52 protein-coding genes (1 of these 52 only partly in view) are annotated in these 48506 nt (G+C 68.7%); 36 read left to right on the forward strand and 16 right to left on the reverse strand.

What is annotated here, in order from left to right:
• On the reverse strand, positions 1–650 hold the 5' portion of the coding sequence (locus M8I34_RS16685; RefSeq protein ID WP_250050225.1) for a Gfo/Idh/MocA family protein. 259 nt of this gene lie to the left of the window's left edge; 650 of the gene's 909 nt are visible here — the first part of the coding sequence; it begins with the start codon at positions 648–650; its stop codon lies off the left edge, out of view.
• A gap of 39 nt (positions 651–689) precedes the next feature.
• Here M8I34_RS16685 and M8I34_RS16690 point away from each other — a divergent pair, with 39 nt between their 5' ends.
• Entirely contained in the window at positions 690–1217 is a 528-nt protein-coding gene (locus M8I34_RS16690) for a TetR/AcrR family transcriptional regulator (RefSeq protein WP_250050226.1), read from the forward strand.
• A 40-nt stretch (positions 1218–1257) separates the two neighbouring features.
• Here the strand turns inward: M8I34_RS16690 and M8I34_RS16695 are convergent, their stop codons facing one another.
• From M8I34_RS16695 to M8I34_RS16740, 10 genes are all read right to left on the reverse strand, one after another.
• On the reverse strand, positions 1258–1794 hold the full coding sequence (locus tag M8I34_RS16695; RefSeq protein WP_250050275.1) for a hypothetical protein: 537 nt from the start codon (positions 1792–1794) through the stop codon (positions 1258–1260).
• A gap of 141 nt (positions 1795–1935) precedes the next feature.
• On the reverse strand, positions 1936–2604 hold the full coding sequence (locus tag M8I34_RS16700; RefSeq protein ID WP_244420030.1) for a uracil-DNA glycosylase: 669 nt from the start codon (positions 2602–2604) through the stop codon (positions 1936–1938).
• A gap of 449 nt (positions 2605–3053) precedes the next feature.
• On the reverse strand, positions 3054–3824 hold the full coding sequence (locus M8I34_RS16705) for an SDR family oxidoreductase (protein ID WP_244416344.1): 771 nt from the start codon (positions 3822–3824) through the stop codon (positions 3054–3056).
• A gap of 28 nt (positions 3825–3852) precedes the next feature.
• Positions 3853–4614, reverse strand: a complete 762-nt coding sequence (gene fabG / locus M8I34_RS16710; protein WP_244416343.1) for a 3-oxoacyl-ACP reductase FabG — start codon at positions 4612–4614, stop codon at positions 3853–3855.
• Positions 4615–4866: 252 nt separating this feature from the next.
• The gene (locus M8I34_RS16715; protein ID WP_250050227.1) at positions 4867–5262 is read right to left on the reverse strand and encodes a DUF3037 domain-containing protein; all 396 of its coding nucleotides are present in this window, start codon (positions 5260–5262) and stop codon (positions 4867–4869) included.
• Positions 5259–6083, reverse strand: coding sequence for a HipA family kinase (locus M8I34_RS16720; RefSeq protein ID WP_250050228.1), 825 nt, complete (start codon positions 6081–6083; stop codon positions 5259–5261). Before M8I34_RS16720 ends, M8I34_RS16715 begins: the two co-directional genes overlap by 4 nt.
• A 107-nt stretch (positions 6084–6190) precedes the next feature.
• Complete coding sequence (locus M8I34_RS16725) at positions 6191–7201, reverse strand: site-specific integrase (protein WP_250050229.1); 1011 nt, start codon at positions 7199–7201, stop codon at positions 6191–6193.
• Positions 7202–7485: 284 nt separating this feature from the next.
• Complete coding sequence (locus tag M8I34_RS41310; RefSeq protein ID WP_308372352.1) at positions 7486–7827, reverse strand: helix-turn-helix domain-containing protein; 342 nt, start codon at positions 7825–7827, stop codon at positions 7486–7488.
• 917 nt (positions 7828–8744) lie between these two features.
• Complete coding sequence (locus M8I34_RS16735; RefSeq protein ID WP_250050230.1) at positions 8745–9107, reverse strand: GNAT family N-acetyltransferase; 363 nt, start codon at positions 9105–9107, stop codon at positions 8745–8747.
• A complete protein-coding gene (locus tag M8I34_RS16740) occupies positions 9079–9393 on the reverse strand; it encodes a hypothetical protein (RefSeq protein WP_250050231.1) in 315 nt (104 codons plus the stop codon). Before M8I34_RS16740 ends, M8I34_RS16735 begins: the two co-directional genes overlap by 29 nt.
• Positions 9394–9725: 332 nt before the next feature.
• Here M8I34_RS16740 and M8I34_RS16745 point away from each other — a divergent pair, with 332 nt between their 5' ends.
• Entirely contained in the window at positions 9726–10757 is a 1032-nt protein-coding gene (locus M8I34_RS16745; protein ID WP_250050232.1) for an NAD-dependent epimerase/dehydratase family protein, read from the forward strand.
• A gap of 3 nt (positions 10758–10760) precedes the next feature.
• On the opposite strand, the gene M8I34_RS16750 is transcribed toward M8I34_RS16745, so the two are convergent.
• The gene (locus tag M8I34_RS16750; protein ID WP_250050233.1) at positions 10761–12095 is read right to left on the reverse strand and encodes a hypothetical protein; all 1335 of its coding nucleotides are present in this window, start codon (positions 12093–12095) and stop codon (positions 10761–10763) included.
• Positions 12096–12385: 290 nt separating this feature from the next.
• Here M8I34_RS16750 and M8I34_RS16755 point away from each other — a divergent pair, with 290 nt between their 5' ends.
• From M8I34_RS16755 to M8I34_RS16825, 15 genes are all read left to right on the forward strand, one after another.
• On the forward strand, positions 12386–12820 hold the full coding sequence (locus tag M8I34_RS16755; RefSeq protein ID WP_250050234.1) for an ATP-binding protein: 435 nt from the start codon (positions 12386–12388) through the stop codon (positions 12818–12820).
• A gap of 38 nt (positions 12821–12858) precedes the next feature.
• On the forward strand, positions 12859–13353 hold the full coding sequence (locus M8I34_RS16760; RefSeq protein ID WP_250050235.1) for a hypothetical protein: 495 nt from the start codon (positions 12859–12861) through the stop codon (positions 13351–13353).
• A gap of 442 nt (positions 13354–13795) precedes the next feature.
• Entirely contained in the window at positions 13796–13990 is a 195-nt protein-coding gene (locus M8I34_RS16765) for a hypothetical protein (RefSeq protein ID WP_250050236.1), read from the forward strand.
• Between the two features lie 67 nt (positions 13991–14057).
• The gene (locus tag M8I34_RS16770) at positions 14058–15530 is read left to right on the forward strand and encodes an ATP-binding protein (protein WP_250050237.1); all 1473 of its coding nucleotides are present in this window, start codon (positions 14058–14060) and stop codon (positions 15528–15530) included.
• Positions 15520–15918 carry a roadblock/LC7 domain-containing protein gene (locus M8I34_RS16775; protein ID WP_250050238.1) on the forward strand — a complete coding sequence of 133 codons (399 nt, stop codon included), beginning with the start codon at positions 15520–15522 and terminating at the stop codon, positions 15916–15918. The genes M8I34_RS16770 and M8I34_RS16775 overlap by 11 nt, the downstream gene beginning before the upstream one ends.
• Positions 15915–16256, forward strand: a complete 342-nt coding sequence (locus M8I34_RS16780) for a DUF742 domain-containing protein (protein WP_250050239.1) — start codon at positions 15915–15917, stop codon at positions 16254–16256. The genes M8I34_RS16775 and M8I34_RS16780 overlap by 4 nt, the downstream gene beginning before the upstream one ends.
• Entirely contained in the window at positions 16237–16848 is a 612-nt protein-coding gene (locus M8I34_RS16785) for an ATP/GTP-binding protein (protein WP_250050240.1), read from the forward strand. Before M8I34_RS16780 ends, M8I34_RS16785 begins: the two co-directional genes overlap by 20 nt.
• Positions 16845–18128, forward strand: a complete 1284-nt coding sequence (locus M8I34_RS16790) for a cytochrome P450 (protein ID WP_250050241.1) — start codon at positions 16845–16847, stop codon at positions 18126–18128. Before M8I34_RS16785 ends, M8I34_RS16790 begins: the two co-directional genes overlap by 4 nt.
• Positions 18119–19414 carry a cytochrome P450 gene (locus M8I34_RS16795; protein ID WP_250050242.1) on the forward strand — a complete coding sequence of 432 codons (1296 nt, stop codon included), beginning with the start codon at positions 18119–18121 and terminating at the stop codon, positions 19412–19414. The genes M8I34_RS16790 and M8I34_RS16795 overlap by 10 nt, the downstream gene beginning before the upstream one ends.
• Complete coding sequence (locus tag M8I34_RS16800; RefSeq protein ID WP_250050243.1) at positions 19411–20541, forward strand: GntR family transcriptional regulator; 1131 nt, start codon at positions 19411–19413, stop codon at positions 20539–20541. Before M8I34_RS16795 ends, M8I34_RS16800 begins: the two co-directional genes overlap by 4 nt.
• The gene (locus M8I34_RS16805) at positions 20538–20693 is read left to right on the forward strand and encodes a hypothetical protein (protein ID WP_250050244.1); all 156 of its coding nucleotides are present in this window, start codon (positions 20538–20540) and stop codon (positions 20691–20693) included. Before M8I34_RS16800 ends, M8I34_RS16805 begins: the two co-directional genes overlap by 4 nt.
• A 281-nt stretch (positions 20694–20974) precedes the next feature.
• Entirely contained in the window at positions 20975–21271 is a 297-nt protein-coding gene (locus M8I34_RS16810) for a hypothetical protein (protein ID WP_250050245.1), read from the forward strand.
• A 116-nt stretch (positions 21272–21387) separates the two neighbouring features.
• Positions 21388–22299 (forward strand): endonuclease/exonuclease/phosphatase family protein, encoded by a 912-nt coding sequence (locus M8I34_RS16815; RefSeq protein ID WP_250050246.1) that lies wholly within the window; start codon positions 21388–21390, stop codon positions 22297–22299.
• 219 nt (positions 22300–22518) lie between these two features.
• Positions 22519–22716: a DUF5999 family protein gene (locus M8I34_RS16820; protein ID WP_250050247.1), complete on the forward strand. Its 198-nt coding sequence runs from the start codon at positions 22519–22521 to the stop codon at positions 22714–22716.
• Positions 22716–23180 (forward strand): hypothetical protein, encoded by a 465-nt coding sequence (locus M8I34_RS16825; protein WP_250050248.1) that lies wholly within the window; start codon positions 22716–22718, stop codon positions 23178–23180. Before M8I34_RS16820 ends, M8I34_RS16825 begins: the two co-directional genes overlap by 1 nt.
• Positions 23181–23188: 8 nt before the next feature.
• Here the strand turns inward: M8I34_RS16825 and M8I34_RS16830 are convergent, their stop codons facing one another.
• Both M8I34_RS16830 and M8I34_RS16835 read right to left on the reverse strand, forming a co-directional pair.
• A complete protein-coding gene (locus M8I34_RS16830; protein WP_250050249.1) occupies positions 23189–24337 on the reverse strand; it encodes a helix-turn-helix domain-containing protein in 1149 nt (382 codons plus the stop codon).
• A gap of 30 nt (positions 24338–24367) precedes the next feature.
• A complete protein-coding gene (locus tag M8I34_RS16835; protein WP_250050250.1) occupies positions 24368–24787 on the reverse strand; it encodes an NUDIX domain-containing protein in 420 nt (139 codons plus the stop codon).
• Between the two features lie 168 nt (positions 24788–24955).
• On the opposite strand from M8I34_RS16835, the gene M8I34_RS41900 reads away from it, so the two are divergent.
• The 12 genes from M8I34_RS41900 to M8I34_RS16895 all read left to right on the forward strand — a co-directional run bounded on the left by M8I34_RS41900 (position 24956) and on the right by M8I34_RS16895 (position 39729).
• Entirely contained in the window at positions 24956–25747 is a 792-nt protein-coding gene (locus M8I34_RS41900; protein WP_374210920.1) for a TauD/TfdA family dioxygenase, read from the forward strand.
• On the forward strand, positions 25744–26169 hold the full coding sequence (locus M8I34_RS16845) for a DUF6415 family natural product biosynthesis protein (RefSeq protein ID WP_250050252.1): 426 nt from the start codon (positions 25744–25746) through the stop codon (positions 26167–26169). The genes M8I34_RS41900 and M8I34_RS16845 overlap by 4 nt, the downstream gene beginning before the upstream one ends.
• Before the next feature lie 389 nt (positions 26170–26558).
• Entirely contained in the window at positions 26559–26744 is a 186-nt protein-coding gene (locus tag M8I34_RS16850) for an FxLD family lanthipeptide (RefSeq protein WP_250050253.1), read from the forward strand.
• 159 nt (positions 26745–26903) lie between these two features.
• The gene (locus M8I34_RS16855) at positions 26904–28862 is read left to right on the forward strand and encodes a lantibiotic dehydratase family protein (RefSeq protein WP_250050276.1); all 1959 of its coding nucleotides are present in this window, start codon (positions 26904–26906) and stop codon (positions 28860–28862) included.
• A complete protein-coding gene (locus M8I34_RS16860; RefSeq protein WP_250050254.1) occupies positions 28859–29932 on the forward strand; it encodes a lanthionine synthetase C family protein in 1074 nt (357 codons plus the stop codon). Before M8I34_RS16855 ends, M8I34_RS16860 begins: the two co-directional genes overlap by 4 nt.
• 38 nt (positions 29933–29970) lie before the next feature.
• Positions 29971–32022: a methyltransferase, FxLD system gene (gene fxlM, locus M8I34_RS16865; RefSeq protein ID WP_250050255.1), complete on the forward strand. Its 2052-nt coding sequence runs from the start codon at positions 29971–29973 to the stop codon at positions 32020–32022.
• Positions 32023–32038: 16 nt separating this feature from the next.
• On the forward strand, positions 32039–33124 hold the full coding sequence (locus M8I34_RS16870; protein ID WP_250050256.1) for a hypothetical protein: 1086 nt from the start codon (positions 32039–32041) through the stop codon (positions 33122–33124).
• 620 nt (positions 33125–33744) lie between these two features.
• Entirely contained in the window at positions 33745–35742 is a 1998-nt protein-coding gene (locus tag M8I34_RS16875; RefSeq protein WP_250050257.1) for an ABC transporter ATP-binding protein, read from the forward strand.
• 87 nt (positions 35743–35829) lie between these two features.
• Positions 35830–37302, forward strand: coding sequence for an NUDIX domain-containing protein (locus M8I34_RS16880; RefSeq protein ID WP_250050258.1), 1473 nt, complete (start codon positions 35830–35832; stop codon positions 37300–37302).
• A 137-nt stretch (positions 37303–37439) separates the two neighbouring features.
• Positions 37440–38633, forward strand: a complete 1194-nt coding sequence (locus M8I34_RS16885; protein ID WP_250050259.1) for a protein-L-isoaspartate O-methyltransferase — start codon at positions 37440–37442, stop codon at positions 38631–38633.
• Complete coding sequence (locus M8I34_RS16890; RefSeq protein ID WP_250050260.1) at positions 38630–39073, forward strand: GFA family protein; 444 nt, start codon at positions 38630–38632, stop codon at positions 39071–39073. The genes M8I34_RS16885 and M8I34_RS16890 overlap by 4 nt, the downstream gene beginning before the upstream one ends.
• A gap of 14 nt (positions 39074–39087) precedes the next feature.
• Positions 39088–39729: a hypothetical protein gene (locus M8I34_RS16895; RefSeq protein WP_250050261.1), complete on the forward strand. Its 642-nt coding sequence runs from the start codon at positions 39088–39090 to the stop codon at positions 39727–39729.
• A gap of 249 nt (positions 39730–39978) precedes the next feature.
• Here the strand turns inward: M8I34_RS16895 and M8I34_RS16900 are convergent, their stop codons facing one another.
• Positions 39979–40629 carry an HAD-IA family hydrolase gene (locus M8I34_RS16900; RefSeq protein WP_250050262.1) on the reverse strand — a complete coding sequence of 217 codons (651 nt, stop codon included), beginning with the start codon at positions 40627–40629 and terminating at the stop codon, positions 39979–39981.
• 298 nt (positions 40630–40927) lie between these two features.
• On the opposite strand from M8I34_RS16900, the gene M8I34_RS16905 reads away from it, so the two are divergent.
• Together M8I34_RS16905 and M8I34_RS16910 are read left to right on the forward strand one after the other, a co-directional pair.
• Positions 40928–41599, forward strand: a complete 672-nt coding sequence (locus M8I34_RS16905) for a hypothetical protein (RefSeq protein ID WP_250050263.1) — start codon at positions 40928–40930, stop codon at positions 41597–41599.
• A 9-nt stretch (positions 41600–41608) separates the two neighbouring features.
• The gene (locus M8I34_RS16910; RefSeq protein WP_250050264.1) at positions 41609–42862 is read left to right on the forward strand and encodes an MAB_1171c family putative transporter; all 1254 of its coding nucleotides are present in this window, start codon (positions 41609–41611) and stop codon (positions 42860–42862) included.
• A gap of 98 nt (positions 42863–42960) precedes the next feature.
• Here the strand turns inward: M8I34_RS16910 and M8I34_RS16915 are convergent, their stop codons facing one another.
• Positions 42961–43848: a helix-turn-helix transcriptional regulator gene (locus tag M8I34_RS16915; protein ID WP_250050265.1), complete on the reverse strand. Its 888-nt coding sequence runs from the start codon at positions 43846–43848 to the stop codon at positions 42961–42963.
• Between the two features lie 631 nt (positions 43849–44479).
• Here M8I34_RS16915 and M8I34_RS16920 point away from each other — a divergent pair.
• The 5 genes from M8I34_RS16920 to M8I34_RS16940 all read left to right on the forward strand — a co-directional run bounded on the left by M8I34_RS16920 (position 44480) and on the right by M8I34_RS16940 (position 48440).
• A complete protein-coding gene (locus tag M8I34_RS16920; RefSeq protein ID WP_250050266.1) occupies positions 44480–45364 on the forward strand; it encodes a helix-turn-helix domain-containing protein in 885 nt (294 codons plus the stop codon).
• 2 nt (positions 45365–45366) lie between these two features.
• Positions 45367–46074, forward strand: a complete 708-nt coding sequence (locus tag M8I34_RS16925) for a hypothetical protein (RefSeq protein WP_250050267.1) — start codon at positions 45367–45369, stop codon at positions 46072–46074.
• Positions 46075–46255: 181 nt separating this feature from the next.
• On the forward strand, positions 46256–46897 hold the full coding sequence (locus M8I34_RS16930; RefSeq protein ID WP_250050268.1) for a WhiB family transcriptional regulator: 642 nt from the start codon (positions 46256–46258) through the stop codon (positions 46895–46897).
• A gap of 2 nt (positions 46898–46899) precedes the next feature.
• A complete protein-coding gene (locus M8I34_RS16935; RefSeq protein ID WP_374210921.1) occupies positions 46900–48252 on the forward strand; it encodes a hypothetical protein in 1353 nt (450 codons plus the stop codon).
• Entirely contained in the window at positions 48249–48440 is a 192-nt protein-coding gene (locus M8I34_RS16940; RefSeq protein ID WP_250050270.1) for a hypothetical protein, read from the forward strand. Before M8I34_RS16935 ends, M8I34_RS16940 begins: the two co-directional genes overlap by 4 nt.
• Positions 48441–48506: the final 66 nt, after the last annotated feature.

Consider the following 48506-nt stretch of genomic DNA (forward strand, 5'->3'; position numbering starts at 1 on the left):
TCCTCCACGGAGCCGCTGAGGCGGTTCATGACGCCGAGGGCCGTGAAGCCGTCGCCGGAGAGCTGCAACACCACGTGCTGCATCAGCCCGTCACGGATCCGGGCGCGCACATCGATGTGGTCGACCTCGCCGGGGGCGAGGAACCGCAGGGTGTCCACGACATGGATGAAGTCGTCCAGCACCAGTGTGCGCGGGTCCTCGGGCAGACCGATGCGGTTCTTCTGCATCACGATCAGATCGCGGGCGTGTTCACGGCATTGGGCGTAGGCGGGCGCGAAGCGGCGGTTGAAGCCGACGGTGAGACCCACGCCCCGCTCCTCGGCGAGCGCGACGATGCGCTGGGACGTCGCGAGTTCGTAGGAGATCGGCTTGTCGACATAGGTCGGGACGCCGGCCTCGATCAGCCGGGTCACGATCTCAGGGTGGGCGGCGGTCGCGGCGTGCACGAAGGCCGCGTCCAGACCGGTGGCGAGCAGCGAGTCCAGGTCCGTGTGGAGCCGGTCCCCGGTCAGCCGGTGGGCGGCGCCGACGCGTTCGAGGGTGGCCGGGGTGCGGGTGTGCAGGTGCAGTTCGAGCCCCGGCTGGGTGCCCAGTACGGGGAGGTACGCCTTCTGGGCGATGTCGCCGAGTCCGATGCAGCCGACCTTCACTCGTGCTCCTTGGGTTGCGCCGCGGCCCTGGTGCCTCACGTGCCGGAAGCATACGTGCCGGCCGGCGGCCGCCAGTCGGCTCTCGCCCGCACCCGGGCGGCCCTGCTGGAGGCGGCGGTACGGCGGCTGGCCGAGCGGGAGGCCGCGGTGCTGACCCCGGGTGAGATGCCCCAGGCCACGGTGGAAGGGAAGGGGCCCGGGTCCGGGCCGCGGTCGGACGACGCGGTGGCTGCGGTCGCCGGGGCGCTGTCCCTGGCGCTGCACCGCTATCTGACCCGGCACCGGCAGCTGCTCATCGCGCGTTACGAACTGGCCCTGGAGGCCACCCGCAGGCCCGAGCTGCGGGCGGTCTACGACCGGGCGGGCCGGGCCTTCCGGGAGCCGGTGGTGGCGATGCTGACGGCGGCCGGCTCCGCCGACCCCGAGCGGCACGCGCTCAGCATGGTCGCGTGGTGCGACGGGGTGCTGTTCTCCTGCACCGCGGGACAGTTCCATACGGCCGTCCCGACCCGTGACGCGCTGCGCACGTCCTGCACGGAGCTGCTCGACGGGATGCTGCGGCGATGACGCCGTCCCCGCCCGGCCTACCGGGTGTGGCCCGCCCGGCCTACGGGGTATGGCCCGCGAGGCCGTCGAGGCGCAGCTGAAGCCGGTCGATGGCGTCCCGGAGCCCCTGGCGGTATTCACCGTCGGCGAGGGCGTTGACCGAGACCCGGGCGCGCCGCAGCTGGGCGCGCGCATCGGCCGGCCGGTCCAGTGCGGCGTAGTCGGCCGCGATGTTGAGGTGCAGCGAGGGGAAGAACGCCCGGAGCGCGACGAGGGGGTGGCGGGGGCCGGGGCCGTCGGCGACTTTCGGCTCCCCCTGGGCGGCGGCATTCCCGGGCAGTTCGGTGACAAAGCCCTCGGCCGCCTCCAGGGCCCTGAGGTCCCAGTCGAGTTCATCCCTGGGATCGTCCTGGGTGTCGGCCATGTAGTGGGCGAGGGTGCAGCGGTGGAAGGCGTCTCCCTGGGGCCCGATCTCATGCCACAGCTCCGAGAGACGGTTACGGGCCTCTTCCCGGTCGCCGGCGCGATGCAACATGATCGCCTGGCCGATCCGGGTCAGCACCCCGTCCTCGGACGTCGCCTCCCGCCGCTTCTCCACCACCGCGCACTCCGTATTCGCTCACCACGGCCACTGCCGCTCCCTCGACGCTAACCGCCGGAAGGGACCTGCGCGCGGTGTGCGCGACGCACCGGGTGGTGGGGGCCGCCCGCCCCCGACCGGCCGGCCGGGCCCGGGGGCTCAGCCCAGGTCAGGGATGCGCCAGTCGATCGGGGCATGGCCCTGTGCGGCGACCGCCTCGTTGATCTGGGTGAAGGGGCGGGAGCCGAAGAACTTCTTCGCCGACAGCGGGGAGGGGTGCGCGCCCTGCACCACGGCATGCCGCTCCTCGTCGATCAGCGGCAGCTTCTTCTTGGCGTAATTCCCCCACAGCACGAAGACCGCCGGGTCGGGCCGGGCCGCCACGGCGCGGATCACCGCGTCGGTGACCTTCTCCCATCCCTTGCCCTTGTGCGAATTGGCCTCGGCCTCGCGGACCGTGAGAACGGCGTTCAGCAGCAGCACACCCTGCTGGGCCCAGGGCATCAGATAGCCGTTGTCCGGAATCGGATGGCCCAGCTCCTCCTTCATCTCCTTGTAGATGTTCCGCAGCGACGGCGGCGTCTTGACGCCCGGCTGCACGGAGAAGCACAGCCCGTGGCCCTGGCCCGCGCCGTGGTACGGGTCCTGGCCCAGGATGAGCACCTTCACCTGGTCGTAAGGCGTCGCGTCCAGCGCCGCGAAGACCTGCTCGCGGGGCGGATAGACCGGGCCATTGGCCCGCTCCTCCTCGACGAAGTCGGTGAGCTCCTTGAAATAGGGCTTCTCCAACTCCTCGCCGAGGACCCCGCGCCAGGACTCGGGCAGCATGTCGGTCACCACGTCAACAACCTCCGGTGTGCGTTGCGTTCTCACTCACAGAACCTACCGGCGACCACTGACAACGCGGTCCGCGGGCCGCTGCCCCGGCCGGAAACGACGCCCTGCCCGCGTAGGAGGTGTCCAGCCGGACGCAAGGGATGCACACGACGGACGGGACGGACGGGACGCACGGGACGGACAGGGCCCGGCCCCGGGAGGATCGAGGCGCTCCGGCGAACGGCCCGTCCGTACGGGAGCAGGCACCTGCCCCAGCGTCCCACAGCCGCCCGGCGCCGGGCCGGGGTGCCCCTGCACGTGGCCGGGGAGCTCCTCGTCGGTGCGCCGGCGCGCGTGGTGCCGGCCCTGATGAGGACCGGCACCACGGACTCCGTCTCTTGGCGCGCACCGTCTCCCGGCGCGCACACCGGGGCAAGGCCTCGTCGGGCCCCGCCCGGCCGTCAGACCCCGGCGTTGAGGAACAGGCCGCCGTCGACGACCAGCGTCTGGCCGGTGATCCAGCCCGAGGCGTCGGACAGCAGGAAGGCCGCGGCCCCGCCGATGTCCTCCGGGACGCCGAGCCGCGCCATCGGGTAGCCGGCCGCCGCCTCCTCCTCGCGGTTCTCGTACAGCGCAGCCGCGAACTTGGTTTTGATCACCGCGGGCGCGATCGAGTTGACCCGTACCCCGGGCGCGAACTCGTGGCCGAGCTGGAGCGTCAGATTCACCATCGCGGCCTTGCTCATCCCGTACGCACCGATGAAGGGCGAGGCGTTGAGGCCGGCGATCGAGGCGATGTTGACGATCGCCCCGCCGTTGTCCTTCTGCCATGCGTGCCAGGTGCGCTGGGCGAAGCCCAGTGCCGAGACGACATTGGTCTCGAACACCTTGCGCGCGACACCCAGGTCGAGGTCGGCGATGGGGCCGAACACCGGGTTCGTTCCGGCGTTGTTGACGAGGTAGTCGACGCGGCCGAAGGCCTCCATCGCACGCTCGACGGCGACGGCCTGGTGGGCCTCGTCGTGCGCCTTGCCGGCCACGCCGATGACCCGGTCGGCGCCCAGCTTCTCGGCGGCCTCCTTGAGGGCGTCCTCGTTGCGCCCGGTGATGACGACCCGGTCGCCGCGGGCCACCAGGGCCTCGGCGATGCCGTAGCCGATGCCACGGCTGGCACCGGTGACCAGCGCCACCTTGCCGGAGGGCTCCGGGAGCCCGCTGTTCTGCTCGGTCATGTCCCGTACTCCTGAAGTCGGTGGGCGGTCAGTTGAGTGGGCCGCCGGCGACGTACATGACCTGGCCGGAGACGAAGCCGGCCGCCTCGCCGGTGAAGAAGGCGATCGCGTTGGCGATGTCCTCGGGCCGGCCGACGCGCTGGACGGGGATCTGGGTGGCGGCCGCGGCCTGGAACTCCTCGAAGCCCATGCCGACGCGCTCGGCGGTGGAGGCGGTCATGTCGGTGACGATGAAGCCGGGGGCGACCGCGTTGGCGGTGACGCCGAACTTGCCGAGTTCGATGGCGAGGGTCTTGGTGAACCCCTGGAGACCGGCCTTGGCCGCCGAGTAGTTGACCTGGCCGCGGTTGCCGAGCGCCGAGCTGGAAGAGAGGTTCACGATCCGGCCGAACTTGGCGTCGACCATGTGCTTCTGGCAGGCCCGGGACATCAGGAACGCACCGCGCAGATGCACGTTCATGACCGTGTCCCAGTCGGTCTCGCTCATCTTGAACAGCAGGTTGTCGCGGAGCACACCGGCGTTGTTGACGAGGACGGTCGGCGCACCGAGCTCGGAGGCGACCCGGGTGACCGCGGCCTCCACCTGCTCGGCGTCCGAGACGTCGCAGCCGACCGCGATGGCCTTGCCGCCGGCCTTGGTGATCTTCTCGACGGTGTCCTTGCAGGCCGCCTCGTCGAGGTCGAGTACGGCGACGGCGCGGCCCTCGGCGGCCAGGCGGACGGCGGTGGCCGCGCCGATACCGCGGGCCGCGCCCGTCACAATGGCGACGCGCTGCTCGGTGGTGGACATGCGGGTTCTCCTCACCCTCGAAACCTCGACAAGCGGTCCGCCGCACCGATCCCGTAGGTGAGCAACCGCTTAGTACCCTGAGCAGGGCTGACGCTAGAAGCCCGGCCACGCGCTGTCAACGCTCCACCACTGCGTCGTTGCCCACCCCACCTGCGGCGCACACCGCCACCTGGTGCGATCGCGCCACATGACAGAGCGCCCGGACCGCCACAAGGCGGAACCGGGCGCTCCGAACAGCACTCCCCCACGGCCTCAGCGCACCAGCAACTCCAACAGCCGCTCCACCTCGGCGGCGGGGTCGGCGGTCAGGCCGGTGTGCACCGGTCCCGGCTGGACGATGGTGCTGCGCGGCGCCATCAGCCAGCGGAAACGGCGCCCGGCATCGTCCCCGGCCGCCTGTCCGGCCCGCTCGCCGCCCTGGCAGACACCCTCGACGGCACCGAGCGCGGCCCGCACCCCGGCCACGTCGGTCGTGGGGTCCAGAGCCAGCAGCCGGGCCTCGTCCAGATGGGTCCTGGCCTCGACGAAGCGCCGGGCGTGGCAGTACACGACGACACCGGCATTGATCATCTCGCCGCGCTCGACCCGGGGCACGACCTTCAGCAGCGCGTACTCGAAAACATCGCGCCCGTTGTGCAGACCGGTCACTTCACTGCCCTCCGTGTCAGCCTTGCGGCCAGCCATTCCGGCGCCTGCGAGGGCTTGTCCTTGCTGGGCTCCCCCAGGGTGATCCGATCGCTGATCATCCGGGCGCGCGCCAGCAGGGTGCTCACATAGGCCCGACGCAGCGCGTCCGGGGAGTCAAAGCCGGGCTCGTCGGCCAGCCATGCGTCAGGGACATCGGCCGCGATCCCGGTCAGCAGCTCCTCGGTGATCAACGGCGCGAACTCCTCGGCCGCCGCGGCGATATCCGGCCCGAAGGTGGCCAGCACATGGTCGGAGGCGTTGTACGGCCGGACTGAAGCCTTCTCCGCGCTCGGCCAGTTGTGGTGCCAGATCATCGCCGCGCCATGGTCGATCAGCCACAGCTCGCCGTGCCAGACCAGCAGGTTGGGATTGCGCCAGGACCGGTCGACGTTGTTGATCAGCGCATCGAACCACACCACACGGCCCGCCTCGCGCGCACTCACCTCGAAGGCGAGCGGATCGAAGCCCAGCGATCCGGGGAGGTAATCCATCCCCAGATTGAGCCCACCGCTGGCCTTCAGCAGCTCCTGGACCTCCTGGTCCGGCTCGCCCAGCCCGATGACGGGATCGAGCTGCATCTGCACCAGCTCCGGCACCCGCAAGCCGAGCCGCCGCCCCAGCTCTCCGCAGATGACCTCGGCAACGAGCGTCTTCCGCCCCTGCCCCGCACCGGTGAATTTCATGATGTAGGTACCCAGGTCGTCGGCCTCGACGATTCCCGGGAGCGATCCGCCCTCACGTAGAGGGGTGACATAGCGGGTCGCTGTGACTTCTGGCAGCATTTTCCCAGGCAATCTGGCCTAGCGGCCTTACAATCCACGATTAGGTCCGGAGCGGCCCAAGTTGGAGAATCCGCCACGATCAGCCCTGGGGAGAATCTGGGGAGTTTCTACCGGCACGGTGGATCCCCCTTCCTCTCGAGCAGTCCGTCAATGGCGGTGCGCCCCTTGCTTCCGGCTTCCGGCATGAAGTGAGCATAGTAACCGAGCGTGACAGTCGGCGAGGAGTGCCCGAGCCACCGCGCCACAGTCACCACGGACTCCCCAGCCTCCAGCATCATCGAGGCGTAGGTGTGCCGCAGAACGTGGAATCCGTCCTTCGGCGCCGCCTCCCACTGCCACGGCTTCGCCCCTTTGGGGCGCGGCGGAATAATGCCGGCCTTGGCCAGCGCGGGCTTCCATGTGTAGGTATTCCACGTGTTCACGGCCACGGCGTTGCCGAATCGCGTAGCGAGAACAAGGGAGAACGTTCGCGGCCTGTCTCCCCCGGGCTTCCCCCACGGGAGCTCAACATCCACCGGCGGGAACGCCTTGCCATGGCGCTTCAGCTCCTGGGCGACCGAGGGCGGCATGTCGACGCTACGCGTTTTCGCCCCCTTGGGCAGGGCGAAGTACAATCTGCCGCCTATCGCCTGAACTTGGCGGCGAACGTGAAGCACGCCTCTCGCATAGTCGATGTCTTCCGGGCTCAGCCCGAAAACTTCGCCCTGCCGAAGCCCGCACCCCAGGCCAAGTACGGCGGCCACTCTATGCCGAGGGCTGATCACGTCCCGAACTCGCAGTGCAGTCTCCAGCGACCATGCCTCCCGGCGCTCCCGTGAGGCCTTGGGCCACCGCACGGATTTCGCGTGCATCGGATTCCTGGAGAGCCGCTTGTCGTCAACAGCCGCCTCCAGGATGCTGGACAACTCGGACAGGATCCCGCGCAGGTAGCCGACCGAGGAGACCGTGGCCTCCAACTTCGCTGTGTACGCCCGCAGTTCTGCCGCCGTGATGCTCTTGAGCGGGAGATGGCCCAGATGCGGAACGATGTGAAGCCGCGCTCTCCGTTCCTGGTTCTGCTGGGTCTTCGGAGCGCCTCCTCTGCCCGGCGCCCAGTGCAGCGCGATGTAGTCGGCCAAGGTGATGGACCCGTCACGCGGGTCCACAAACTCCCCGCGCTCCTCGTCCGTGGCGGACCGGCGAAACCACGCTTTGGCGTCCTCCAGGGTGTCGAAGGAACGACTTCGGATCCCAGGGATACCAGCGACCTTGTATCGCTTTCCCTTCCCGTAGCGAGTAGTCCTTTCTCTCTTACCTGTTGCCGGATCCTTCTTCTTCTTGATCCAGCGATCCTCTATGTAGCCGGTCAGGTGAGACTCCTTAGCGATGGAAGGCGAAACGCCATTGGGTCGCGGCTGGCGTGTCAGGCATCGAGCATGTGGCCGGACCGGTACTCCGGGCCTACGACCAGAGGGCTCAGGGTCGGGTTGGAGCGGGAGTCGGCCTGCTCCTGCTCATGGATCCAAGCGTCGAGGGCTTCCCGCCGGTACATGACACGTCCACGAGGTCCCATACGGAAACTGGGCGGTCCCTGTCGTCGGTGCCGCCAGACGTAAAGAGTGTGAGGCGAGAGCCCGAGGTACTCGGCCGCATCCCTCACCTTCAGGAACCCATTGCACGCGGCGCCCGACGCGGAGTTCCTCAGCTCAGCGCAAACCTCGTCGACCGCCAGATTCTGCGCCATTCGCGCCGCAGTCACAGCCATGTCGGCGCCCCAGGGATACGGGCGGGCGGGGCACTTGGCGAATTGGCTGGGCGACGTGGAGGACACGACGAAAGAAGGGCAGGGGGCATCGCGGATCGGCACATGAGACGGGCATTCCTTATGGAAGAGCGCGCTGGGCGGCAGAGCGAGGAAAAGGCACCGAGAACCTGCGCCGACTCGACGAGGACATCGCTCTTCTCCAGCGAACGGACACTGCTGATTGGCAGCAGCAGGCAGAGGCCGCTTGTTACCTCCTTGCGAATCTATGCGGCGCTGCCTACTGCGTCCGCTACGGCTCCACCGTCAAGCGCAGCCGAATGCGAACACCTCAATGGTCGCGACGATCGCCGGTTTGGCTAACCGGCGATCGTGGTCTATGTTCCGCTCGCGACCGGCCGTGGTCCGTGCTCGATTGCCAGCCCCGAGAGTGCCCCGTAGTTGGATTGGAGGCGTGTGGTCCACGCGTTAGGTGCGCCCAGGATGAAGGGGGCAGGGGCGGTCAGCCAGACAGATCGGAGCGCATGCATCGGCAGAAGAGATTCCTCATCGGATCACCCGGTGGGCCGCTGTCGGCCGCGTGCTTCCGGGGGTGTTGTACGTTGGCATAGCCTCGGAGAGGGTTCCAGTCTTCTGATGGCATTTCTCGTCTGCCGTGGGCGATTCCGCTCCAGGAACTCACCGTTGCGGCCGTGCAGAAGCGTCCTCAACATGACCGACCGCTTCGGCCAGCCCTGGAACTCTGCCGGGATCCGGGCATCCCGTACGTGCCGTACCAGCCGTTCTTCCGGGGCATTGCTGCTGCTGGCAGCCGGCGTCCGAGCGTCTTCAACGGTCGACGGCCGGCATCTTGTCCAGGCCCGCAGCTGCGGAACCGAGCCCGACACCGCGAAGTACGCCGCGACCATTCGTTCCGGTCATCACGCGTTCGGCAGGTACATGGCGTCGTAGGTCGGCGATTCGGGGGCGTGCTTGATCTCCCCCATTACCATGTACCCCCATCGAAGGTAGGCATCGTGCGCTGGCTGGTTATCGATGATGCAGGTCAGGGCGGTGGTGCTCTCGGCATGTCCCGCGATCACGGTGTCATGGACCTTTCTCCCGAGGCCCTGGTTCTGGAAGAACGGATCACCGCTGTATGGGGGTGTGTCGTACACCCGGGCGTACACCTCGATCAGCTCATCAACGATGGCTTTGACTGAGGTCCCGTCGTACCAACTCCGCATCCACTGGTTGCACCTCTCCTTTGCTGAATCACGCGACGACTGCGCGGATCTCTTCAAGCAGGTCCCCCACCCCGCGTGCGCGGTGATGAAGGGCTAGCCCGTCGTGGACGATCTTCAACTGCTCGACTGCCCGAGCGGAAGACATGCAGGACGTCCGGATCAGTTCGATGGCCTTCGTCGTGGCTTCCACACTGTGGTCGACGTCCCCTGCTTTGATGGCCGCAACCGAGAGCCGGCCGAGGCACATGCCCCTGTTGCGAGAATGGGCAACCACTTGAAGCTGCTCGGACTTCGCCAGGAGCTGCTGGGCCCGGACCGTCTGGCCCAGATCGAGACGGCGCATCCCCTCCAAGCACGTCAGCTCGGCCAGATTCAGGAAAGTCGTCCAATCCGGGTCGCGGTCGTCCTTGCCGCGCTCCCACTCCTTCCAGGCCCTCTTGATCGCGCCCTCACAGTTGACGGTGCCCCCGACTCGCGCATGCCCCTGAGCCTCGCGATCGCTAGCTGACCGGAGCAACTGGGCAGCAACCGAGTCGCCAGCTCGACGCAGGCCAACACGGGGGCGCTCACCATGGTGCCCGTGTCAATGGACTTCCGCCCAGCGTCACGCGGCACATCGACCACTCGACACCAAGGCGTGGTGCAGTCCCGCACTCAGGGGGCAGGATCAGGTGTATGAAGATTCTTGTGCTTGGCGGGACGTGGTTCCTGGGACGTGCTGTTGCACAGGCCGCACTCGATCGTGGGTGGACCGTGTCGGCGTTCAACAGGGGGAGGTCTGGTGAGGCTCCTACAGGAACGCGCGCCATCCGCGGGGACCGTACATCAGTCAAGGACTTGAGCAACCTGGCTCAGCACGGTCCTTGGGATGCTGTCATCGACACCTCTGCATCCGAGCTAGCGCCCCGTGACGTGCTTGCCGGAGCCCAGGCGCTGGAGCCCGTTGCTGGCAAGTACGTATACGTCTCTACGGTCAACGCATACCGGGGGTGGCCGAACGAGCCGTTGACGGAGTCCTCCGAAGTTCTCGATGGGCCTGCTGACGCCGATGCGGACTACGGCCGCCTGCCCCCGAACTGGGATGGGCCCGACTGGTTCTACGGGCGACAGAAGGCCGGTGCTGAGAGAGCTTCCCTGGCAGCCTTCGGCGAGAAGCGGGTGTCCATTCTCCGTCCTGGAGTGATATTGGGGCCAGGGGAATACGTGGGTCGTCTTCCCTGGTGGCTACGGCGTGCTGCAAGGGGCGGGGAAGTCCTTGCGCCCGGTGAGCCCGGCAAGACGATCCAACCTGTGGATGTCCGCGATGTAGCCGCATTCGCACTCGACCAAGCGGCTTCTTCGTACGGCGGTAGGTTCAACGTGACCGCCCCTATCGGTCATGAAACGATGAACGATTTTCTCACAGCCTGTCTCGAAGTGACCGGGGGACGTGGTCGCCTCGTCTGGGCACCCAACGACATTCTGATTGCACACGGCGTGGAGCAGTGGACCGAGTTGCCACTCTGGCGCACCCACGCTGGCGTTTGGAGCATCGACTCCGCGGGAGCGCAGGCTGCCGGCCTCCGTTGTCGCCCTCTAGCCGAGACGGTTTCTGCCACGTGGGAGTGGCTGCAAGCCGGCGGCGTGCCGGTGGAGCACCCCCGCTGGTCCGAGCATGGAATCTCAGCACAGCGGGAGGCGAAAATTCTGGCGAAGCTGACTGCCTGATGTTCAGCTCTCTATGGCCAGTGGCGCCGTGGTTCCGAGTGTCTGTGCCGTGGCCGCAGCACTGAATTCTTCGATACGCTCGCCAAGCGTGGCTGCTTCGGTGGCACCACTAAACGTGGGGGTGCACAGCATCGACCGTACTGCGACAAGGCGTTCCAGCGTTCCGGCGCCTCGCCACTCAGTGGGCACTGAGAAGACAGGTTCCAGGGCGTCATGGACTCCATCGAGTTCTCCGCGCAGCAACCGGGCTCGGGCAAGGTCGACCGAAGCCTGAGTCGAGATAAGCACCGGTCGCTGATTCGCGGGTTTGGTGCTCAGGAGACGCAGGGCACTGTCTGCTGCTGTTTCGGCACCCTCAGCATCACGCAGTAGCAGGTATGTCGTGGCATTGCTCATAGCCACGCGATCAGCCGGGAAGCCGAACTCGCCCCCGACATCGTCATGCAGCTCGTCCCGGGTACTGGTGCCCTGGCCCAGAGCGTTACGAACCGCTCGCTCCGCTGCAGGATGGTTCCCCAGGTGCCCGTAAGCGCGACCTTCGATGACGTACAGGCGCGTTAGGGCAGTGTCGCCTAGCCCCCCGAACTGCTGGGCTGTGTGCACCAGCCGGAGGGCCTCTGACGGGCGGCCACCCCAGTACGCCAGGAAAGCGAGTGCGCCGTGAGCGTACGCCTGTAGAGGGCCATGCTCAATGACCTGCCCGTACAGCGCCGCGGTACGCGAGAGCGATACGGCTGCCGGGAGAGAGCCCAGGTCGAAGGTGATTGCAGAGAGAAGGGCGGCAGACTGGCCGGCCGCAAGATACCCACGGGTCCTCTGGCGCGGCACCTGTGTCCTTTCCAGCAGAGACTGGGCTATGCCGAGGAGTTCTTTGGCACGGCGGTATACCTCGATCGGAGATGTGCGGTTGTATTCCCTCGCCAGCGCGACGATGTCGTCATCCAACTGATCGAGCGTCATGTCCGGAACGTTGAGCGCGGCAGCATCGCCAGCATGTGCGGCTGCATCCCGAGCAGTCATCGCAAGTTCGCTTTCGTTGAGCGGCAGTACGTGGTTCAGTGACGAAGTTGGGGGCAGTTCCGTCGGTGGGCTTAGAAGATTCCGCGAGCTGTGCCCGAACATGTGCTCCAGCACCTGAGGCGCTGGCTGATTCGGCAAGCCCTTGACGCGGCCAGCAGTCCATCGGCGGAACGTCTGCTCTTCCACCGTCGCGGTAGTGGATGACACACCGGCTTCAGCCGCTACCTCTCGGGCGGCCTTCTCATAGGCCCGTCTGAACTCGTCGTAGGTCCATTCCAGCTCCTGAACCAGCACTTGGAGCAATGTCCGCGCCTTCATGGCCGGTGCGTCCTTTCCAACGACCTGTTCCGGGTCGGGGCTGCCCGGAGCCGTCCCCACACCCCACTATTGCCCAACCTCACCTGTGTCCAGCGGCATTGAACGGAGGTGATGCCCAGATGACATGTCGGTGATACCCCGGTCACCCACCCGAACATGAGGTGGCACTCGTCATGACATGGCGCAGCTCTCCCAGCAGCGAAATTCTTGATCCCCCTTCGCCGCCCAGCAATTTCGCATCGCGATCGAGGCGGCGTAGGTCGATCCACCAGGGATTCGATGCTAGGCCGATGGAGGAAGCCATGCCGCTCATGGCAGAGACAGGCGCGCAGCAGTACAGACAAGAACTGACCGTCGACCCGCAGAGCCTCGGACACGTACGAGGTACCGTCCTTGCATACGTGCGGGGTTGCGGATGGGGCGAGTTGGACGACGCGGCCTCGTTGTGCGTCACGGAGCTGCTCTCCAACGTTTGGAAGCATGCGGATTCCGACGAGTGCGTTCTTCTCATCCAGCCGTCCATGTGCACTCTGCGGATCGTCGTCAGCGACAGCAGCCCGCAGTCGCCTGTTGTTCGGGCTGTGGATGCGTGTTCCGAGAGCGGTCGGGGGTTGTTGCTCGTCAGCCGCACCGCCGATGCCTGGGGTGTGAACAGCGCCGGTGCCGGCACCGGTAAAGACGTCTGGGTCGAATTCCGGCCGCAGTCCAAGCGAGCGGCAGCGTGACCCCCACGCAGCGCCCTCTGGCCCAGGAGAGAAGTGCCGTGAATCGCCTGGTGCGGCCCCTCATGACGGTGCTGCGACGGAAGGTTCGTTGCTCTTCCGTCCAATCGCCCACAGCTAGCGCGGCAGAGACGGTGGCGCTCGTCCTCATCGATTCGGTGCCGCTCCCAGCGTCCCAGACGGATGTCGACGACCTGGTGGAACGGTTGCAGGCCCATATCGTCGCGTTGACCGGTCTGCTGGTTCCTGAGGGGTTGGGCAGTGGACCCGAGAAGCTGCGCCGCTTGTTGGTCCAAGCCGACGACCGGCGGCGCCGAGAGGTGCCGCAGGACTACGTCCGGTCATGCATCCATCTCGTGCGCCTGGCTGAGATCGTCCAGTGCCTCCTGGTCTGGGCAGCGGCCGACGACCGGCCGTTCGCCGGACCCGCTGTCCGCCGCCCCTTGTACCTGGAACGGCCCGGGGTGGTCAGCCAGTGGGCGAGCCTCCTGCGGGGAAGCACGTCACGCGGTGTGAGGCGGGTATGTCACCGATGATCGCTGTCGCGGACGCTGCTTCCGCAGTGCGCGACGTCACTGCAGTCACGACGTACGCGTGGTGGGTGCAGCTGGCCGAGAAGCCGCTCCCGGAGCCGCTGGCTCAACTGGAATGGGACGTCTTGCCGCTTGGCTTGCAGCCTGGGCTTCCGGCCTTGGAGACCCTTCTCTATGAGGGCGAGTCCGTGGGGCCGGTCCTGTGCTGTCCGCGGCACCGACGGCTCTACGTGCCGGTGGCCGCGGAGTGCCGACGCAGTCTGGATGGCGAGCGGCTGGGTGTTCGGGGGCGGGATCTTTCCTGCCCGTTCGACCAACGGCACCGCGGTGGCTGCGATGGCCGACTGTGGCTGCTCCCGTCCGATCCGCGGCACCTCACCGACCTTGTTGCGTTGACGGACCAAATGTTTCGCGTCCGGTCTGGTCGTTCGTTGACTGCGGCGGCATGCGCCTGACCGTGCCCGCGGTCGTGGTGCTGGGAGTGCTGATGGTGGTGCTTATCCGCGGCCAGAGGCTGCGGGGCGGGCCAGCAGCTGTAGCCGTGGTGTTCGGCTTTGAGCTGGCGCATGGCCAGGCCGCTCCGGCCATCACCGAGATGTGTCGCCTCGTCGCCCAACTCGTCGGCCGCCTTCACCTCTAGTCCCGGCACGACCTGTTCCTGCCGTTCCCCCCTTTCGCTACGAGGACTTGTGACTCCGATACCTCCGATGGATCAGGCCAGCCGGCCGCGCCACCGACGGGCGCCCCAGATGACGTTGGGGCGCAGCGTGCTGGTGGTCGCGCTGGTCGCTGCCGCCTCCGCTGCCGCCGTGATGCTGTCTTCGCCGCCCGGCCGTGCGGCCGTTGCCTGGTGCACTGCCGTCTCCACCGTGCTGGTGGCAGCAGGACTGGCGGAGACGCAGCACCGGCTCCGCTCGCTCGGCCGCGAGCGTGATGCGGCGTGGGAGCGGGTGCGTCGCGCCGAGTTCGACCAAGGGCGATCGCAAGATGAGCTACGCCGTCTCCAGGCCGACATCGAGAGTGCGGAACGCATGCTGCCTTTGGCGGTGGACCAGTTGCGGGAGCGCGCATCGGCCGCCACCGTGCTGGCGCGACTCGGCGAGCAGGGTCTGCTGCCCACAGACGAAACGCTTCGGAGTGTCATCCACAAGACGGTGCACACGCTCCACCAGGAGCACCGGCGGCTGACGTCCGCGATGGTCATGGTGCAGGGCTGTGCGCAGCGCCTTCATGCTGCGCTCACCGACCACCTTCGGGAGATCGATGAGCGTAAGAGGCCCTACTGGGAGTGCGGTTCCGCGCCGATTCGCCGGGGAGACGTGCGCGCGGACTTCGAAGCGTTTGATGCGGGGCTGTCGAGTACGGGGCTGCTGACCCAGCGGCTGCTGGCTCTGTCCGGAGCCCGCCGGGCAGGGCGTCCGTGGGCGAAGCCGGTCTCGCTGGAGCGCGTCGTGCGGGCAGCGATAGGTGCCTGCCAACACCACCCGCGAGTTGAGCTGGCACTGCCCCAGGTGCCCGTCGCGGTCGCCGGGCCGGCCGTCACTGCCACGATCCACGGACTGGCGGAACTGGTCGACAACGCTCTGCGGTTCAGCCCACCGACGACGCGGGTGCGGGTGTCGGGCGAGGACGCCGTCTCGGCGATGGTCCTGCACGTAGACGACAGCGGCCTGGCCATGGGCGAAGAGACCCTGCGCCGTGCACGCGAGACCGTCGACTTCGAGCAGCCGCTGGACATCACCAAGCTCTCCGGAAGTCGGCTGGGCCTTGCCGCCGCACGCCTCTCCGCCGAACGCTTCGGCTTGAGGATCGCTTTCTGCCACTCAGCCACTGGCGGCACCCGAGCCAGCATCGTGCTACCTCGCCAGTGGCTCACCCACGACACGCCAACACCCCCCGCAGCCAGCCATGCTCCGGCCCTTGTGCAGGGCGACGGGCCGCCACCGGTCCGTGAGGCGCAGCCACCACCGGACCACTCGGCCGCCGCACCGCAGCCGCCGCGGAGCACTGCGCATCTGCCGCGCCGGATCCCCGGCGCCACGCGGTCGAGCCCGGCCGAGCCTGCACCACCGCCGACGCGAAGCGCACTGGAGACCGGCAAGCGCCTGTCCGCCTTCCGCCGAGCCACCCGCCCGCCGACACCCGCCGCACCGACCCTGGAGGATCACGGTGAGTACTGACCTTTCCTGGCTGCTCGACCAGCTCTGCCGCGACACTGCTGGCGTACGCCACGCCCTGCTCCTGTCCAGCGACGGCCTGAAACTCGCCTACGACAAGAGCCTCGACCTCGACTCCGCCGACATTCTCTCCGCGATCTGCTCCAGTCTGCGCGCCATCTCCAACGAGCTGGACAAGGCGTTCAAGGCCGGGGGCCCGGCACTGACGATCACCATCGACACACCCCGCGCCCAGCTTCTGGTAGTCGGCGCCGGGACAGGCGGCGTCCTCGCCACTGTGGCCGAGAGTGAGGCTGACCCCGGCATTGTCGGCACCGCGATGGCCCAGCTGGTGGAGCGCGTCGCGGACCACCTGAGCGTCCCGCCGCGGTCACCCCGGGCTCCGTCGTGAGCGACGACTGGGACGTGCCGGACCGGTCGTTCGTCGTCCTGGGCGGACGTACTGCCTCCGCCCACGCACTTGACGCGGTGTCCCTGATCGTCACCGAGCGGGACGACACCGCCAGCCTCGGGCTGGAGGAGGCGGCCATCGTGCGGATGTGCGCCTCGCCGACCGGGGTCGTGGAAAACGCCAGCCGCCTGCGGCTGCCCGTGGGGATGGCCCAGGTCCTCATCTCCGGCCTCCTCGACCAGAACCGCGTCACCGCCCGACACCCACATCCCACCTCAGCCTCGCCACACGATGCTGCTCTTTTGAGGAAGGTCCTCGTTGGACTCCACCACCTGTGAAGCCACGCCGGTGCCACTCCCGCAGACCGCCAGCCGCGGGGTGAAGATCGCCGTGGCCGGCGGCTTCGGAGCCGGGAAGACAACCTTCGTCGGCGCCGTCAGCGAGATCAGTCCGATGCGCACCGAGGCGGAGATGACCGCCGCGAGCATCGGCACCGACGACCTGTCCGCCACACCGTCGAAGCGCACGACGACGGTCGGCTTCGACTTCGGCCGGGCCGCGCTCAGCCCGTCCATGGTCCTGTATCTCTTCGGTGCTCCCGGCCAGGACCGCTTCAAGTTCGTGTGGGACACGGTGCTCAACGGTGCCCTGGGCGCGGTGGTGCTGGTCGACACCCGCCGGGTGGAGGACTCCTTCCCGTCCCTGGACCGGGTCGAGGACGAGCACCTGCCCTATGTGGTGGCCCACAACGTCTTCGACCGAGAGGACCGGGTGCACAGCCTGGAAGACATCCGCGAAGCGCTGCAGATGGCCCCTGGAGTGCCGGTGATGCGCTGCGACGCCCGCGACCGGCAATCGGTGCGCGGCGTACTGATCGCCCTCGTCGAGCACGTGATGCGTCTCGCCGATCCGCGGGAAGGACGGGCATGACCAGCCCGCAGAAGGGGCTCGTGGAGCTGCCCGACAGCCACCGCGGTGCGGTCGTGCTGGGCGACCCCGGCTACCACCGCGACCCCGCCGAAGCCTTCGCACGGCTGAGGCGCACCTACGGTCCGGTGGCACCGGTACTGCTGGAGGGGCAGGTACCGGCCTGGCTGGTGCTCGGGCACCGCGAGCTGATCCAAGTCACCACCGATACCGCGCTGTTCGCACGCAACGGCGGCCGATGGCGGCTGCGCGAGCAGATCCCTGCCGACTGGCCGGTGTGGCCGATGGTCGGCGGCGGTCCGGCAGGTGAGTCTCTCCTCTATACCGAAGGGCCCGAGCACCGGCAGCGCGCCGGAGCGGTCAGCCGTGCTCTCGCCGGCATCGACCCGATCGAGTTCCGCGCCCAGTGCGAGTCGCGGTCCGAAGACCTGGCCGAGTCTTTCGCGCACAGCGGGCGAGCCGAGCTGATGGCCCACTACGCCTTGCTGCTGCCGGTTATGGTGATGGGCTGGGCTCTGGGAGTACCGGCCAAAGAGAACAGGGCCCTCGTGGCGGCGTTCACCGACCAGCTCGCCGGCGGCGACCGCGCCCTGTCCGGTCACCAGCACATCCGCCGCACCATGCAAGCGCTCGTCCGGCGGGTCCGCGAGCACCCCGGTGCCGATGTCGCCTCGCGGCTGGCAGCCGACCCCATCGGTCTGAGCGACGAGCAGCTCTGCCAGGACCTGATCGTCACCATCCTGGCCGGTCACCAGACCACCGCGTACTGGATGGGCAACGCCGTCCACCGGATGCTCACCGACCGCCGCCACACAGACGCATTCGTCCGTGGGCGTCTGGCCGTCAGCCAGGCCCTGCGCGAGGTCCTGTGGGACGACACCCCCACCCAGGTTTTCGCCGGGCGCTGGACCAGTCGCCCCGCGCACCTGGGTCAAGTCATCATCCCGGCCGGCGACCTGGTCCTGCTGGGGCTGGCCGCCGCGAACACCGACCCCCACCTCCGGCCCGAACCGGGCGCCGGCCTGCACGGTAGTCGGGCCTACCTGTCCTACTCCCACGGCCCGCACAGCTGCCCCGACCCGGCCGGGGACCTGGCGGAGACGATCGTCACCGCCGGAATCGAGGTTCTCCTCGACCGGCTCCCCGACCTGCACCTGGCCTGCCCGCCCGAACAGGTCCGCTGGCAACCCAGCGTATGGATGCGCGGCCTGGAATCCCTCCCAGTCAACTTCACCCCCACCCCGCCGACCGCCCGCTACGCCGGAGGCACTCCGTGGATCTGACCCACCCGACCCCTGTCGCCGAGTCTTCGCTGCCGGAGCTGTCGCTGTCGCGTCCGGTGCACCGGCTCGACCCGCACAGCCTCGACCTTCACTACGACGCCGCCGTCATGCGCAAGGCTGGCGCGGTCGTGCCGGTCCAGCTGCCCGGCGGTGTGCCGGTGTGGGCCGTCACCCGTGACGCCACCGCCCGTGCCGTACTGCGTAACACCGACATCTTCCGCAAGGCCCCCCGGCATTGGGATGCCCTCCAGCGCGGCCAGGTCCCTGCCGACTGGCCTTTGATCGGTCTTGCCGCACCGGCCGGGCGCAGCATGGTGACCACCGACGGTGTCGACCACTGGCGCCTGCGCGGCCCGCTGGCGACCGTGTTCACCGAGACGCGGGTACGGGCTCTGCGGACGAGCATCGACATCATCACCACGAAGCTGCTGGCTAATCTCGCCGATGCCGCCACCGTCGCCGACGACGGGATCGTCGACTTCCGCCAGCTCGTGGCCTGGCCGCTGCCGATGACCGTCATCAGTCTGCTGCTGGGCCTGCCGGAGTCCGAACACGACGCCCTGCGAAGTAACTACGAGCTTTTCTTCGACGACACCCGTGATCCGACGGCTGCGCTCGCGGCCATCGAGGGCATCATCACCCGCCACCTCGACGCCAAGCGGCGTCATCCCGGGGACGACCTCACCAGCGCCCTGCTCCAGCTCCCGGACGACGAGCAGCTGACGACGGAGGAACTCGTCGCCACCGTGCAGGTCCTCATCGCCGCCGGCCACGAGACCACCGTCCACCTCCTCGTCAACGGGGTCCTGGCTCTCACGAGCCACAGGGACCAGCTCGACCTGCTCCTCCAGGGCGAGGTCGCCTGGGATCGTGCGGTCGAGGAGATCCTGCGGTGGCAGCCCCCCACTATGAACTTCCTGATGCGCTTCGCCACCCGGGACAGCGTCCTCGGCGACACGCTCATCCGCGCCGGCGAGCCGGTAATGATCTGCTATGGCGCCATGGGCCGTGATCCCGACCGCTACGGCCCCACCGCAGACGACTTCGAAATCACCCGTGCCGCCGGCCACACCTCCTTTGGCCACGGACCGCACGCCTGCATCGGCGCACCCCTCGCCCGCCTCGAAGGTCGGATTGCGCTCAAAGCCCTCTTCAGCCGGTGGCCCGACCTCGCCCCGGCCGCGCCGGCGCCGCGCGCCCCCTCGGTCCTGATGAACGCCCACACCAGCCTTCCCCTCCGCCTGCGCCCCTCCCACCAGCACCATGAGGCCGGAGCGGCCACATGACAACCGCGACCACCGACCACGCCACAGCCCAGTCGCTCGACCCACGTCAACTTCGGGACGATCTCCTCGTCCTGCGCCGTGTCAGCGGCAACAGGATGCAGGCCGCTCCTGCGTGTGTTGCCCGCAACTGCGACATGGTCCGGCTCATCGCCCGTCACTGGGCTCCCTTCGGCCACACCCGTCGCGCCGCCGCCACCGGCTCCGCTGCCGAGGAACAGCGGTGGGACATCCTGCTGGCGCGTGCCGACCCCGAGCGGTCCGTGGAGCAGTGCTACGCCGACGTGGTGGCGTATGCGTATGCCGTCCGGGAGTTCGTGCAAGCACTGCACGAAGCCATCCGGCCGGGCACGACGGTGCCCGAGGTCGCCCGGTCGATCACGGCAGCGGTGGCCAGGGGAGACCTCCCCGTTGGATTTGAACTGCGGGTGAAACAGGTGGCCGCTGCACTGCGGGCACCTGCTGAAACGGTCCGCGCCGCAATGAGCAGTCTCGTCGACAGCAACCGCCTGGAGAGGCGAAGCCGACGGATCTTCCCGGCAGGGAGTCTGGAGATGCACGACGCGCTGGCCACCCACATTGCCGACCGGCTGCGCGCCCAGATAGCCGCCGGCGTCTACGCCCGCGGCAGCCGGCTGCCCAGCGCGAAGTTCCTGGCCCCCACGGTATGCAGCGACTCCGCGCCCGTTGGGCGGGCGCTGCGAATCCTGGACGCCGAAGGCACGGTGCACATCGGACCGCGCGGCACCAAGGTGTCGCAACCCGCCCGTCCGACTCCTCGCCCTGCTCCCACCGCGCCCCATCACGACGAGAAGAACCCCCGTTTCAGCCGGGACACGATCGTGGCCACCTGTCGTGCTGCTCATGAGCAGTGGCGCCGTCGCGGCCCGGCTCCGGCCGAGGTGCTGCACGGACGGTGGCAGGACCTGCGCTCCATGGCCGGCCAACTGCTGGCGGCAGCCCCGGCTCCGGCCCCTGACGTCACGCAGGAGCTGGCATCCCTTGCCCGAGCCGCGGAGCTTGCGTCCGCCCCTCTGCCGGACGAGCCCTGGCTCCAGCAGTGGCACACCGCCTGCCTGGCCAAGTCCATCAGCGACATCCTCCCCCTGATTCCCAAGGAGCCTCGATGACAGCCGACGCGATCCAGCCCGACGCCTATCCGCCTCTCGCCGCTGCCGGGCCGTTGCCCGAGACGGCCGAGGTGATGCGCGACCTTGGCTGCGTCGAGGTGCCTCACACCAGCGACCCCTTTGCGCACTACCTCGGCGATCTCCTGCACTGAGCGACGACCTCCGCACTACGGCGCACCCCCGCGTGCCCCCAACACGCTCGCCACCCGCACCACCGCCTCAAAGGGACGCCTGTGACCACAGACCGGTACACCACAGCGACAGCAACGCCCACCCAGCACGGCACGACACAGATCGAGACCGTCCTGGCCAGACTGGTCCCCCGCTGCATCCGCCCCCGAAGTCCACCGCCGAACTCCAGGCGCTGCGCGAAGCCGGCCTTGCCTCGGCCATCAGCCGCACGCCGCGCCCCCGCATCGGCATCTACACCCTGGTGCAGGCGCACCAGGACCCTGCCCTGCGGCTGGCCGTAGCCCGCGGCGTGGCTCTTCGGGCGGGCTGGCTCCTGGAGCGGGCTCCGGCCGTGGACATCACGGGGATGACCGATCCGTTCACTCGACCTCAGCTGGCCCGCCTGCTGGATGCCCTCGACCGCGACCGCATCGACGGCATCGCCGCGATGTCCCGGACCGACTTCTCCGACCGCAACGGCGATTACGAGGACGTCCTCCGGCGGATCCACGCCCGTCGCGGCTTCCTCGCCCTCGCTACCACCGAGACGGACATCTGACCCCGCAATCCCCGCCCGCCCACCGCCTTCTTCCGGCACTCCCTGGACGGGGGGCGGTGCACCAGGCCGGGCGCCTGACCTCATCTGCCCGAATCCACGAAAGGATCACTGATCGTATGGGCCGGACCATCACCCTGCTCTGCTGGAACTTCGAGGCCAACGGCGGCGCTGACTCCAACAAGCGTAAGGAGGCCAACCAGCTCCTCGCTTCCCTCCACCCGGACCTGCTCTTTCGGCAGGAGATGTGGGGTGCCGATGCCAAGGGCAAGGCCGTGATGGAGTCCATGGAGGAGGACTTGGCGCTGCGTGGCTGGCTCGGGCCCTCCTCCCATACCGCCCTTTTTGCCTCTACATCTCTGTTCAGCCCCGTGTGTGGATGGCCGGACAGGGATGAAGAGACCATCTGGAAGATGCCACCGACCGTCAGGGGCCTGCGATTCCGTCCCGCAGGTCCTGACGCGGTACCCCTGGTCTGCGCCTCCTACCACCACAACTACGCCTCCTCGACGCAACGGCACGCCGAAGCGGACTGGGCGACCACCTTCGCCGACAAGACGTGGACCACCCCTACCGGGATGGACGTCAAACTGCCCGTGCTGATGGGCGGAGACCACAACAGCTACCCCGTCCCCGGCGCGGACGGGGACCTTCCGCTGCCGGTCCTGGACGAGATCCGCGACCGGCGACACCGGGTCCATCGCTCCTGTATCGGTCCCGACGGGACCAGGCGGATGTGCACCTGCCCGGATGAGACCCTGCGCACCGCGGGGCTGGAAGACGTGGCACGCCACGTCGCCTCTCGAAGCGACAACACCCGCTCCCTGGCCCGAACCGTCACCGGCTGTGAGACGCACGGGCCAGACGCGCGCATCGACCGTATCTACGCCTCGGAAGTTCTACTGCCCGCGGTGTCAGATGTCGACGTGATCGAGGTTCCGCTGGACATGTCGGATCACCACATCGTCCGTGCCCGACTCGACGGAGACCGGCTCGCGGACATCCTCCTCCAAGACGCAGGCGTCGCATGACGGCAGTCAAAGGCCCGCCGTCGCTGCCGGCGTAATCGGCGCCTCGACTCCTCGACGTGCCGTCGGAAGGTCGGCACTCGCGAGGGACCAGACCGGCACCCCTACCCCTGGGTGCCCGGCGCTGCTGGCCGGCCCGCCACTACCTGCCCTGAAGCAGGTCGGCCAGCAGCGACAACACACATAACGGCGTAACCACACCCCCGATTCTGGAGTTATCCGATGTGCCAGCATCAGCCCCCGTGCCCCTCGCCCGACGCTACTGATCGGGAGGCCGCACACCTGGTGGCGCACCACCCAGAACAGGGCTGGAGCCTGCTGTGCAACGGCGTCCTGCTCTTCGAGGACACCGGTGAACTGCTGCCGGACGGACAGATCATCGCCCCGGTGATGCGTCGTGCGCAGCGGGCAGCGGCCTGATGCCCACGAGCGTAGCGAAGGTCATCCTCGCGCCCAGGGAGCGGCAGGTCCTCGATGGTCTGGCCGACGGCAGCATGCTCGCCGCGGTTGCGCTGTGCCTCCAGATCCGGGAGGGCACAGCTTCGGGTTACCTCAAGCTCGCCAAGTGGAAGCTGTACGGCGTGAGCGAGTCGGCTGCTGCACTCGCCGTCGCCTACGCCACCAAGGCCATCGACCAGCCTCAGCTGTTGGATCCCGAGTTGCTGTACCTGTCCCGCGAACAGCGTGCACTCGTGCCCCTCATCGCCCAAGAGAACACGGCGGCGCAGATCTCCACAGCTTTGAAGCCGGAGGTCGGCATCATCCGCCGGGATGGCCGCGAGCTGCTGATGAACCTGCGCGCGCGGAACCGCGCTCACGCCATCACGCGGGCGTGGCAGTACCAAATCCTCACCGCTGGTCAGGTGATCGAATGGCTGCGCTGACCTCAGTGCTAGGCCGCCATTTCCTGCCGTATCCGGTCGAGCGCCTGAACCGCCTGGCCGCGCACGTCGCGAAGCCGGTCGCCGGCGGTCCGTACGATCCGTTGCAACTGGTGGGGCAGCCGCTGAACTACTGCCTCGGTCAACGCGGTGTTCAGCGATTCGGTCGCCCCGCCCCGGTCGTCCGCAAGGAGCCGTACGTGGGCGACAGTGATCAGTTCGATCACTCTCCATTGCGGTGCGACGGTCGTCGTCGAGCCAGGTCCATGGTCGACCAGCCGTATGGCGACGTCCGCACGCCCCGTGCTCACGAGGCCGCGCAGGCGGATCTCGTGCAGCGCGTAGGGGTTGAAGAGCGACGTGTGTCCTGCGCTTTCGATCAGACCGTCGGCTTCTTGCATCACGCTGTCGAAGAGCCGGGCATCGCCGAGTTCGCCTGCGGCTCGGGCCAACAGCGGCAGCACCTCCGCACGGGTTTCGCGGTCCGGCGCCAGGGCCGCTGCGTGGCGCAGCCGGTCCACCGCGGCGCCCCGGATGTGGGCCTTGCGCAGTTCGTTTCCGTGCATGCGCAGGGCGTAGCTGCTGAAGGCGGGATCGTTGAAGTGGGCAGCGATGCTCAGGCTCTTGGCGGTCCAGTGGGCGGCGGTGGCCAGTCGCTCCTCGGGAAGAACATTTCCGAGCGCGACACCGAGGCCGACCCGGGCGTGGGCGAGCAGGCGCAGGACCTCGCGTTCGGCATGCCCGTCTGCGAGGCGCGCTTCGAGGCGGGCGACCAGCGGCCACAGCTCGGCCACGGCTTCGGAGGCGTGACCGCTCTGGCGGGCGATCTCGGCGAGGCGGACCGTGGACTGTCCGAACTGGACCATCGCCCGATGATCGGTGTCAGCCGGATCGGTGACGCCCAGGATGTGCGGGGGCAGCCGCAGTTGCGCGGCGACGCGGCGCAGGGAGCCGACATCGCCCAGGGTCTTCTTTCGGAGTTCGAGGGCCGAGATGTAGGTCTTGTCGTAGCCGAGAAGGTTTCCCAGCTCGGTCTGGTTCAGGCCGTGGACGGTTCGGTGGAAGCGCAGAATCGCGCCGAGATCGCCGCTGTTCAGGATGGTGCGGGCCTGCGGGGTGGCCCAGTGCCACACCACATGCTGGGCCGAGGGACGGGACACCGGCAGACGCTCGGGGGCGGCCACTGCCTGTTACATCCGCCCGTACCAGGTGGCGATGGACTGCTTGTAGCCCTCGGGCATGGTGAGTCCCGGGACCTCGGCCGCGGTGAACAGTCCGATCTGCTTATGCTCGTGGCTGAGCACCGGGTCCGCTTCCGGTGTAAGGACCGTGCAGCCGTAGGTAATGATCACGACGCGTCGATCCGGGCGGATCTGCGGAAGCGGCTGGTAGATCCATGTGTCCAGCAGCGGCCCCGCCTTGACCATCCAACCGGACTCTTCCTGCAGTTCGCGCTCGACCGTGCACTCGGGGCTTGGGTCTGCTGCCTCCAGCCGACCACCAGGCAGCTCCCACTCCTCACGCTCATTCTTCAGCAGCAGCACCCGGCCGCGCACATCCAGGGCGACACCTTTGACGGAAACGGGCCAGGTGGGGGGCGTGTACGTCATGAGTTTCCTCGCAGTGCAGGGCAGTGCCGGAGTGTTCGGACCGTAGCACGGTGCGTTCAACGCTCACTGCTCTTGGGTGATTTGCCGGAGTCGACAATCAGTCGCTTTACCTTCTGCGCCTCCGATCTCGACAGTGAAGCCACTGACCGCCGACGAAGGAGTCACACGATGCGCCCCGGTGATCTGTTTGCAGCGCACTTCCTCAATCACAAAGCCCCGGGCGCATCGGCCCAGATCGCCGAGCAACTGAGCAAGGATGGCCTGGTCACTGTCGCCGGGCTCGCCACTCGCGACGCCGTACGGGCCTTCACCTCCCGCATCATGACCATCTCCGCGCACCGCGACAGTGACTCCGATGGGCTGACCACCATCCGCGACACCCCGCGCCACGCCGGCCAGCCCGGGTTCGCCGGCCTTGGCAACGGAGAGCTCGACCCGCATACGGAACGGTCCGGCCTCCCTCATCCTCCGCGTCTGATGCTGCTGGTCTGCTCCCAGCCCGCCGACCGAGGAGGCGAATGCCTGCTCACCGACGGACGTAGCGTGCACGCCGACTTGCTGCATCACAAAGGTGGTGAAGCCGCTGATGCCCTGTCCCTGCCGAGGACGGCGTACTTCGGAGCCGGAGACGGACATGCCGCCCAGGTCCTCAGCCCTCACAGCGGCGGACGGATGGCCATACGGCTGCGGTTCGATGCTCTCGCCCGATGGAGCCCCATGGTCCAGCCGCACCTGCCCGACCTCAAGGCGGCAGCTCTTCGCTACCAACAGCCCCTTCCCCTGAAGCCGGGCCAGGGATATCTCCTCGACAACGAGCGATGGCTGCACGCCCGTACAGCATTTGTCGGTGACCGCGTGCACTGGCGGGCCCTGGGCAACCCGCGCTTCGACCTCGATCACGGTTTCGCGCCTGCCCTGTACGCACCCCAGCCCCCCGCGCGCGTGGAGGCCATGTCATGAGCGTGACGCTGTCGGGGACTCAAGTCCCGAGGAATGCCGTGGGGGCTGCCCTGACCCGGGTGGTCCCCGACAAGGCCGCGATGCTGCCGCTCGTCGAGACGGTCCTCAGTTGGGACCTGAACCGCGGAAGCCTGCCGGAGGTCGACGTCAGCCTGAACCTGGTGAAGGCGTTCACCGCCTATGGACGAGTCCTCGAAGGCGAGCTCGCCGCTGTGTGCTGCCGGTTGCCGGCCGACTCGGATCTCCGCTGCGGGCCGCAGGCGACGCTCAGCGAAGCCGGCCGGCGTCTCTACATGCCGCCTCCTGGCTGTTCGGAGCGCGGGGCCGCCCACAGAGCGCAGAACCTCGCGCGCCTGATCCAAGCCTTGCTCCGTGGCACCGGCAGCGCCGCCCCTGCCCCAGCCGACGAGGGCACCGTATGAACGCGAAGCAAGAGACGCCTCAGCGCGCCGGCCTGCCCGAAGACTGGTTCCGCCGCCCCACCGAGGCCCTGTCCGTAGGCCCGTGACCACAGACCGCCCGCCCGCCGTCGGTGCGTGACGGTCCGATTGGTGGGCGGGTGCACCACCCGGCAGCCGGACCCGCGCCGGGGCTCGGTGCCGGACGAAGCGTGCGGGGAGGAGTTCCCCTCCACTGGCTCCTCCCCAGACGCCTGGCCTGAAGAGAGGAAAGAGCAGCAGCGACTTCCGGGACTGTCCTTCAGCCGAACTCCGAAGGCCGTCCTGCCGGTTCGCGCAGTTGTGCGCCAAGGCTCCTGGGCCCGGTCGGGTCCAGGCACATTGCACATTCAGCCACTACCAAGGAGGCAAGCATGACCGCCGTTCACACGGAGAAGCCGGGGCCCGTGCAGCCGACCCTCGACATCCTCGACGATGTCGACCCGTTCGGGCTCGACATCTCCTTCATCGAGGGCACGCCGGCGACCGAGACGGTCCTGATGTGCACCACGGGCGACACCTGCGGCAGCTCCTGCCCCAGCGCCTGCACCACCTCGTAAGCCGGGACAGCTCGGCAGTGCTGGCCGGCCTGGACTGCCCGTCCGGCCAGCACCCCGCCTACCAAGAACGGAGTGGTGATGACACGCGTACGACACAGCCTGTACCAGTGTGCCGGGCAAGGGATGCTGCGCGCTGCGGTGAACCTCGCCGCCCCGGCCATGCCGTCCTGGCCGGGGCGAGCGGCCCCACTTGAAGAGTGGCGTTCGTGGCTGAGCACAGTGTGGGGCGACGGCCCCTTCCGACAGGCGGTGTCCAGCGCCAGCCCGGATCTGGCCCTCCAGGTGCAGGGGATCCTAGACGGCCGGTTCCCGAAGCTGCGCCGTGTGCGCCGAGCGGCACTGGCCACGGCCCGATACGCGATCCGGTACGAGCGCCGCTCCACCCCGTACGGCTACTTCGCCGGCGTCACGCTGATCGAGTTCGGCGACACGGCGGAGGTCCACTTCGGCCACCGCCACCAGGCCGTCACCCGTCCCGACCCGGTGGCGCTCGATGAGGCGATCAGCGCATGGGAGACGGACGGCACGCGGATGGCCGACGTCGACGTACGCGTCAATACCCTTGCCCAGCAGCGCGAGGGACACATCTACGTGCCGTCCGAGGGCGAGGCCGAGTTCCGCCTCGCGCTGAGCAGCCCCGCGCTCAGGTTCGTGCTCGACGCAGCGTGCTCCCCCATCCGCTACTCGCTCCTGGCGGACAAGCTCGCCGCCGAGTTCCCGGCCACCTCCGAACGCAACCGCGTCAAGCTGCTCGGAGAGCTGCTTCGGGTGCGGCTGCTGCGGTCGTCGCTGCGCGCACCAGCCACCGTCATCGACCCCACCGAACCTTTGCCGACCGCTCTGCTCGCGCAGGTGCGCGATCGCTCGGCGGCCACCGATTTGCGGCTGGACGCCACGGTGGTGCTGCCGCGGGAAGTCCTGACCGAGGCGGAGACCGCTGCGACCGTCCTTGCCCGGCTCGCCACGCACCCGAACGGCACTCCGGCCTGGCGCCGCTGGGTCGAACGGTTCACGGAGCGCTACGGCGAGCACACCGCGGTGCCGGTGGAGGTGGCGACAGACCCCGAGAGAGGTGTGGGCTTCCCCGACGGGTTCCTCAAGGTGGTCGAGCCTCCCCGCCCGATGTCCCGCCGCGACCGGCTCCTGCTGGAGCTGGCCGGAACCGCAGCGGTCGAAGGCACCCGCTCCGTGGCCCTGACCGGCGCGGTGATCGAGGAGCTGGAAGCGGCCGGGGAAAAGCCCAACCTCACCGCGCCTCACCTCGAATTGGCCGCTCAGGTACATGCCCGCTCGGTCCAGGCCCTGGAGCGAGGAAACTTTCGGCTCCGCGTGGTCACCGTCTCCCGCTCGGCCGGCTCGATGTCGGGACGGTTCTGGCACCTGCTCCCGGATACGGGGGCGATGTACACGGATCTGCCCACGATCGAGCCGGGCGCCGAGTTGGCCCAGCTTTCCTTCCACGCCGGGCGTGTCCCGGCCGACTTGCTCACCCGCGCCCCGCGCGTGCTGCCCCGGATTGTCAGCGTGGGCGAGTTCCGGCACCCCGGCGACGGTGTGCTGTTCCCATTTGACCTGGCTGTCAGCGTCCGCGGCGGCCGCCCCTGCCTGGTTGAGATCGCCACCGGTACGCACCTGGAACTACTGGCTCCGACCGCGATCAACTTCCTCTGGAACAACTACACGCCGCCGATGGCCCGGTTCCTGGGCGAGATCAGCCGGGCCACGGCACCGCAGGTCACCTGGTTCGACTGGGGCGCGGCCTGGACGCTGCCCTTCACCCCGGCACTCACCTACCGGCGCTCCATCCTCGCGGCCGCGCGGTGGAAGGTGCGGACTCGGGATCTGCCCGGCCGTACCGCACCTATCGAGGAATGGACAGAGCAACTGCACGCCTGGCGAGGCCATTTCCGGGTGCCGGAGCGCGTGCTGCTGGCCGAGGACGATCAGCAACTCCCTCTCGATCTGAGCCAGGACATGCACCTGGACCTTCTGCGCGCTCACCTGGACGCCAGCCCCATCGGCGTCGCAACCCTGCACGAGGCGCCGCCGCCCGACGCCGATGGCTGGATCGGCGGACGGGCCCACAGCCTCGTCCTTCCCCTGGCCGCACGCTCATGACGAGCACGACGCTCCCGTCCCGCACGCAGGACCTCTCCGAGGGCGCTCTCGGGATGGTGCTGCTGGACTTCGAGCGCGGTGACCTGTCCAATGCACGGCGCCACCTCGCGCAAGCCGTCGCACACGGCGTGAGCGCCGGAGGCAACGCGTCCCTGTTCCACGGAGCCCCCGCGCTGGAGTTCGTGCTAGCCCGCACCGGACATGCCGGCCGCCACGTCCACGGAGTCGTCGACCGCGTCGTGGATGCCCGGCTGGCCGCAGCACGGCGACGACAGGCGTCCGGGGCTCTGCCCAACCTCGCGGAATGGGACCTCATCCGCGGCCTGGCCGGTCTGGGCGCGCTTCTCCTGACCCGCGGAGCACCCTCCACCCGGCTGACGGACGTGCTGGCCTACCTCGTTTCCCTGTCACGGCCGGTCCACATCGCGGGCCGGGAGCTGCCGGGATGGTGGTCCGCGGTCGGGCCCGCAGGTGAGGAGATGACCGGCGGGCACGGCAACAACGGCATGGCGCACGGCATCGCCGGTCCCCTGACGGTGCTCTCTCTCGCTGCTCGACGCGACGTCCAGGTGCCGGGGCAGCGCGAGGCGATCGAGGTGTTCGCGCGCTGGCTGGACAGGTTCGGCGGGTGCTACTGGACCACCCGCTCCCAACTGGACGCCGCCGAGCTGCCCGAGTCGGAGCCCGCCCGCCAGTCATGGTGCTACGGCCAGCCCGGCATCGCCCGCGCCCAACAGCTCGCCGCGCTTGCCCTGGGCGACCCGGCCCGACGCCAGGCGGCAGAGGACACCGTCGCACGCACGCTGACCGACCGCTTCCACCTCGCTCGGATCACCGACGCCACGCTGTGCCACGGCTGGGCCGGTCTGGTAACGCTCGCCCGCACCGTTGCCGCCGACAGCCCCGCCCCCGAGCGCTTCACCCTTGCGATCGGCGACCTGCAACAGCGCCTGGCCGCAGACCTCGACCGGCTGGCCAAACCCGGCTTCATGGAGGGCCGCAGCGGCGCGCAGCTCGCCCTCACCGGCACGAACGCCACGGACTGGACCAGCGCTCTGCTGATCACCTGACCCCGCACCGATCCCACCGACAAGGAGCCCCCACGCGTATGGACTTCGACGACGAGAACCTTCCGATCACCCCCGACACGCCCTGGTGGCACGCCAGTGTGGCCTTCCCCGGAGGCGCGGTGAGCCCCGACGCCGCCCAGGTCCTGTCGGCCGCGCTGCACGACCAACGCTTCCACTTCCTGCGCAAGGACTCAGGGCTGCGACTGCGCACCGAGCGCCCTTCTGCCGCCGTGCTGGACCGCCTCGTCGCCGAACAGCAGGCCACCGGTTGGGTCGGCGGCGTCTACGAGCCGGAGACCGATGTTTTCGGCGGGCCCGAGGGCATGGACGTGGCGCACGACCTGTTCTGCGCCGACAGCCGAAGCGCCCTGCCCGACACCGGCAGCCCCGGCCCCCGCGAGCGCTGCGTGATGTTGCTGTCCGCCATGATTCGCGAAGCCGGCCTGGACCCGTTCGAGGCCGGAGACGTCTGGTCCCAGTTCGCGGCCGTGCGGCCCCCCGTCACTCCGCCCAACGGGGCCGCGCTCGACCGCTCGGTCTCAGCTATGCGGCGTCTGATGAACGCGGACGCCGGCCGTCGGCCGGACGCTGAACCGGGCTGGGCAGAGCGCGTCGCTGCCTTCGAGTACGCAGGCCGTCGCCTGCGTCAGCTCGCCACTGATGGACGACTGATACGTGGCCTGCGCGCCGTCCTCGCCCATCACGCGATCTTCGCGTTCAACCGCGCCAGCGTGCCTGCCGACGAGCAGGCCGCCACTGCGTGGTTGGGCCGCCAAGTCGCCTTCTCCACAGGGGAAGACGCCGACGTGTCTACCCGCCGGTCCACTTCTGCGGACCCTAACCTCGCTCGAATGGAGACCACCGTGACAGCCGTCACTGACCCCGCCGAACTGCGCGAATCCCTGGCGAACCGCCTCGTCGACAGCGGCCACCTGCGCACCCCCGCCACCATCGATGCCTTCCGTACCACCGACCGCCACCAGTTCCTGCCCGGCGTCGACATCGAGTCGGCGTACAAGGAGGACGCGGTCCCCATCAAGCACGACGAGCACGGCGAGATGATCTCCTGCATCTCCGCGCCCTCCATCGTCGCCACCCAGCTCGAACAGCTCGGCGCGCAGCCCGGCCACAAGGTCCTGGAGGCCGGCGCCGCCACCGGCTACAACGCCCGCCTGCTGGGCAAGCTCGTCGGCCCCAGCGGGCACGTGTGGACCCTGGACGTCGACCAGGACCTCGTCGCAGGTGCCCAGAAGAACCTCGCTCAGGCCGGGGCTACCAACGTCACCGCCATGCTGGCCGACGGCGCCGCCGGCCTTCCCGAGCACGCCCCGTACCACCGCATCCAGTTCACTGTCGGTGCGGGCGATGTCCCCGTGAAGATCCTCGACCAGCTCGCCCCCGGGGGACGCCTCGTTCTGCCCATGCGTGTTCGCGGCAGCATCAGCCGGAGCTTCGCCTTCGAGCGGGACGGCGACAACTGGTGGACCGTCTCCTGCGAGATGGCCACCTTCATTCCCCTGCGCAAGGGCGTCTGCGACGACATCTACACCCTCGTGCCCATGGCCGGTGAAGGCAACGTGCGGCTGGAGACCTTCAGCGAGCAGGACGTGGACCGCGACGCGATCTGCACTGTCCTGGACCAGCCGCAGACCAAGATCTACACGGGGGTTAAGTTCCGCGCGGGATCGCCGTGGGAATGGCTGTACCTGTATCTGGCCTGTGTGCTGCCCAACGGTCTGTCGCGCCTGCCCGGCGCACGCCCCGGCTTCACCCCGCACTTCGGCTGGGGGTCCATGGCCGCGCTCGACGGCGACTCCCTGGCCTACCTGACCATCCGCGAAGGCGAGGACGACGCGGGCCGGTTCTGGGAAGTCGGCGTCATCGGCCACGGCTCCCGAGGCGAGGCACTCGCCGAACAGGTCGCGAGCGAGATCCGCGACTGGGACGCGGGCTGGGGCAACACCGGGCCGGAGCCCGCCTTCCGCATGGCGGTCGGGAACGCCCGCGACAAGCTCACGGCAGCCGACCCGCGCTTCATCATCGACAAGACGTACAGCCGTCTCGTCGTCGACTGGCCGCGCAAGGGCTGAGCCGATGATCCCCGCGATGGCCAGCCGCATCCCTCTGGTCCGCCGCTCGAAGGCGCCGGCGCTCCCGCTGGACGACCGCATCACCCACCTCAACGCGCTGTCCATCGCACCCGCAGGCGCGAGCCACCACGACCTGGTGGCCCGTGCCTGCGGGGTCCTCAACTACGCAGCGCTGATCGCCTCCGACGTCGGGATGCCCGCCCTGGCAGCCGACCTGTGCTGGAGACAGCACCAAGTCTTCGCGGCCGCCGAGCGCCTGACGGGCGATGTCGCTGTGATGTCGTTGATGCCCCTTATCAATGTCTCCCGGTTGCTGACCCGCGAGGGCGACGGCGAAGCCGCCTACAACGTCCTTGCCCGCCTCTACCGCGCCGCCCAGAAGCGAGGGGCAGCCGAGATCCAAGGACGCACCGTCGACCTGTGGGCACTGACCGACACGGACGCGAACCACCGCAAGGTCTGCCAGGAACTGTGGGTCACCGTGCTCGTCGACGGCGCCCGCGCCCTGGCACGGATCGGCCGCTGGGCCGAGGCCGCCGACATCATGGCCAAGCACCGCGGCATCGGAAACCGCCTTCTCGACGGCCGCCAACTCCAGATCATGGCGCTAATGGAACGCGGCCTCGACCAGCAGGCTCGCAACGCGATCGACACCACGGTCCCCACGGAACCGTGGGAGAACGCCATCGCGGCCCTCCTGCGCATCCACTGCCGACCCGCGGCCTCGCCAGCACCGCAGCAGGAGTTGGACCTCGCTCTGCAAGAGGCAGCCGCGCTGATAGCTACGCCCGAACCCTCGACAGCAGCGTTCCAGACCAGAGCCGGACTGACCGCGCTCGATCTGGCCCATGACCGAACCAGCCCCCACACGCCCCCGCTGCAGGATGCCGTGGCGAACGTGGCCATTCTCGACGCCTACGCCGCTCGCGACGTCCTGAACCACTCCGTGACCCGCCCCGACCTGACCACCGCGCAGAAACAGAAACTCGACGCCGTACTCACCGCATCAGGACTCGGCACAGGGCATCTCTCAACAACCCACATGCAGACCCTCACTGAGGCCGTAGACAAAGCGGAGGTCGCCCTCCGCGGGCTTCTGTGACCGTCCCGCAGACGATCCGTCCGGCCGACACTGCGCCAAGCGATCACCGCCCAACGGACTGCCCCATGACGACTCCCGCCTGAGATCAACCCACGACCGCCACCCAGGAGCATGACGTGAAACGCCCCGCCTGCCAGGGCGGCGGCACGCCAGCGCCACTGCCCTCCGGGCGATGCCCGCACGCCCCTCCCGGACTTGCATCGACCAAGGCGACGCAAGCCCACGAAGGAGTGAAACGCACCGTTCGAGTGCCGGCCTGCATCCACAACCAAAGCCGCGCCCACCTTCCGCCACCGAATAGAACGTGCATCCACTAACTGCCCCCTCTTCACCCGTTACGGGGAGCGGGATGGGCCGTTCTTTAGAGCACCTGTGCCCACCAACGCTCGTTCCGGAGGAGCCATGAACCCTGTGCAGGTCGACGCACATCAGCCCATTCGATTCGAACGGTGGCGGCCCGCGGCCGTAGCGGCGGGCCTCCCCAGGCACGTGATTGACGCCTCTGCCCGGCCTTTTCTCCCCTCATCCCGTCCGGATACGTGGTGGTGGGCATGAAGCTGCGGAGCTCTGTGACCCGCTTGGTCCGGGCCGTGAGGCGCGACGGCGAAGGAGGAACCCACATGAAGCGCCAACAGACAGAAGCGGACGGCGTCTCAGCGGCGGAACGCGAGCTGTTCGGGGGACGGCTGCGCTGGGACCAGTCGTACATCGGGCACGAAGATGTGGTCGCCCGTATGGGGTTCGGGCAGATGGCCGCCGCGCTGCCGCGCATGGTGGGTGTGGTCTTACGTGCCGGGTGGACCGCAGACCGACGGGCCCTGACCGGCCTGGTGGTCTCACAGATCGCACAAGGTGTGACGGCCGCGCTCGGCCTGGTGGCCGTCAATGGTGTGCTCAACCAGTTGTTCGCGGACGGCCCGACCGGAGACAAGCTGCGACAGTCACTGTCTGCGCTGCTGGTGCTGGCGGTCGTCTCCGTGGGGGCGGCGCTGCTGTCGGCCTGGTCGACAGCGATGTCCGGTCGGCTGGAACCGCAGGTCGAGCGGGCCGTCTCCACCCAGTACTACCGAGCCGTGACACGGGTGGAGGTCGAGGCTACAGAACGGCCCGACGTGCAGCGGGACTTGGAGGCAGGGAAGTTCGGCACCGATTCCGCCAGGCGGATGCTCGGCCTGTCCGTGGGCGTCTCCGGCGTCGTGATCGGCATGGTGGCTGCGGCCGTGGTCCTGGCCTCGCTGCACTGGGCTCTTCTTCCGATGTTGCTGGCCATCGCTCTGCCCAAGGGCTGGGGGGCCGTGCGCTCCGCCCGCCGCGAATACATTTCGCGCCTGCACTGGGTCGACCACCGCCGGGCAGTGGCCAGTCTGTTGCAGTACCTGACGATGCCGCACGCGGCGGGCGAGATCCGGGTGCACGCGGCCTCCGCGCTGCTGCTGCGCGGGTACGGGGAGATGTCGGGGCTGATGGAGACCGAGCAGCGGCGCCTGGCCCGGGCCCAGGCTCGCACGGACCTCGTCGCCGGCGCGTTCTCCGGTCTGGCGTCTCTGGGTTGCTACGGGATGTTGTGGTGGCTGCTGACCAGCGGCGGGCTGCCGCTGGCGGTCGGTGGCACCGCGGTGGTCGCGATCCGCAACTCCACCGCCCGGCTCACCTCCCTCGTGCAGCAGGTCAACCGTATGTACGAGGAGATGTTGCAGCTCGGCGACACCGAGGCGGCCACTGAGCTGGCGGCGAAGCACGCCATCCCGGCGACGGGTGCGCCGCTCCCCTCCCCGGTGCGGGCCATTGAGGTCCAGGACGTCTCCTTCATCTACCCGGGGTCGACGACGTCCTCGCTGCGCGAGGTGAGCGTCACCGTGCGCCGGGGCGAGGTGACGGCGCTGGTGGGCGCGAACGGCTCCGGCAAGACCACGCTGGCCAAGCTCCTGGCCGGACTGCTGCTGCCCAACAACGGAGAAGTGTGGTGGGAGGGGGCTAACGGGGAACGGGTGGAGGTACGCGAGGCCGACAGGGCCCAGGTCTTCAGCTCCATCGGGCTGCTGGCGCAGGACTTCCCGCACTGGCAGATGACGGCCGCTGCGAACATCGCCGTCGGTGCCGGTGACCGCCCGCGGGACATGCCCCAGGTCAAGGCCGCCGCACAAGCCGCCGACGTGGGAGACCTGATCGAGGGCTTGAAGCACGGATGGGACTCCATCGTCTTCAAGGGCTATGAACGCGGCGTGGAGCTTTCAGGCGGGCAGTGGCAGAAGCTGGGCAACGCCCGCAGCCGCTACCGCGACGCGCCGTTCCTCCTGGTTGATGAACCCACCTCCGCCCTCGACCCGCACGCCGAGATCGAAGCGTTCGAGCGCCTGCGGTCCATGGCCGGCAACGGCACCGGGGTCGTGCTGATCACCCACCGTCTCGCCGCGACCGCCACCGCCGACCACATCTACGTCCTCGATGACGGGCGCATCGCCGAACACGGCACGCACGACCAGCTCATGACCGCCGGTGGCCTTTACCACGGCATGTTCCAAGCGCAGGCCGCCCAGTACGGAATCGCCCTTCCCCCGGCAGACGGACTCCCCGCACCTCGGCGCGAAGCCACGCGTGAGCACAAGAGAGCCCGGTGAGCACTGCTCACAGAACCCCGCCGAACGCCCTCCCCAGGCGGCGCTCCGGCGCCGAACTTCCCCCCCTGTCGATTCCGAGGTGATGACATGCCGCCCAGCCGCTCCCTCATCCGCAGCACCGTCGAGGCGTATCTCGAACGCCACCCGGACGAGCGTTCCGGCCTTGACGCTCTCCTGACAGCTCTCGACTGCCCTGCCGACCCGACCAGTCGCACTACCCTCCCCGGCCACGTGACCTGTGGCGCCATCCTGATCGACGACACCGGCCGGGTGCTGCACATCCATCACCGTGCCAGCGGGAAGGTCCTCGCCCCTGGCGGCCACACCGAGCCCGGCGATGAGACGCTCGCCGCGGCGGCCCTGCGCGAACTGCACGAAGAGGCCGGCATCCCACCACACGCCGTATCCGCCTGGCCCGGGTACGCCAGTGTGCCCTTGGACATCGATGTGCACGACATCGACGCCAGTCCAGCGAAGAACGAATCGGCCCACCAGCACTACGACCTGCGCTTCCCCTTCCGCCTCGTCGAGCGCGAGGCGGCCATCACCCTCCAAGTCGAAGAAGTCTCCGGGTGGGAGTGGCGCTCCCTGGACCGCGTCACCTCGCCCACGCTGCGCGAAAAGCTGCTCAAGCTCGGCTCCTCCGCCGCCGTAGCCGAGCCAGTGAATGCCTCGGCCCTGATCCACAACGACGCCGGACAGTACCTCCTTCACCTGCGTGATGACGTTCCCGGCATCTGGGAACCGGGAGCCTGGTCGCTCCTGGGAGGCGGCCGTGAAGCGCAGGACCGGTCGCTGGAAGAGACCGTCCGCAGGGAACTGCGGGAAGAAGCCAGCCTCGATCTGCCGGACTTGGAGCCGTTCGCCGTCGAGGAAGCACGCAGCGACGACGGCGCAACGATCTCCATCGCCATCTACTCGGGCCGCTGGAACGGCGCCCCTGCCGACCTCACCATGACCGAAGGCGTGATGCTGGCGTGGTTCGACCCTGAGGTCCTCCCCCGGCTGCGGATCAGCCCCTCAACCGTCGACCTGGTGAAGCGCCACGCTGCACGTGCAGGCGGGTCCGGGCTCGCGGGGACGCCCCGTCCGCCGACCACGCAGGTACCCGCGCCGAGCGGGGCCGTTCTGAACGTCATCGGCGTCCACCTCTATCTGGAGGACACCGAAGGGCGAGTGCTGCTCGGGCTGCGCCACCCCGACTCGGCCTACGCCGCCTCCATGCACCACTTCCTCGCGGGCCACTGCGAGCGCGAAAGCGCCGTGACCTGCCTCGTGCGGGAGGCGCAGGAGGAAGCCGGGCTGGTGATCGACCCCGGAGACGTCGAACTCGCCCACGTGGTCCACCTCGTGGACGCCTCCGGCTACACCCCGCGGATGGGATTGGTCTTCCGGGCCCGGTCCTGGTCCGGGAGTCCCGAGATCCGGGAGCCCGACAAATGCATCGGCTGGCGCTTCTGGAATCCCGAAGAGCTCCCCGAGCCGGTCGTTCCGTATACCCGGGCCGCCATCGAAGGCATCCGTGCAGGCCGCCTCTATACGGAGATGGGCTGGTCATGACCGCTGAGGCGAGCCGAGGAACGGACCGAACCAGCACGCAAGGCGGCGTGCCACCCCGGCGGGGCAGGGACCGGCCGACAGGGGCAGGCGGCCCAGGAGCCGCCCCCGCAGGTGAAGCCGCATCCGCGCGGGCACAGATGGTCGCCCGACTGGAGGCGGCCGGTGCCCTCGTCCCCGGCCTGGTGCGTGAGGCCCTGCTCGCGCTGCCTCGCGAGGTGCTGATGCCGCAGGCGTACGTCCGCCGCAGCGCGCTCGATGAACGTCCGCCGCGCTGGGACCTGCTGGACTGGTCGGAACCGGGTGACCGCGAGGAGCTGCTGGCGGTGCTCTATGGCGGCGAGAGCGTGCTCATCCAGCACGACGGGGAGCCGCTCCTGGACCGGCCGAGAGGTGCTCGCTCGGACGGGGCGATCACGTCCATGTCGACCGTGATGAGCCTGACCTCCTCCTTACTGGAGGAGCTGGATCTGCACCCCGGGCAGCGGGTGCTCGACATCGGCACCGGCGCCGCGGTGACCGCGGCGGTGGCCTGCCACATCTGCGGGCCCACGGCGGTGGTCACCCTCGACCGCGACCGGAACATCGCGACGGCCGCCCAAGCGCGACTGAAGGCACTCGGGTACCGGCCCGCCGTGGTGAGCGGGTGCGGACAGGACGGCTGGGCCAAGGGCGCCCCGTACGACCGGATATTCGTCTCCTTCGCCCTCCCGCGCGTGCCGGAAGCGTTGGTCAGCCAACTCGCGCCCGGAGGCAGGCTATTGGTCCACATCACGACGGCGTCGCCGTCGTGGCCCGCACTGGCCGTGGTCTCCCGGCATCCGGAGGGGCGGATCGTCTCGCAACTGCGGGCGGTGGAGTTCGCCCACCGCGCGGGGCACGGCCGCAAGCAGCTCTTCCTGTCCCGGCAGCTCCGCGAGCGCACCGAGACCCGGCACGCCGACGGTGCAGAGGTCCGGCCCTTCCGCTCGTTTGCGGTGCCGCCGCCGGAGGAGGCCCGCGGCTTCTGGCTCGCGCTGGACTCGCTGCACCCGGGCCTGGTGCGGCACCGGGGGGTCGAAGACCTGGCGATCGGCGCGCCCGACTGCGGCTCCTGGATGGTCGCCCACCCGGACAGGACCGGCACATGGGAGGTCACCGCCAGTGGACCACGGGACATCTGGGCCGAGATCCATGAAACGGCCCTCCGCTGGCGGGCCGCCGGCGAGCCGGAGAGCTACCGGCTCGACCTGGAGCCCGATGGCGAACAGCGGATGAGCGCCGGCCACGGACCGGGCGCCTTGACCTGGCGGCTCCCCGCGCCCGACACAGAAACCGAGGAGGCAGCGCGATGAAGCACACCACCACCGGAATTGAGCCGACGCGGACGCAACCCGGCACCCCCGTACGGTCCGGCGGATGCCTGTGCCGGCGGATCCGGTTCACGATCGTCGGGAAGGCCGACTACCCCCACACCTGTAGTTGCCCGCACTGCCAGAAGCTGTCGGGTGGCCCGATGATGTCCTGGGCCTCCTTCCCGCTGAGCGGTCTGACCTGGACCGAAGAGGGCGGCGAGCCGGCCTGGCACTACACCTGGCCGGATTCGCGGCGCGGCTTCTGCCCGAGCTGCGGCAGCCAGCTGTGCGCTCTCGACGACGGGGCCACCAGCATCGCGATCACCCTGTCCGCGCTGGACGACGCAACCGGCCTCGTGCCGGTCAACCAGAGCTTCCGCGAGGACGCCGTCGCCTGGCTGCCCCAGGTTCCCGACACCCAGCACCGCAGCATCACCTGACCCTCCACTCAGCCGTGCCCCGGACGCGTGGCCTCCGCTGCGCGCACGTCGCAGGTGACACCGCTCTCGGTGCGAACGTCCTCGCCTTCTGGAGCGCCTCCGCCTACAACACCGGCCGGCTGCACGATGCCGCGAACATGGCCTCCACCGGACTCACCGCCGTAGCAACCCCCCGCGTCGAAGCGCTCCTCACCTCACGTCGAGGTCGGGCCCGCGCCCACCTGGGCGACCCAGCCTGCTGGAACGACTTCGACCGAGCACAGAGCCTCCTGGCCGACGCGGGGGGCCACCAAGACCCGGACTGGGCCTACTGGTTCGACGAGACCGAACTCCTCGCAGCCCGCGCATCCAGCTACCGTGACATGGGGCAACCAAGCTCCGCTGCACACGGGTTCGCACAAGCCCAAGCCCTCTTCGACCCCAACTGCGTGCGTACCCGAGCGCTCTACCTCGCACGCCAGGCCGACACTTACTTCGAGCAGCGAGAAATCGAACGCGCATGCACCACGGCAGGTGAGGCCCTCGACCTGACCGAGGCCATCAGCTCGCACCGCACCACAGAACCCCTACTGAGCCTGGCCAGCCGACTCGCCGCGTTCGACACGCCCACCACCCGCGAGTTCAACGAACGCGCCCAGAGCGCGCTCACCGCCTAGTTAGCCAACGTCCGTTCGACGAAGGGGACGGTGCGGGCCGCAAGGTCATACAGGGTGTCGATCACTTGCCAACATCATGGGAATCGACGGCTGCCGAGACCAGTCATGCACCCTCGCCAGCTCCATCAATTCATGCGGATCACCGAGGGCTTCGCACCGCTTCCCCCACCGTGCGGAGCTGGACGACCTCGCCCTCTCGCCCTGCCGTCGAACGAGTGGGCCCCCAATTAGAGAGGCGTGTCCGAAGCCTCAAACGGCAATGATCAGCTCCACGCCAGCATCAGTGGAGCACGTGGTGACAGCCGACAGGTCCGCTATCACCACGTCGGCGTCAAGGGCGCTGGCGTCATGGGTCGTCGTGACAGCTACCGTTGCCATCCCCGCCGCACGCGCCGCCGCGAGTCCCGCCGGGGCGTCCTCGAACGCAACACAACGCTTGGGGTCGACACCCAAGCGCTGCGCCGCGAGGAGAAACGGCTCCGGGTCGGGCTTGTGGTGAGTGATGTCATCCACCGTGACGACGTGAGCCGCGCGCACTCCTGCGGCTGCCAGGCGCGCGTCGGCGACCCTGCGCGTGCCGGAAGTAACCACAGCCCAGCGGTCTACCGGCAACGACGCCAACAGCTCCCGCGAACCAGGGACGGGGACGACCCCTCCGGCGATGGCGTCGTCGACCTCTGCCTGTTCAAGCAGAGCCACTGCCGAAGCCACTTCTTCAGCTGGCAGAAGGTCGGCCACGATGGCTGCGGCTGGTCTGCCGTGCGGCTGAACCTCCATGATCTCCGCGATCGTGAGGCCATGAGCGTCCGCCCATTGCAACCAGCAACGCAAAACCGACTTCATAGACGAAACGAGCGTTTCGTCGCTGTCAAAAAAGAGCGCTTCGGCCGAAAACTTCATGGTGATTGACGATACCTCGCAACTCACCTCCATCGACACGGCGGCCTAGCCCAGCAGTAGACCCCTCCCACATCGGAATTTAGGGCGACAAACCACCTGCATAGGCAAGTAGATGGCAGGTGAATCAAGTGAGGCGTAGAGCACATTTTCAGCCACTCGAAGAATCCGCGACGAGCCACGGGCTCGCCAACTCCCCCCAGGCGACCGGCGATCGATGCCCGGAACGCCGCGCGGCGCGACGGGAGATTGCATCGAGCGGGTTCACTCGAGTGTTCTATGATCACCGACACATCCCGAGGTGGAACACGGCATTCCGCTTTCGATTTCAAGGCATTTCGCGCGTGCTGCCATGGAAGACGCGACTGCGTGGCGCTCAGATCAGTTGAAAGGTGTGGTGATGGGGCCCTTGCGCCTGACCGGCGAGATGCGCCTGCTACGCAAGCGTTGCGAACGTCAGCTGGCCGACCTGCCCATCCCCTCGCCCTTCAGCCTCCTGGGACTTGTTGGCGAGATTGAAGCGGTGCGCGGGGGCCAAATCCACCTCGTGCCCGTGTCGGATGCGCACGGGGATATGCGGACGGCTTGCGGGCTCCGCGTCACCGTAGAGCGCTTGAATTCGACATTCATCCTCTATAGGCCACGCCCCACCCCCAATCAGACTGAGCACGTGATCATCCACGAAATAGCTCACCTCTGGTTCGGCCATGGCAAATCGCTTACCCGGGAAGAGGAAGAGCAGCTCCTGCCTCCGCTGTTCCAAGCATTCCTTGCCGATGTTCGAAGGGATGGCCCAGTAATCCACCAAGCGCGAGCGCATTACGACAGTCACGAGGAGCGTCAGGCAGAGTTCTCGGCCTCACTCATCAAACGGCTAGCGCGCAAGCGAGCAGCCTCCGGAACCGACCTCATCAGCGTGATGGAAGCAAGCCTCACGCACCCGCTGGCACCGCCACGTGGACACCTGCCGTAGGGGGCTGCCGTGGAGTATCTGATTCTGGCCGTTTCCGTAGCGATGACCACCGTAGCGATATGGCGGTTGCCAGGTGCCCTCCGATACAGGGATCCCCTCCGACGCACGCTGTGGGGGTGCAGTGCGGCCTTCGCCTTCACGCTGTGGACTCGCTTCCCCCCAATCAGGGAAGCACTGGCGCTGCTTGGCATAGTCGACTTCGACGCCTTGGTGAAGTATCTGGTCTCCATTGCCGCTTGCCTGTCAATGCTCACCTACTCCGTGACCAGTTACTTGCTCGCCGGAGACGACGCCCCCAGGCACATCGCCATCTCGCGGACGGTTGCCCGGGTCGCGAGGAGGTCGCTCCTCGTCGTCGTTCCAGCAATGCTATTGCTGTTCTTCTTCGCCATCGATCGGATGCACCCCAGTCCAGATTTCGCCGCCGATCATGCCGGCGAATGGGGGGCGGCGTCCTTCATGACGTGCTACTACCTCTACCTGGGGGCGTCCGCCTGGGCGGTCGCATACCAGTGGACGCATGTGGCTTTTCGGGCTGAGACAGTGGTGTTCCGCCTCGGTCTGGCCCTCGGCGCCGCCTCGACCTGGCTTTACGCCCTGTACGCAGTAATGCGCCTGACGTACATGTGGATTGCCATGCTCATACCCACCCCCGCGAACGTCGACCACATCGTCGAAAACGTGGGAAACGCATTCAACGTACTGGCCGCGACCCTATTCGTTACCGGTGCAAGCCTTCCCACCACCAACGTAGCGGCTGATCGCCTGCGAACCTGGCGGTCATTGTGGTCCCTGCACACCCTTCGAAGTGAGCTGACCGAAACATTTCCGGATATCACTTTCCAACCGGCTGGTAGCCGCCTCCGGGAAATGACGCGCCTCACTCCCCCTCTGGACGTCCGGCTAGACGGATGGATCCAGGAAGTGGGCGACGCCGTCAATCGTCTACGGCACCACGCAACGCCCGAACTGTGGCCCGCCGCCGAAGAGACGGCCCTCAGCCACTCCGACCCGGAACCGGCCGCGGAGGCTCATTGGATCAGGGCCACGCTTGCCTCGGCCACCCGCGGCTGCCGCTCCGCGGTGCCGGCCGGGCCCCTGCCGGAAAAGCCGTTCGGCACCGCCATCGGCGAGGCCGCCTGGCTACGTCGAGTGCAGGCTGTCTACACCAGGATCCGCCCGCAGGAGACGGAGGAGCTGCTTGCCGAGGCCGGCAGGCCCTGCCTTCGTCAGCGGGAAGCGTGTGAGGCGCACTCGGCCTGACAGGCATCGGGAAGAGAAGCTGACCATCAGCTAGCCGGACACGGTCCGGCAGGGGTGGCCACCAGGGCCCGCGGTCAGCCCAGGACGCGACCTCGACGCTAGCCCTCTTCGGGCCGGGACGCGTTCTCGTGGCGCACAAGGACCTCGGATAGCGTCGCCAGCATGGCGGCTGAAACTCCCTCGCTGGCGCCGCGGGCTGCCACGGCGACGCCGTCACTTCGCATGAGGCTCAGGAACTGGAGCCGGTCCAGGATCTGCCGCTCGACCAATTCCCCAGGGGCGAAGTACCACGGCTGGACGCCAAAGGCCGCTCCCAACCCGGCGAAAAGACTGTCGGCGGGCAGGCTGGCCTGTACTTCAGCAGAGTCCCGACTGTCGGTCCGCAGCGCCTCGACGCCCGCCGCGTCAACGGCGGGGAAGCCGGCCGCGGCGTTGACTGCGTCCGCGATTTCCCCGTCCGAGAGCGGCTTCCGCTGAAGGAAGGCGCTGATCTTCTCACCGAGGGTCTGAGGCGGTCGATCTTCGGGACTGCGGGCGCTGGATTTGGTGAAGGATCGCTTCTGCGCTTCCTCCAGCTTTTCGCGCTTCACCTTGTAGAGGTGAGCGAGGGGTTCGACGTAGTCGGTATTGAGCGGCCGGGTTCCTGCTTCGGCATTGGACAGGGGAAGACGACTGATGCCGAGGGCCTTCGCCGCATCCAGCTGGGTGTATCCGGCATCGCAACGCAGATCCTTCAGATCCGGTGGCCCGATCCGAGGGAAGAGCACATCGAGTTCTTGACCCAGAGCCTTCGCAAGGGCCGGCAAACGCTCTGGGGAAGGGGCGGTGTCGGACCGTTCCCAGTCTCCGATCGCATCCTTGCTCGCACCGACCAGGCGCGCCAGGTCGGATCGCTGGAGTTTCGCGACTCGTCGTGCGGCCAGCACGCGCCCGCCGTCAAACTGGCGAACCGACACTGCACTCTCCTGACTCTGGATCGCGGCCATCGATGAGCACAGCCTACCCGCGCTTGATGCACAAGCCCACCTAGCGTAGGTTTTGTGCATCACGGCAGGTGGGGGGCTGCTTCGGCCTCCATCGTGGCATTTTCGCTTCAGCTTACTGGCTGATCGCGCCCACCGGCCGGACCGAGCCCGTCGACCATGAACGGAAGAGCGCACGCATGCATTCCGCTCCCCACCCTCACTCTCTGCAACTAGTACAGAGATTAAGAACCAACTCTGGATCTTGATCCGCTCTCGTGCGTATGTTCGTTGTCCCCGGGCGCACCGCCCGGCAGCACGAATGTGAGGAGCACGGTAGAGCGACGACGTTGAGGTCCGCATACAGCGGCGGCGTCCGAGAGCTGGAACTCCCGGACGCCGAACGCTTAACGGCATAACCCGCCCCGGCAAGGGCGGAGATTGCCCACCATCACCACGCTGATCCCATTCCACCGGGCGCTTCAGCGTGGCAACACCAAGGGGATTGTTGCATGCCTCCTGCCCTGCGCAAAGGGCCATCCCGCCTGGCCTGCGCGGCAGAAACCTTCGCCTCGGCGCCACTTTGCTACGCGCCGGAGCACCCCAGCACGGCCTCGGCGAACGGTCGGCCCCGCCCCATGAGCGGGAGCGGCCGATGAGCAGCGACGCCCGCGAGTGGGTGTGGGAGAACAGCTCCAGCAAGGGAGCTGGGCGCCTAATCATGCTGTCGCTCGCCGACCGAGTGGCCGACGAGCAGTGCATCGCCTGGGCCTCCCTGACCAGCCTGGAGAAGCGCACAAACGCCTCACGGTCCACCGTGCGCGAAGCCCTCGACCGTCTGCTCGCCAGCGGTGAGCTGGAGCAGCTGGACGACCTGGTCGGCCCGCAGCGCAGCACGGTATACCGCCTGCCCCTCGCCGCGACGGCCGTGGCTCAGGCCATGAGGGAGCAGGACGGCGACAACGCGTCGCCGGATGAGCCCGAGGCCAGCCTGACGCTCCGAATATCGGCTCTGCGGCGGTACGGAATCCGCCCCCGCGAAGTACCGGAATCCCCCGGCACGGTCCGGAATCCGGCAGGTCCGGAATCCGGTACCTCGCGACGGAAACCGGCACAGCGGCGTGCCGGAAACCGGCACAGCGGTGTACCGGTATCCGGTCCCCAGAACCGTAGTGAACCGAAGGTGAACCGGAGGTACAGCAGTAGTGGTACCGCCGTCATCCCGGCCAGCGAGTGGCAGGTCGACCCAGACACCCACACCTGGGCCCGCCAGCAAGGCCACCTCGACCGCCTCGGCCAGGAGGGCCTCGCCGCCGCCGACGCGAAGTGGCGTGCCCACCGCGCCGACTTCAAGCCCCGGTCGGCGGGTGCCTGGGCTGCCGACTGGCGCTCCTGGATCGCCAGAGAGCGCGCCCAAGGCGGCCCGCAGCTCTACGCCGTGCCCGGCAGCGGCCCCGCCCAGCCGAGCGGGATGACCCGCGCCGAAGCCCACACCGCAGCCCTGCTCGCCGCCCTCGACGAGCCGACCGGATCGGAGTAGCCATGGACCGCCGCGAACTCGCCGCCCTGCTGGCCTACATCGGCCGACTCGACCCCCGCAGCATCCGCACCGACAAGGGCGAGGCCCGCGACCAGCTCGCCACGTGGCACGAGCTGCTCGGCGACGTGCCGATGACCACGCCGCACGGCTGGGATGCCCGCGCCGCCGCCCGGCAGCACATCAGGATCTCGCCCTACCAGGTCCTGCCTGCGGACATCGCCCGCCCTTGGGAGAGCTACCGGCGCGACCGGCTGGCCCGGCACACCGACCCCACGCCGGGGGCTGACCCTGACGACCAGGCGGCCTGGACCGCCGAGCTGGTCGGCACCCGGCGCGCGGTGGCGGCCGGCAGCAGTCAGCCCGCGCAGTACCGGGCAATCACCAGCAGCCAGCTCGCCCCCGAGCTGAAGGCGCGGCTGCGGAAGAACGGCTCCTGCATACCGCCAGAGGTCCGCGTCGCCCTCGCGCCCTACCGGCCCGCTCGTGCGGCGCGCGAGGCAGCCGTCGCCCAGGGCCAGCCCGATGCCCTCGGCGTCATGTGCGATTGGTGCCGGGCCCAGATCGGCGAGCCATGCCGCCGCCGCCGTGTCGCCCCCGACGGCGGCGCACGCGGAACCGCAGCACGAGTCACCCCGCACCCTGGTCGCCTCGACCTCGCCGCCGCCCGGCAGGCCCAGGAGACCGAGCAGGGCCAGCCCGCCCTGGCGTGACCGACCACATCGGTGCACCCCATCCGGTGCCCCGACGCGACACCACAATCCCCCGGCTGCGGCGCCCGCCCTGCGGCGCCCGCCCTGCGGCGCCCGCCCTGCGCCGCAGCCGGCCCCCGACACCGCGTCCATCCGACACCGGCCCCCGACCGGCCGACGCGGCAGCACATCGGAGCCCCCCTTGCGCCACATCACCACCCACGAAGCGCCGGCCACCGGCCTGCGCAGCATCAGCGACACCAGCTGGCACACCCGCGGAGCGTGCCACGGCATGGACGTCGAGGACGCAGACGCCGTGTTCTTCCCGCTCCCCCGGGACCACGAAGCCATCGCCGAGGCGAAGGAGCTGTGCGGCTGGTGCCCTGTGGTCCCCGACTGCCTCAACTACGCCTTGGAGAACGACCTCAAGGAGGGCGTCTGGGGCGGGCTGACCGAAGCCGAGCGGCGCCCCTGGCATGACGGACTGCCTCAACGCCTCGACTACAGCCGTGTGATCGCGTTCTTCAACGGGCGCGACGTGCACCTGACCGAGTCCGAGCGCCAGATCGTCATCAACCACGCCTACGTCCGGGGCTGGCACACCGATCGGCTCGCCGCCGCCCTGCAAATCGGCCACAAGCACGCCCGTGACCTACTGCGGCAAGCAGCCCTCAAGGTCTTCGATCGCGACCGAACCCTAGGCGTGCCCCGCCGAAAGAAGAAGCGAACACCGAGCACCCGGACGACCAGGAGGCACACACCCACCAAACCCGACACGAAGCAGCCCGTGTCCGGCGCAGTGACCTCGCCCTCGACGGGCGCCCCTCTCGGAAAGGCCGCATGACCCTGACCCACCTGGCCCTCGGTGTCGTCCCGGAACCGTTCCTCCTCCTCGCCATCGGCATTCCCGTCGCCGCCCTCGCCCTGTCCCTAACCGGCTGGGCAGCCCGCCGCCGGAAAGCGCGTACACCGAATCGTTTCGGCAGCCCGGCAGTCAAGGTCGCCGCTCTCGCTGCGGTCGGCTGCACCGCCTACTCTGCCGACACGAGCTGGCGGTTCGCCGCCGACTTCCTGGACATGGCCGGCGTAGGCGAGCGAATCGGCATGTTCGCGGCAGCTGAACTCGCCCTGTTCGCCACCGCACTGATGGCCCGGCAGAATCTGGCGGTCCAGGGGGCACCCGGGCTGCCCGGGACGCTGGTCTGGGTCATCACCGGCGTGCAGGTGGTCCCTGCCTATGCCGAGAGCGGCCCCATCGGCGATACGGTCAGGGCATTCGTCGGCCCGATCATGGCGGCGATGCTGTGGCATCAGGCGATGGGCATCGAGCTGCGTCTGCGCACCCCAGGCGCCGCCTCCCACGGCCTGCTCGCCGTCCTGGGGCGGGAAGCACGCGAACGGCTGCTGTCCCGCCTTGGCATCGCCGCGCGAGATCGCGACGCTGCGCAGATCACCGCAGACCGCGCCACAGCACGCGCCGTCGCACTCGTCGTCCGCCTCGCCGAACGCACCCCCAAGCAGCAGCAAGGCTGGCGAGGCCGAGGACTCACGCGGCGACTGTCGAAGGCAATCGGACGGTCAGGAGTCGGCACCGACCCCCGCCAGCGCGCCGAGCTGCTCGACCAGCTCGCCGCCCGCCGGCACGCACTCACGCTCGCCACGGTCCCGCTGCCCTCCCCCTGGTCCCCGCTCCACGGCCAAAAGCCCGCCGTCACGGTCCCCCCCGGCAGCGCGCCCAGTGCCGCCGTATCGATCGGTGACCGGGGACCACGCGGGGACCGCACCCACCGGGGACCGGGGGCCGGGGACCACGCCGGGACCGGGAACCACGCCGGGACCGCACCCACCGGGGACCGGGGACCGGAGACCAACACCGGGACCGGGGACCAGGGACACAAGGTGCCCCTCCGGCGGAAGCCGACCCCAAGGACCACAACCCGTGGTAGCCGGTCCCGGAGTCCGCAGACGCAGCGTCCTCCGCGCGGGCCGGAGCAAACCGTGGAACAACTCGTCCAGCAGCTCCGCCCCCACGTCCCACCCCTGCTCAACCGGGACGGCAACGAGACGGTAACCCGGGTCCAGCTGCGGGAGATCCTCCGGCGCGAGGGCCTCGTGGGTGGCCGGAATGACCGACTGAGCCTCGTCCTGCAGCAACTGCGCAGCGAGACGAGCACGACGACAAGGAGCACCACCCGGTGAAGACCTGCCCCCAATTCGCTTCCCTCCGCGCTGAGTACGAGCGGGAGATCGGATTCCTGACCGCTCACTCAAAGCGCCATGCCGGGCGGCCGGCGGCCAAGTCCAGCGCAAAGCACGCCGCATCGACGAAGGAGCGAATGGCCCGGGCTCTCAGCGGCCACGTCGGGCGCTGCCCCGAGTGCGGCTGAAACCACGAGGCAGCAGCTCAAAACCCTGACTCGCCAGGGGTGGGCCCGCTCCACGCCGGGCCCCCG

Source organism: Streptomyces sp. MCA2, assembly GCF_023544705.1.
GTDB classification, from domain to species: Bacteria; Actinomycetota; Actinomycetes; order Streptomycetales; family Streptomycetaceae; genus Streptomyces; species Streptomyces decoyicus.

Coding starts and splice junctions, on each gene's coding strand:
- M8I34_RS16745 (WP_250050232.1), top strand. CDS start 9,726: ATGAAGATTCTTGTGCTTGGCGGGACGTGGTTCCTGGGACGTGCTGTT.
- M8I34_RS41900 (WP_374210920.1), top strand. CDS start 24,956: ATGCGCCCCGGTGATCTGTTTGCAGCGCACTTCCTCAATCACAAAGCC.
- M8I34_RS16765 (WP_250050236.1), top strand. CDS start 13,796: ATGCGCCTGACCGTGCCCGCGGTCGTGGTGCTGGGAGTGCTGATGGTG.
- M8I34_RS16820 (WP_250050247.1), top strand. CDS start 22,519: ATGTGCCAGCATCAGCCCCCGTGCCCCTCGCCCGACGCTACTGATCGG.
- M8I34_RS41310 (WP_308372352.1), bottom strand. CDS start 7,827: ATGGCTGTGACTGCGGCGCGAATGGCGCAGAATCTGGCGGTCGACGAG.
- M8I34_RS16875 (WP_250050257.1), top strand. CDS start 33,745: ATGAAGCGCCAACAGACAGAAGCGGACGGCGTCTCAGCGGCGGAACGC.
- M8I34_RS16860 (WP_250050254.1), top strand. CDS start 28,859: ATGACGAGCACGACGCTCCCGTCCCGCACGCAGGACCTCTCCGAGGGC.
- M8I34_RS16870 (WP_250050256.1), top strand. CDS start 32,039: ATGGCCAGCCGCATCCCTCTGGTCCGCCGCTCGAAGGCGCCGGCGCTC.
- M8I34_RS16750 (WP_250050233.1), bottom strand. CDS start 12,095: ATGAAGGCGCGGACATTGCTCCAAGTGCTGGTTCAGGAGCTGGAATGG.
- M8I34_RS16740 (WP_250050231.1), bottom strand. CDS start 9,393: ATGCGCCGTCTCGATCTGGGCCAGACGGTCCGGGCCCAGCAGCTCCTG.
- M8I34_RS16720 (WP_250050228.1), bottom strand. CDS start 6,083: ATGCTGCCAGAAGTCACAGCGACCCGCTATGTCACCCCTCTACGTGAG.
- M8I34_RS16925 (WP_250050267.1), top strand. CDS start 45,367: ATGGACCGCCGCGAACTCGCCGCCCTGCTGGCCTACATCGGCCGACTC.
- M8I34_RS16800 (WP_250050243.1), top strand. CDS start 19,411: ATGACAACCGCGACCACCGACCACGCCACAGCCCAGTCGCTCGACCCA.
- M8I34_RS16855 (WP_250050276.1), top strand. CDS start 26,904: ATGCCGTCCTGGCCGGGGCGAGCGGCCCCACTTGAAGAGTGGCGTTCG.
- M8I34_RS16815 (WP_250050246.1), top strand. CDS start 21,388: ATGGGCCGGACCATCACCCTGCTCTGCTGGAACTTCGAGGCCAACGGC.
- fxlM (WP_250050255.1), top strand. CDS start 29,971: ATGGACTTCGACGACGAGAACCTTCCGATCACCCCCGACACGCCCTGG.
- M8I34_RS16700 (WP_244420030.1), bottom strand. CDS start 2,604: ATGCTGCCCGAGTCCTGGCGCGGGGTCCTCGGCGAGGAGTTGGAGAAG.
- M8I34_RS16880 (WP_250050258.1), top strand. CDS start 35,830: ATGCCGCCCAGCCGCTCCCTCATCCGCAGCACCGTCGAGGCGTATCTC.
- M8I34_RS16915 (WP_250050265.1), bottom strand. CDS start 43,848: ATGGCCGCGATCCAGAGTCAGGAGAGTGCAGTGTCGGTTCGCCAGTTT.
- M8I34_RS16770 (WP_250050237.1), top strand. CDS start 14,058: ATGGATCAGGCCAGCCGGCCGCGCCACCGACGGGCGCCCCAGATGACG.
- M8I34_RS16890 (WP_250050260.1), top strand. CDS start 38,630: ATGAAGCACACCACCACCGGAATTGAGCCGACGCGGACGCAACCCGGC.
- M8I34_RS16805 (WP_250050244.1), top strand. CDS start 20,538: ATGACAGCCGACGCGATCCAGCCCGACGCCTATCCGCCTCTCGCCGCT.
- M8I34_RS16920 (WP_250050266.1), top strand. CDS start 44,480: ATGAGCAGCGACGCCCGCGAGTGGGTGTGGGAGAACAGCTCCAGCAAG.
- M8I34_RS16845 (WP_250050252.1), top strand. CDS start 25,744: ATGAGCGTGACGCTGTCGGGGACTCAAGTCCCGAGGAATGCCGTGGGG.
- M8I34_RS16790 (WP_250050241.1), top strand. CDS start 16,845: ATGACCAGCCCGCAGAAGGGGCTCGTGGAGCTGCCCGACAGCCACCGC.
- fabG (WP_244416343.1), bottom strand. CDS start 4,614: ATGTCCACCACCGAGCAGCGCGTCGCCATTGTGACGGGCGCGGCCCGC.
- M8I34_RS16900 (WP_250050262.1), bottom strand. CDS start 40,629: ATGAAGTTTTCGGCCGAAGCGCTCTTTTTTGACAGCGACGAAACGCTC.
- M8I34_RS16835 (WP_250050250.1), bottom strand. CDS start 24,787: ATGACGTACACGCCCCCCACCTGGCCCGTTTCCGTCAAAGGTGTCGCC.
- M8I34_RS16850 (WP_250050253.1), top strand. CDS start 26,559: ATGACCGCCGTTCACACGGAGAAGCCGGGGCCCGTGCAGCCGACCCTC.
- M8I34_RS16825 (WP_250050248.1), top strand. CDS start 22,716: ATGCCCACGAGCGTAGCGAAGGTCATCCTCGCGCCCAGGGAGCGGCAG.
- M8I34_RS16705 (WP_244416344.1), bottom strand. CDS start 3,824: ATGACCGAGCAGAACAGCGGGCTCCCGGAGCCCTCCGGCAAGGTGGCG.
- M8I34_RS16755 (WP_250050234.1), top strand. CDS start 12,386: ATGGAGGAAGCCATGCCGCTCATGGCAGAGACAGGCGCGCAGCAGTAC.
- M8I34_RS16885 (WP_250050259.1), top strand. CDS start 37,440: ATGGTCGCCCGACTGGAGGCGGCCGGTGCCCTCGTCCCCGGCCTGGTG.